General features: G+C 54.3%; 55 protein-coding genes and 3 pseudogenes (1 of these 58 cut by a window edge). 15 read left to right on the top strand and 43 right to left on the bottom strand.

The window, feature by feature from the left end:
- The 3 genes from FHW04_RS21815 to trxC form a co-directional block, all read right to left on the bottom strand.
- Positions 1–987, bottom strand: partial view of a bifunctional acetate--CoA ligase family protein/GNAT family N-acetyltransferase gene (locus tag FHW04_RS21815; RefSeq protein ID WP_089562478.1) — the start only. The gene continues 1,671 nt to the left of window position 1, outside the view; only the first 987 of its 2,658 coding nucleotides appear in the window; its start codon is at positions 985–987; its stop codon lies beyond the left edge, outside the window.
- A 137-nt stretch (positions 988–1,124) separates the two neighbouring features.
- The gene (locus FHW04_RS21810) at positions 1,125–1,802 is read right to left on the bottom strand and encodes a tRNA-uridine aminocarboxypropyltransferase (RefSeq protein WP_046288155.1); all 678 of its coding nucleotides are present in this window, start codon (positions 1,800–1,802) and stop codon (positions 1,125–1,127) included.
- 81 nt (positions 1,803–1,883) lie between these two features.
- Positions 1,884–2,303 carry a thioredoxin TrxC gene (gene trxC / locus FHW04_RS21805; protein WP_031376449.1) on the bottom strand — a complete coding sequence of 140 codons (420 nt, stop codon included), beginning with the start codon at positions 2,301–2,303 and terminating at the stop codon, positions 1,884–1,886.
- 158 nt (positions 2,304–2,461) lie between these two features.
- Here trxC and FHW04_RS21800 point away from each other — a divergent pair, with 158 nt between their 5' ends.
- Positions 2,462–3,643: a tRNA/rRNA methyltransferase gene (locus FHW04_RS21800; RefSeq protein WP_089562477.1), complete on the top strand. Its 1,182-nt coding sequence runs from the start codon at positions 2,462–2,464 to the stop codon at positions 3,641–3,643.
- A 38-nt stretch (positions 3,644–3,681) separates the two neighbouring features.
- Here the strand turns inward: FHW04_RS21800 and emrB are convergent, their stop codons facing one another.
- From emrB to FHW04_RS21740, 12 genes are all read right to left on the bottom strand, one after another.
- Positions 3,682–5,217 (bottom strand): multidrug efflux MFS transporter permease subunit EmrB, encoded by a 1,536-nt coding sequence (gene emrB, locus FHW04_RS21795; RefSeq protein ID WP_031376451.1) that lies wholly within the window; start codon positions 5,215–5,217, stop codon positions 3,682–3,684.
- Between the two features lie 16 nt (positions 5,218–5,233).
- A complete protein-coding gene (emrA, locus tag FHW04_RS21790; protein WP_031376452.1) occupies positions 5,234–6,406 on the bottom strand; it encodes a multidrug efflux MFS transporter periplasmic adaptor subunit EmrA in 1,173 nt (390 codons plus the stop codon).
- 150 nt (positions 6,407–6,556) lie between these two features.
- A complete protein-coding gene (mprA, locus tag FHW04_RS21785) occupies positions 6,557–7,087 on the bottom strand; it encodes a transcriptional repressor MprA (protein WP_031376453.1) in 531 nt (176 codons plus the stop codon).
- Between the two features lie 307 nt (positions 7,088–7,394).
- Entirely contained in the window at positions 7,395–8,582 is a 1,188-nt protein-coding gene (locus FHW04_RS21780; protein ID WP_089562476.1) for an MFS transporter, read from the bottom strand.
- A 147-nt stretch (positions 8,583–8,729) separates the two neighbouring features.
- Positions 8,730–9,728 (bottom strand): glycine betaine/L-proline ABC transporter substrate-binding protein ProX, encoded by a 999-nt coding sequence (gene proX / locus FHW04_RS21775; RefSeq protein ID WP_031376455.1) that lies wholly within the window; start codon positions 9,726–9,728, stop codon positions 8,730–8,732.
- 61 nt (positions 9,729–9,789) lie between these two features.
- Positions 9,790–10,884, bottom strand: a complete 1,095-nt coding sequence (gene proW / locus FHW04_RS21770; protein WP_089562475.1) for a glycine betaine/L-proline ABC transporter permease ProW — start codon at positions 10,882–10,884, stop codon at positions 9,790–9,792.
- Positions 10,881–12,077, bottom strand: coding sequence for a glycine betaine/L-proline ABC transporter ATP-binding protein ProV (gene proV, locus FHW04_RS21765; RefSeq protein ID WP_089562474.1), 1,197 nt, complete (start codon positions 12,075–12,077; stop codon positions 10,881–10,883). Before proV ends, proW begins: the two co-directional genes overlap by 4 nt.
- 503 nt (positions 12,078–12,580) lie before the next feature.
- Positions 12,581–13,540: a class 1b ribonucleoside-diphosphate reductase subunit beta gene (nrdF, locus tag FHW04_RS21760; RefSeq protein WP_046288156.1), complete on the bottom strand. Its 960-nt coding sequence runs from the start codon at positions 13,538–13,540 to the stop codon at positions 12,581–12,583.
- Positions 13,541–13,548: 8 nt separating this feature from the next.
- Complete coding sequence (gene nrdE, locus FHW04_RS21755) at positions 13,549–15,687, bottom strand: class 1b ribonucleoside-diphosphate reductase subunit alpha (RefSeq protein ID WP_084227935.1); 2,139 nt, start codon at positions 15,685–15,687, stop codon at positions 13,549–13,551.
- Complete coding sequence (gene nrdI / locus FHW04_RS21750) at positions 15,657–16,070, bottom strand: class Ib ribonucleoside-diphosphate reductase assembly flavoprotein NrdI (RefSeq protein ID WP_031376458.1); 414 nt, start codon at positions 16,068–16,070, stop codon at positions 15,657–15,659. The genes nrdE and nrdI overlap by 31 nt, the downstream gene beginning before the upstream one ends.
- A gap of 4 nt (positions 16,071–16,074) precedes the next feature.
- Complete coding sequence (locus FHW04_RS21745; RefSeq protein WP_069729696.1) at positions 16,075–16,317, bottom strand: redoxin NrdH; 243 nt, start codon at positions 16,315–16,317, stop codon at positions 16,075–16,077.
- Positions 16,318–16,619: 302 nt separating this feature from the next.
- A complete protein-coding gene (locus FHW04_RS21740; RefSeq protein WP_031376460.1) occupies positions 16,620–16,937 on the bottom strand; it encodes a DUF883 family protein in 318 nt (105 codons plus the stop codon).
- A gap of 153 nt (positions 16,938–17,090) precedes the next feature.
- Between FHW04_RS21740 and FHW04_RS21735 the strand changes: the two genes are divergently transcribed.
- The 4 genes from FHW04_RS21735 to FHW04_RS21720 all read left to right on the top strand — a co-directional run bounded on the left by FHW04_RS21735 (position 17,091) and on the right by FHW04_RS21720 (position 20,414).
- Positions 17,091–17,426 carry a DUF2002 family protein gene (locus tag FHW04_RS21735; RefSeq protein ID WP_031376461.1) on the top strand — a complete coding sequence of 112 codons (336 nt, stop codon included), beginning with the start codon at positions 17,091–17,093 and terminating at the stop codon, positions 17,424–17,426.
- Positions 17,427–17,562: 136 nt separating this feature from the next.
- Entirely contained in the window at positions 17,563–18,972 is a 1,410-nt protein-coding gene (gene mmuP, locus FHW04_RS21730) for an S-methylmethionine permease (protein WP_069729695.1), read from the top strand.
- Positions 18,962–19,897, top strand: a complete 936-nt coding sequence (gene mmuM / locus FHW04_RS21725) for a homocysteine S-methyltransferase (RefSeq protein ID WP_069729694.1) — start codon at positions 18,962–18,964, stop codon at positions 19,895–19,897. The genes mmuP and mmuM overlap by 11 nt, the downstream gene beginning before the upstream one ends.
- Positions 19,898–19,994: 97 nt before the next feature.
- Positions 19,995–20,414 (top strand): hypothetical protein, encoded by a 420-nt coding sequence (locus tag FHW04_RS21720; RefSeq protein WP_031376463.1) that lies wholly within the window; start codon positions 19,995–19,997, stop codon positions 20,412–20,414.
- Here the strand turns inward: FHW04_RS21720 and speG are convergent, their stop codons facing one another.
- On the bottom strand, positions 20,415–20,960 hold the full coding sequence (gene speG, locus FHW04_RS21715) for a spermidine N1-acetyltransferase (protein WP_009088567.1): 546 nt from the start codon (positions 20,958–20,960) through the stop codon (positions 20,415–20,417).
- A 278-nt stretch (positions 20,961–21,238) separates the two neighbouring features.
- On the opposite strand from speG, the gene FHW04_RS21710 reads away from it, so the two are divergent.
- Genes FHW04_RS21710 through FHW04_RS21700 form a run of 3 tightly spaced genes read left to right on the top strand, consistent with a single transcriptional unit; the run spans position 21,239 to position 23,785 of the window.
- Positions 21,239–22,135, top strand: a complete 897-nt coding sequence (locus FHW04_RS21710) for an ABC transporter substrate-binding protein (protein ID WP_371601280.1) — start codon at positions 21,239–21,241, stop codon at positions 22,133–22,135.
- Between the two features lie 13 nt (positions 22,136–22,148).
- A complete protein-coding gene (locus tag FHW04_RS21705) occupies positions 22,149–23,003 on the top strand; it encodes an ABC transporter permease (protein ID WP_069729693.1) in 855 nt (284 codons plus the stop codon).
- Positions 23,000–23,785: an ABC transporter ATP-binding protein gene (locus tag FHW04_RS21700; protein WP_069729692.1), complete on the top strand. Its 786-nt coding sequence runs from the start codon at positions 23,000–23,002 to the stop codon at positions 23,783–23,785. The genes FHW04_RS21705 and FHW04_RS21700 overlap by 4 nt, the downstream gene beginning before the upstream one ends.
- A 35-nt stretch (positions 23,786–23,820) precedes the next feature.
- Here FHW04_RS21700 and FHW04_RS21695 read toward each other — a convergent pair whose 3' ends face one another.
- Genes FHW04_RS21695 through FHW04_RS21675 form a run of 5 tightly spaced genes read right to left on the bottom strand, consistent with a single transcriptional unit; the run spans position 23,821 to position 28,785 of the window.
- Positions 23,821–24,498 carry an ABC transporter ATP-binding protein gene (locus FHW04_RS21695; RefSeq protein ID WP_069729691.1) on the bottom strand — a complete coding sequence of 226 codons (678 nt, stop codon included), beginning with the start codon at positions 24,496–24,498 and terminating at the stop codon, positions 23,821–23,823.
- Entirely contained in the window at positions 24,491–25,321 is an 831-nt protein-coding gene (locus FHW04_RS21690) for an ABC transporter ATP-binding protein (RefSeq protein ID WP_031376468.1), read from the bottom strand. The genes FHW04_RS21695 and FHW04_RS21690 overlap by 8 nt, the downstream gene beginning before the upstream one ends.
- Positions 25,311–26,168, bottom strand: coding sequence for an ABC transporter permease (locus tag FHW04_RS21685; protein WP_089562473.1), 858 nt, complete (start codon positions 26,166–26,168; stop codon positions 25,311–25,313). Before FHW04_RS21685 ends, FHW04_RS21690 begins: the two co-directional genes overlap by 11 nt.
- Positions 26,165–27,217, bottom strand: coding sequence for an ABC transporter permease (locus FHW04_RS21680; protein ID WP_089562472.1), 1,053 nt, complete (start codon positions 27,215–27,217; stop codon positions 26,165–26,167). Before FHW04_RS21680 ends, FHW04_RS21685 begins: the two co-directional genes overlap by 4 nt.
- On the bottom strand, positions 27,217–28,785 hold the full coding sequence (locus tag FHW04_RS21675) for an ABC transporter substrate-binding protein (RefSeq protein ID WP_031378047.1): 1,569 nt from the start codon (positions 28,783–28,785) through the stop codon (positions 27,217–27,219). Before FHW04_RS21675 ends, FHW04_RS21680 begins: the two co-directional genes overlap by 1 nt.
- A gap of 659 nt (positions 28,786–29,444) precedes the next feature.
- Between FHW04_RS21675 and mgtA the strand changes: the two genes are divergently transcribed.
- Positions 29,445–32,147 carry a magnesium-translocating P-type ATPase gene (gene mgtA, locus FHW04_RS21670; protein ID WP_089562471.1) on the top strand — a complete coding sequence of 901 codons (2,703 nt, stop codon included), beginning with the start codon at positions 29,445–29,447 and terminating at the stop codon, positions 32,145–32,147.
- Between the two features lie 7 nt (positions 32,148–32,154).
- The gene (gene mgtU / locus FHW04_RS21665) at positions 32,155–32,244 is read left to right on the top strand and encodes a magnesium transporter protection protein MgtU (protein WP_252867572.1); all 90 of its coding nucleotides are present in this window, start codon (positions 32,155–32,157) and stop codon (positions 32,242–32,244) included.
- 91 nt (positions 32,245–32,335) lie between these two features.
- On the opposite strand, the gene FHW04_RS21660 is transcribed toward mgtU, so the two are convergent.
- The 12 genes and pseudogenes from FHW04_RS21660 to FHW04_RS21605 all read right to left on the bottom strand — a co-directional run.
- Positions 32,336–33,190, bottom strand: a complete 855-nt coding sequence (locus tag FHW04_RS21660) for a PA4780 family RIO1-like protein kinase (RefSeq protein ID WP_031378049.1) — start codon at positions 33,188–33,190, stop codon at positions 32,336–32,338.
- 350 nt (positions 33,191–33,540) lie between these two features.
- On the bottom strand, positions 33,541–34,029 hold the full coding sequence (locus FHW04_RS21655) for a cold-shock protein (RefSeq protein WP_031378050.1): 489 nt from the start codon (positions 34,027–34,029) through the stop codon (positions 33,541–33,543).
- Positions 34,030–34,346: 317 nt separating this feature from the next.
- Positions 34,347–34,592, bottom strand: coding sequence for a YmjA family protein (locus FHW04_RS21650; protein ID WP_069729686.1), 246 nt, complete (start codon positions 34,590–34,592; stop codon positions 34,347–34,349).
- A 226-nt stretch (positions 34,593–34,818) separates the two neighbouring features.
- Positions 34,819–35,781 carry a ribokinase gene (locus FHW04_RS21645; RefSeq protein ID WP_089562470.1) on the bottom strand — a complete coding sequence of 321 codons (963 nt, stop codon included), beginning with the start codon at positions 35,779–35,781 and terminating at the stop codon, positions 34,819–34,821.
- The gene (gene alsK, locus FHW04_RS21640) at positions 35,781–36,674 is read right to left on the bottom strand and encodes an allose kinase (protein ID WP_089562469.1); all 894 of its coding nucleotides are present in this window, start codon (positions 36,672–36,674) and stop codon (positions 35,781–35,783) included. Before alsK ends, FHW04_RS21645 begins: the two co-directional genes overlap by 1 nt.
- Positions 36,671–37,363 (bottom strand): D-allulose 6-phosphate 3-epimerase, encoded by a 693-nt coding sequence (gene alsE / locus FHW04_RS21635; RefSeq protein ID WP_031376606.1) that lies wholly within the window; start codon positions 37,361–37,363, stop codon positions 36,671–36,673. Before alsE ends, alsK begins: the two co-directional genes overlap by 4 nt.
- Positions 37,363–38,412, bottom strand: a complete 1,050-nt coding sequence (locus FHW04_RS21630; RefSeq protein WP_031376607.1) for an ABC transporter permease — start codon at positions 38,410–38,412, stop codon at positions 37,363–37,365. Before FHW04_RS21630 ends, alsE begins: the two co-directional genes overlap by 1 nt.
- 15 nt (positions 38,413–38,427) lie before the next feature.
- Entirely contained in the window at positions 38,428–39,417 is a 990-nt protein-coding gene (locus FHW04_RS21625; protein ID WP_094106392.1) for an ABC transporter permease, read from the bottom strand.
- Complete coding sequence (locus FHW04_RS21620) at positions 39,410–40,915, bottom strand: sugar ABC transporter ATP-binding protein (protein ID WP_089562468.1); 1,506 nt, start codon at positions 40,913–40,915, stop codon at positions 39,410–39,412. The genes FHW04_RS21625 and FHW04_RS21620 overlap by 8 nt, the downstream gene beginning before the upstream one ends.
- Position 40,916: 1 nt before the next feature.
- Complete coding sequence (locus FHW04_RS21615) at positions 40,917–41,900, bottom strand: substrate-binding domain-containing protein (protein WP_031376610.1); 984 nt, start codon at positions 41,898–41,900, stop codon at positions 40,917–40,919.
- Between the two features lie 12 nt (positions 41,901–41,912).
- Entirely contained in the window at positions 41,913–42,749 is an 837-nt protein-coding gene (locus FHW04_RS21610; protein ID WP_046288162.1) for a DeoR/GlpR family DNA-binding transcription regulator, read from the bottom strand.
- A gap of 317 nt (positions 42,750–43,066) precedes the next feature.
- Positions 43,067–43,449 (bottom strand): annotated as a pseudogene (locus tag FHW04_RS21605) (phage integrase central domain-containing protein); the annotation flags it as partial.
- A 70-nt stretch (positions 43,450–43,519) separates the two neighbouring features.
- Between FHW04_RS21605 and FHW04_RS21600 the strand changes: the two are divergent.
- Positions 43,520–44,694 (top strand): IS3 family transposase gene (locus tag FHW04_RS21600; protein ID WP_179420107.1). Its coding sequence is split into 2 segments (ribosomal slippage): positions 43,520–43,778 and positions 43,778–44,694, totalling 1,176 coding nucleotides; the frame shifts between segments, so codons are not numbered across the junction.
- Positions 44,695–44,702: 8 nt separating this feature from the next.
- Here FHW04_RS21600 and FHW04_RS21595 read toward each other — a convergent pair.
- A pseudogene (locus tag FHW04_RS21595) lies at positions 44,703–44,792 on the bottom strand (integrase arm-type DNA-binding domain-containing protein); the annotation flags it as partial.
- A gap of 702 nt (positions 44,793–45,494) precedes the next feature.
- Here FHW04_RS21595 and FHW04_RS21590 point away from each other — a divergent pair.
- Together FHW04_RS21590 and FHW04_RS21585 are read left to right on the top strand one after the other, a co-directional pair.
- Positions 45,495–47,225, top strand: a complete 1,731-nt coding sequence (locus tag FHW04_RS21590) for a hypothetical protein (protein WP_143811598.1) — start codon at positions 45,495–45,497, stop codon at positions 47,223–47,225.
- Positions 47,222–48,928 (top strand): hypothetical protein, encoded by a 1,707-nt coding sequence (locus FHW04_RS21585; RefSeq protein WP_089562599.1) that lies wholly within the window; start codon positions 47,222–47,224, stop codon positions 48,926–48,928. The genes FHW04_RS21590 and FHW04_RS21585 overlap by 4 nt, the downstream gene beginning before the upstream one ends.
- Positions 48,929–49,028: 100 nt before the next feature.
- Here FHW04_RS21585 and FHW04_RS21580 read toward each other — a convergent pair whose 3' ends face one another.
- The 7 genes from FHW04_RS21580 to FHW04_RS21550 form a co-directional block, all read right to left on the bottom strand.
- Positions 49,029–51,341 (bottom strand): primase-like DNA-binding domain-containing protein, encoded by a 2,313-nt coding sequence (locus FHW04_RS21580; protein ID WP_089562600.1) that lies wholly within the window; start codon positions 51,339–51,341, stop codon positions 49,029–49,031.
- A gap of 14 nt (positions 51,342–51,355) precedes the next feature.
- Positions 51,356–51,697: a DUF5375 family protein gene (locus tag FHW04_RS21575; RefSeq protein WP_089562601.1), complete on the bottom strand. Its 342-nt coding sequence runs from the start codon at positions 51,695–51,697 to the stop codon at positions 51,356–51,358.
- Complete coding sequence (locus FHW04_RS21570; RefSeq protein WP_034896822.1) at positions 51,684–51,950, bottom strand: hypothetical protein; 267 nt, start codon at positions 51,948–51,950, stop codon at positions 51,684–51,686. Before FHW04_RS21570 ends, FHW04_RS21575 begins: the two co-directional genes overlap by 14 nt.
- On the bottom strand, positions 51,947–52,474 hold the full coding sequence (locus FHW04_RS21565; protein ID WP_089562602.1) for a host cell division inhibitor Icd-like protein: 528 nt from the start codon (positions 52,472–52,474) through the stop codon (positions 51,947–51,949). The genes FHW04_RS21570 and FHW04_RS21565 overlap by 4 nt, the downstream gene beginning before the upstream one ends.
- Positions 52,475–52,487: 13 nt before the next feature.
- Positions 52,488–52,736 (bottom strand): hypothetical protein, encoded by a 249-nt coding sequence (locus tag FHW04_RS21560; RefSeq protein WP_089562603.1) that lies wholly within the window; start codon positions 52,734–52,736, stop codon positions 52,488–52,490.
- The gene (locus FHW04_RS21555; protein ID WP_089562604.1) at positions 52,733–52,990 is read right to left on the bottom strand and encodes a helix-turn-helix transcriptional regulator; all 258 of its coding nucleotides are present in this window, start codon (positions 52,988–52,990) and stop codon (positions 52,733–52,735) included. The genes FHW04_RS21560 and FHW04_RS21555 overlap by 4 nt, the downstream gene beginning before the upstream one ends.
- A gap of 601 nt (positions 52,991–53,591) precedes the next feature.
- Complete coding sequence (locus tag FHW04_RS21550) at positions 53,592–53,735, bottom strand: hypothetical protein (RefSeq protein ID WP_227021990.1); 144 nt, start codon at positions 53,733–53,735, stop codon at positions 53,592–53,594.
- An 81-nt stretch (positions 53,736–53,816) separates the two neighbouring features.
- Between FHW04_RS21550 and FHW04_RS21545 the strand changes: the two genes are divergently transcribed.
- Positions 53,817–54,227 (top strand): hypothetical protein, encoded by a 411-nt coding sequence (locus tag FHW04_RS21545; protein WP_227021989.1) that lies wholly within the window; start codon positions 53,817–53,819, stop codon positions 54,225–54,227.
- Positions 54,224–54,478: an ogr/Delta-like zinc finger family protein gene (locus tag FHW04_RS21540; protein ID WP_089562605.1), complete on the top strand. Its 255-nt coding sequence runs from the start codon at positions 54,224–54,226 to the stop codon at positions 54,476–54,478. Before FHW04_RS21545 ends, FHW04_RS21540 begins: the two co-directional genes overlap by 4 nt.
- Positions 54,479–54,745: 267 nt before the next feature.
- On the opposite strand, the gene FHW04_RS21535 is transcribed toward FHW04_RS21540, so the two are convergent.
- Entirely contained in the window at positions 54,746–56,035 is a 1,290-nt protein-coding gene (locus tag FHW04_RS21535) for an HNH endonuclease (protein WP_089562606.1), read from the bottom strand.
- Positions 56,032–56,229 (bottom strand): annotated as a pseudogene (locus FHW04_RS21530) (integrase); the annotation flags it as partial. The pseudogene FHW04_RS21530 and the gene FHW04_RS21535, both read right to left, overlap by 4 nt.
- Positions 56,230–56,323: the final 94 nt, after the last annotated feature.

Here is a 56,323-nt window from a genome sequence, read left to right as displayed (position 1 = left end):
CAGGGTTTCCAGCTGTTGACGCATCTCATCGCTGAGCTGGGCCAGTTTACCGTTACGCGCATACAGTTCATCCAGCGCCAGCGCGGCGGGTGCAGCGCCGTTACTAATGATCATCAATCGCTCACCACGCAGCGGCCGCATGTGGCTCAGCGACTCGACGGCGGAGAACAGTTCATGCGTATCCTGCACCCGCAGCAGGCCAGCACGCTGAATGGCGGCGTCCCAGGCCGCATCCAGCCCGCTGTGGCTACCGAGCAGCGCCTGCGCCTGACGGCTGCGGCCGCTCTTGATCACCAGGATCGGTTTATTGCGTGACGCGCTACGCGAGGCGGAAACAAAGCGCCGGGCATCGCTGAGATGTTCAAGATAGAGCAGGATCGCGCTGGTTTTACCGTCACGCGCCAGAAAGTCGAGCAGGTCATCGACATCAGTGTCGAGACTGTCTCCCAGCGCGATAAACCAGGAAAAGCCCAGGTTACGCTGTTGCGCCCAGTCAAGAATGGTATTGGAGACGGCGGCGGATTGTGAAATGAAGGCAATGCGGCCTTTGGCAATCGGTACCGGCGAGAAGCTGGCGTTTAATCCCTGCCACGGTGCCAGCAGCCCAAGGCTGTTCGGCCCCAGCAGACGGATCTGCCACTGGCTGGCGCAGGCCTGCAGTTCTTCCCGCTGGCTGGCGGGAGCGGAGAGAATAATGCAGGCTTTGCAGCCTTTTTCACCCAGTTGTTGCAGCAGTGTCAGATTACGTTTTGAATGGGTGCAGATAATGGCCAGGTCCGGCGCGAACGGCAAACTGTCGATATCAGGCCAGGCCAGCACGCCGCTGACGGCTTTGTATTTCGGCGTCACCGGCAATACCGGGCCGCTAAAACCACCGGCCAGCAGATTGCGCATCATAAAGTAACCGGCACGTCCCGGCGTTACCGAGGCGCCGATTACCGCAATGGATTTGGGTCTTAACAGCGCTTCCAGTCCGCGTTGGCTCATCTCGCCCTCCAGAGATCGGGATTTGCGTGATTGTAAACGCTTTTTCCCGTCAGTGCTTTCGGGCAGATCGCAGGCTGAGCATCAGGATCACTATGAGGGATCGATTAACCGATCGAGCCGCTGACTGGCTGCATCGCTTACGTGGAGGGGGCGTGATGCGGCTTGCCCGCCAGATAGGCGGCACGGAACTGTTCAAAATGGCGCGATAAAGCCTGAGCTGCCTGACTATCGCCCGCCTGCTCCAGCAGTGCCGCTGCCACTTCAGCGGTACAGTGCTGGCCAACGCCGTGCGCCTCGCGCAGCGTATAGCGCGACGGGGCGGTGACCGTCAGCGACATCACCGGTAAGGCGTCGAGCCACGGACTTTTGCGGAACATTTTGCGCGCTTCGGTCCAGGTGCCGTCCAGCATGATAAACAGCGGCGGTTTACCGCTCAAAGGCGGCGCGGTCAGCACTTCGCGATCGGCGTCGGCATAGGCGGCCGGGAACACCACCAGCGGCTGGTAATCAGGATTGCGTACCGCGTCGAGCAGCAGCGGATCCGGCTCGGTGCGCGACCAGCCAAACGCCTGGGTATCGGGCAGGATATCGGCAATCAGGCGGCCGGTATTACTCGGCTTCATCGGCTCGGTATCAAACATTACCAGGCAAAAGCGGCTGCGCGCCGTTTGCGGCACGATATCACTGCACAGACAGTTCTTCTCAGGCAGCAGACAGCCCTGGCAGCGTAACACGCGATTGCCGCGCGCAAGGAAAGGGCGGGTGGCACGGGCGAGGCGTTGGGTGCGCAAGCGCAAAACAGCATTATCAGACATGAGTATTCAGGGCAGGAAAAACCACAGTGTAATCGAAGCGCCGCCGAAAAGGAAAAGGCCAGCAGAGCTGGCCTTAGCGGATTACAGTGACTCGTCCAGCCACTCGTTGAACGGCGCTTTGGGCATCGCGCCATTCAGCATGTCAACCATCTCACCGTTCTTAAACAGCATAATGGTCGGGATGCTGCGAATGCGAAAACGGCTGCTGAGTGCCGGTTCGGCCTCGGTATTCACTTTAATAAAGCGCACCTTACCGCTGCGTTCGCTGGCAACCTCTTTAAATACCGGCGCAAAGTTGACGCAGGGACCACACCACGGCGCCCAGAAGTCGACGACCACCGGCAAATCATCCTGCAGAAACTTGTCTAAGGTGGTCGCGGTCGCGCTCACCACTTCGCCATCAAATAATCCATTTCCACAGCGACCACATTTTGCGCCTTCGGCAAGCCGTTCTTCCGGAACGCGATTGGTTGCCTGGCAGGAAGCGCATACCGTATTCATAGAAACCTCTGATATTGGAATGTGTCAGTCTGGTAATATTGTCCATTATGAAAGGGGGCGAATGCCCTCTCAATCTGGATCGCTCTATAGGTTCAATAGTTGATAGCTAAGCGCCAGCACATCAGGTAATCTGCGCGCTCTCAATGCAGGAGGAACATATGAACGACGAATTTAAAGGCAAAAGCGGCAAGGTCAAAGTGATGTACGTGCGTGGCGAAGATGATAAGAGCGCGGGTGCGCCAAATCCTCGTACCGGCAAAGGTGGCCGTCCCGCTGCCCGTCAGGATGATAATCGTCGTTCTTCTGGCCCCCGCACTGAACGTAATGAAGAGGGCGGACGCTCTGCTGGCCGTCGTAGTGATAACGGTGCCCGCAGCGGTTCTGCCCGTCGCGATGAGGGCGGCCGTGGTGCGCCACGCCGTAGCGGTGAAGGTGCAGGCCGCCGCAACGAGCGCGCAGAGGATAATCGCGGCGCTTTCAGCAACAGCGACTCGCCGTGGCGTACCGTTTCTCGTGCCCCGTCAGAGCGTCCTGCTGCGACCGAAAGTGATAAGCCCGATCACGGTGGCATCAGCGGTAAGAGCTTTGTCGATCCCGAGCAGATCCGTCGTCAGCGTATGGAAGAGACGCGCGTCTATGGCGAGAACGCCTGTCAGGCACTGTTCCAGAGCCGTCCGGAAGCGATTGTACGCGCCTGGTTTATTCAGGAAGTGACACCGCGTTTCCGCGAAGCGCTGCGCTGGCTGGCGGCGAACCGCAAAGCTTACCACGTGGTCGAAGATGCGGAGATCACCAAAGCCTCCGGCACTGAGCATCATGGCGGCGTCTGCTTCCTGATCAAAAAGCGCATGGGTATGGCCGTGTCAGAATGGCTGAGCCAGGCGAGCGCCAAAGATTGCGTGCTGGCGCTGGAAGATGTCAGCAACCCGCACAACCTCGGCGCGATCATGCGTAGCTGCGCGCATTTCGGCGTGAAAGGTCTGCTGGTCAACGATGCCTCACTGCTGGAGTCAGGTGCAGCGGTGCGTACTGCTGAAGGCGGTGCGGAACACGTGCAGGCCATCAGCGGCGCGACCTTCAGTGAAGGTCTGGAAGCGTTCCGTAAAGCCGGTTACACCATCGTGACGACCTCCAGCCATCAGGGTACGCCGCTGGCGAAAGCGGAACTGCCGGCCAAAATGGTGCTGGTGCTGGGCCAGGAACGTGAAGGTCTGTCTGACAGCGCCTTCCAGCAGGGTGACATCAGCGTGTCGATTGGCGGTACCGGCAACGTTGAAAGCCTCAACGTTTCGGTAGCGACCGGCGTGCTGCTCGCCGAATGGTGGCGTCAGAACGCATAAAAAAAAACGGGCCGAAAGGCCCGTTTTGCTGTCTGAGATTAGTGCGCGCCACCGCCACCACCGCCAGCACCAAACGGTGGACGGGCAAACCAAATCAGTATCAGCAGGATCAGGAACACCCCCGCCGACGCCCAGAAAATCTCATTTGCCGAGATAATCAGTCCCTGATTGGTTATCTGCTGGGCGATATATGCTGACGCCTGCTGCTGCGTCATTCCCATACTTTCCAGCTGGCTGTACATCTGTTGCGAATTAACGTTGTACGGCGTAATCGACTCGGCCAGATAACTATGATGCATCGACTCGCGATCGGTCCACATGGTCGTGGTGATCGAGGTACCAATCGAGCCGGCCAGCGTACGGACAAAGTTAGACAGGCTGGACGCCGCCGCCAGTCGCTCCGGTGCTAAGCCTGACAGCGTAATGGTGGTCAGTGGCATAAAGAAGCAGGCCACCGCAAAGCCCTGAATAAACTGCGGCCAGGCCGATGCACCAAAATCCATCCCCGGTTCAAAGGTGTAAGCGCGCCAGTAGAAGCAGACGGCATACATAATGAAGCTGAAGGTGACCAGCCGCCGCATATCGAGTTTATGGGCGAAACGACCAATAATTGGCGACAGGATCACCGGCAAAATCCCCACCGGTGCCGAGGCCAGTCCGGCCCAGGTCGCGGTGTAGCCGTAGACCTCCTGCAGCAGCTGCGGCAACAGCACGATCGAGCCGAAGTAGAGCATGTAAGCCAGACTGATCGATAAGCAGCCGATGGTGAAGTTTCGCGACTTAAACAGCGACAGATCGACAATCGGGTGGTCGTCGGTCAGCTCCCACACCAGCAGCACCGCCAGTGCAATCACTGCCACCACCGCCAGAACGATGATCTCGGTGGAACTGAACCAGTCCAGCTCCTTACCGCGGTCCAGCATCACCTGCAGGCAGCCAATCCCGACCACCAGCAACACCAGTCCGACCATATCGATCGGACGGATTTCAGTTTTGGTTTCCCGGCCACGCAGGGTTTGCAGCGTCAGCATCACCACCACCGCGCCAATCGGCACGTTGATGAAGAAGATCCAGCCCCAGTGATAGTTATCACTGATCCAGCCGCCGAGTATCGGGCCGCAGATCGGGGCCACAATCACCGTCATCGCCCATAGCGACAGAGCGATACTGCGTTTGGCCGGAGGATAGTTGCTCAGCAGCAGACTTTGCGACAGCGGGATCAGCGGACCGGCAACGATCCCCTGCAGCACGCGGAAGAAAATCAGCATCTCAAGGCTGTCTGACATGCCGCACGCCCACGAGGCGATGGCAAACAGAATGGTAGCCCAGGTGAACAACTTCACTTCACCGATGCGTTTTGCCAGCCAGCCGGTAATCGGAATCGAAATGGCGTTGGCGACGCCAAACGAGGTGATTACCCAGGTGCCCTGCGAGTTCGAGGCACCGAGGTTACCGGCGATAGTGGGGATGGCCACGTTGGCGATGGTCGAGTCCAGGACCTGCATGAACGTCGCCAGCGACAGCGCAATGGTCATTAAGACCAGCGGCATCCCTTCAAGCGGTTTTTGTGCCATTACAGCCTCCGCGTCATCATCCGGCGTTGGCGCGGACGATATCGGTGATCAGCTGATTGACCGGTGCAAGGTCAATCGCCAGCGCATTGCTGCTGTAAGCCGCCTGCTGACGCACGCTGGTCGCCAGGGTGCTGCCCTCTGTGCTGGTGGTATCGATTTTCACCAGCGTCGACAGACCAATACGCAGCGGATGCTTCTCGATATCCTGCGGGTTAAGCTCGATACGAACCGGCAGACGCTGAACCACTTTGATCCAGTTACCGGTGGCGTTCTGGGCTGGCAGCAGCGAGAACGCGCTGCCGGTGCCCATATCTAACCCGACCACTTTGCCATGATAAACCACGTCGTCGCCGTAGATATCAGCCACCACCGTGGCCGGTTGGCCGATGCGCACGCCCGCCAGCTGGGTCTCTTTAAAGTTGGCGTCGATCCACAGATTGGTCGCCGGCACCACCGCCAGCAGCGGTGTGCTGGTGGAGATTTGCGAACCTACCTGCACGCTACGACGTGAGACAAAACCGTCCATCGGGCTGCGGATCTCAGTACGCTGCAGCGCCAGCCAGGCGTCACGCAGTTCAGCGGCGCTCTGTTTAACCGCTGGCTGGTTCTCCAGCGAGGTATTGAGGATCATCGCCTGATTGGCGTTGTATTGCTGTACCGCCACGTCCAGCTCAGCTTTGGCAGAAGCCACGGCATCACGGGCGTGCTGTAACTCTTCACGGCCAATCAGATTCGAGGCACCCAGCGGCTCACGGCGCTTCAGATCCGCTTCTGCCTGAGCCAGCGCCGTCTGACGTAAGGTGATAGTGGCCTGATACTGCTTCGCGTTAATCATCAGCTGATGCGTCTGACGTACGCTGGTGGCCAGTGCGGTCTGTGCTTTTTCAAACGCCTGTTCCGCATCGGTTTTATCCAGCGAAACCAGCACATCGCCTTTTTTAACGAAGTCGGTATCTTCAAACCAGACTTTGTTCACGCTACCGGAAACCTGTGCCATCACCTGAACCTGGTTACCTGCAACGTAAGCGTCATCGGTCTCCTGAAAATGGCGCAGCACCAGGAACCAGTAGACGCCCCAGGCAATCCCAATCAGCACAAAGATCAGCGCCAGCACGATGAGCACACCTTTGCGCTTCTTCTTTTTGTTAGCTGACGGTTGCGGGCTTTGTGCTTCTGCCGTTGCACTCATGTCTTTCTCCACGTTTTCCATTTAGTCGGGATGCAGCAATCCATTCCCGCAAGTGCCCGAGTCGAAAAAGCCAGCGACTGAGCGCTGGCCGGATAAAAAAGGAAATTAAAATAACGGTTTCGACAGGTGATTGTGTCGCACTTCTTGCTATTAGCGGGACAGCGAGGCGATCAACTGATCTTCGTCCATTTTATCGAGGCGGTTAAGTAACTTACGGGTGATACCTTCCAGCTGGGACTTCTCATCGACCGACAGTGACGACCAGAGATATTGCAGGCTCTGGTGCTGAGGCGGCAGCAGCTGACGTAAGAACTCATTGCCTTTTTCGGTCAGGTGCAGGTGCAGACAGCGGCGGTCATGATCGCTTTCACGACGCTCGATCCAGCCGCGTTTTTCCAGCTCATCAGCAATGCGTGTCGCGTTGGTACGTGATGACCCCAGGGCGGAGCTCAGCTCTGACGGCTGAATACTCTGGTTCTCCTGTGCATCCAGCGTAATCAATGCCATGAACAGGGTTTCGTTGATTCCCTGTGCCTTCAGCATCTTGTTGCGGTTGTCCAGCAGTTTACCCTGCATGTGCATACAGAGACGCGTCAGGATAATTTCCTGTAACGGAAAATCCTTATGGCGATTGGCACGGATGTTTAGCATCTGCTCAATGGGAGTAAACGAACTTTCCATTAAAAAAAACCTCACTAATTGCAACTTGTATAATAACTATGGTGACAGATTAAGCGTAGTCACATTTTCGGCAGGTGAGTAGTGCTACGGTCACGCTGCCACCATCTGGCGATTCCAGGCCAATCCGTGGCCCTGGGTTAAAAAACCCGTACGCCCGGCGACAGCGAATGCGCCGGGACGTGATCAAGAAAAGGTGTCGAATTTAATAATTTCGCGAGGAAAAATAACTGAAGTGAATAGGTTTATCACTAACCATAACAAACCTAACCATATGTGACCAGACTCAATCAGCTGTCCGGCCTGCGCTTCAGCTCATTTTCGCTTGCTCATACTGCTGTCCGTTAAACCAAATCAACAAGTTAATCAGCGTCAGGACAGCGCCTGCGCTACATACGCCGTACCAGCCGGACAGATGGTAGGCGGTGGCGGAAAGCAGCGAACCCGCTGCGCCGCCAATAAAATAGCTGGTCATGTAACCGGCATTAAGGCGGTTACGCGCGTCCGGCATCTGGGCATAAATCACACTTTGATTGGTGATATGTACCGCCTGCACCGCCAGATCCAGCAGCAGAATGCCGACGATCAGGGCCGCAAGAGAGTGGGCACCGAGGGCAATCGCGATCCACGACAGCAGCATAATCAGCAAACCGACGCGGGTAGTGAGCTTCGCTTTACCTTTATCTGCCAGCGAACCCGCCTGACGTGCTGCCAGCGCGCCGGCGGCACCCACCAGTCCCAGCAGACCAATTTCGCCCTCTGAAAAGTGATAAGGCGCGGCTGAAAGCAAAAAGGCCATCGAGGTCCAGAGCAGGCTGAAGTTGGCAAACGAGAGGCAGCCGGTCCAGGCGCGGGTACGGATCACCCGATTGCCGGCGTAGAGCCTGAAAATCGACGCCAGCAGCTGACGGTAACTCATCGTTACCGACACGCTGACGCGCGGCAGGAAGCGCCACAACGCCAGCGCCATCACGGCCATTAACAGGCTGGCGGTCCAGTAGACCGTACGCCAGCCGCCAAGTTGCGCCAGCCCGCCAGAGACGGTGCGCGCCAGCAAAATACCCAGCAGCAGCCCGCTCATTACCGTGCCGACAATTTTGCCGCGCCGCTCCGGCTCAGCCAGCGTGGCTGCCAGCGGCACCAGTATTTGCGCCGCCACCGAGAACAGACCGGTCATCAGCGTACCGAGCAGCAAAAACAGGAAAGAGCGGGAGAGGGCGATAATGACCATACCCGCCGCAGCCAGCAGGATCATGGTCACGATCAGGCTGCGTCGTTCGAATCGGTCACCGAGCGGCACCAGCAGCAGTAATCCACAGGCATAGCCCAGTTGCGCGGTGGTAACGATAAAACCGGCGAGGCTGACTGAGAGATCGAACTGGTGAGCAATGGTACTGAGCAAGGGCTGAACGTAGTAATTGCTGGCAACGGACAGCCCGGTGGCTACCGACATCAACAATACTAAAGCAGGCGTCAGACCCTGACGGGATGCATTCATAAACAACAACGGCAGCTAATAATCATAAGAGGTTAATAATAACTCAAAAAACTATTTCACACGCATCTTTATTAACAGGCCATACCAGTGTGTTTAACAGATACAAAAAAGGGCGGAAAAGATCCGCCCGGCAGGAAACGACAGAACTTACTGCGCAGCAGCCTGGGCGTCACTGACCCATTTATCAAATTCGGCCTGGTGAGCTTTAATCCAGCCGTCGACGTGACCATTGATCGCCTCTTCTGACGACTGGCCGGCATGCATCGCGGCGTTTTCAGCATTGATATCTGCCAGCGGCAGTTTCATTTCAGCGAACAGTCTGGCCGCCGCCGGGTTTTTCTCAGCCCAGGCTTTGTTGGCCACAATGTGCATGGTATTCACCGGGAAGCCGTAGTTCGCGCCGTTAGGCAGTTTGGTATCGACATTTTTCTGCTCGCCCGGCATTGAGGAGAACGGCACCTGCAGCCAGGTGACATCGCGGCCCGGCTTCATCACATCGCTGACCCAGTAAGGCGTCCAGGTGTAATAGAGGATAGGTTTAGCCTGCTTAAAGCGGGTAATGGTGTCAGCAATCATGGCGGAATAGTTGCCCTGATTGTGTTCAACGGTTTTGCTCAGGCCAAACGCCTCGATCTGATGATTAATCACCGCTTCACAGCCCCAGCCTGGGGTACAACCGGTCAGGTCCGCTTTGCCGTCACCGTTGGTATCAAACAGCGCGGCGATTTTAGGATCCTTTAACTGCTCAATATTGGTGATGTGATACTGATCGGCGGTTTTTTTGTCGATCAGGTAGCCCTGGGCGGCACCGGTGACGAATGTGCCCTGACGGTAGAACTTCGCATCACCGCCGGCGGCTTTATACATATCATCGTGCAGCGGCTGCCAGTTAGTGGCAATAAAGGTCGCATCGCCGGCCGCTATCGTGGTGTAGCCAACGTTGTAATCCACTTCACTCGGTTTTTCGACCTGATAACCGAGCTTTTCCAGCGCCCGGCTGACAATCAGGGTCTGAAAAGTCTCTTCAGAAATGGTGCTCTGAATCGGTTTCACCGTAATCCCTTTGCCGGGCAGATCGGCTGCAGAAACCTGTGAAACGGCAAAGGTGGCTAACACGGCGGCCAGCAGAGGAGCTGTCTTGCGCATAGTAATTCCTTATTTTTTCGATTTTAGCGGAGCGGGCGACACGCGGGTGCCGCCCGAAAACTCATTTCTTACGAAACGGGGAGAGGATCAGACCAATCGGGCCGCTGTGGTACCAGTGACGGTTGCCACGGCTGCGGTTATCGCGGCCAAAGGATTGGGTCAGACGGTCGAGAATGATGGCGAGGATCACGATGCCGACGCCGCCGACCGTTGCCAGTCCCATATCGAGACGGCCAATGCCGCGCAGTACCATCTGGCCGAGTCCGCCGACGGCAATCATCGAGGCAATGACCACCATCGACAGCGCCAGCATCAGCGTCTGGTTAACGCCAGCCATAATGGTCGGCATCGCCAGCGGCAACTGCACTTTAAACAGCAGCTGGCGCGGACTGGCACCGAACGATTCGCTCGCTTCGATCAGGTCAGCGGGCACCTGCTTAATCCCAAGAATGGTCAGACGAACAATCGGCGGCAGGGCGAAGATAATCGTCACCACTACGCCAGGCACGTTGCCGATACCAAACAGCATCACGATCGGCACCAGATAGACGAAGGCGGGCGTGGTCTGCATCGCATCCAGCAGCGGCCGGATAATACGCGCGGCGCGCTGACTGCGGGCCAGCCAGATCCCCAGCGGCAGACCGATCAGAATACAGAACAGCAGCGCGGTAAGGACCAGCGCCAGCGTCACCATCGCCTGCGACCAGGCACCAATCGCGCCAATCAGCACCAGCGAAATCAGCGTGGCAATTCCCATCGCCGGGCTGGCGATCTGCCAGGCGATCAGCACGAAGACCAGAATGGCAACCGGCGCGGGCATGCCCAGCAGCAGTTGCTGAAAGGCACTGAGAATGTAATCGACCGGCACCCGAATACCCTGGAACAGCGGACGGAAATGATTTACCACCCAGTCGATACCGTCAGTGACCCAGTGATCGAGCGGAATCCAGGTTTTGTGAAACGGGTCCAGAATATTGAAGTGTTCAGGCTGGGCCGCCGGTGCGCTGTGCAGCCAGTCACTGCTGGCAGCATCCGGTGTTGCGCTGCCATCCGGCGTGCCCCAGGCATCGGTGCCGCCGCTGCTGGCTGGCGCGGCCTGGCTGCTGGTGGTGGTGGCGCTGCCGCTTTCCCACGGATTGCTGGTGTCCTGACTCATGGCTGGGCTCCTTCACGATCTAATGCGCGCAACAGCGTGCTTTTGGAAATGATACCGACGTACTGATTATCCTCACCCACCACCGGCACCGCGCAGGGGGCCTGGGCAACGTGAGAAAGCAAATCGTTCAGTGAGGTATCGGCGGGAACCGCAGCCGGTGCGTCGAGCAGCGCGCTGTCTATCCCTTCGCCGGCTGCCAGCGCGGCTTTCAGCGAATCGGTGGAGACGACGCCGATGAATTTCTGCTTTTCCAGCACGTAGCCGTAATCGCGATCTTCATCCTGCAGCAGTTTGATGGCGGAGCGTGGACCGAAGCCGGCAGCCTTACGGATTAGCGCGCCGGCGCTGCGACGGGCAATATCTTTGGCGCTGAAGACGTGACTGATATCCACTCCGCGGAAGAAGGTGCGCACATAGTCATTGGCCGGATTATTCAGGATTTCATCCGGGGTACCGACCTGGACCACTTCGCCGCCCTGCATAATGGCAATTCGATCGCCAATACGCATCGCTTCATCCAGATCGTGGGAAATAAAGACGATGGTACGCTGATGCCGGGCCTGTAAATTGACCAGCTCATCCTGCATCTCGGTACGAATCAACGGATCCAGCGCAGAGAAGGCTTCATCCATTAATAATATATCGGGATTAATCGCCAGCGCGCGAGCTAATCCGACGCGCTGACGCATGCCGCCGGAAAGTTCATCCGGGTAGGCGTGGGCATAATTCTCCAGCCCGACCTGACGTAACGCGTCTAATGCTTTTTCCTGCCGTTCCGCCAGCGGTACGCCGGCTAATTCCATGCCGAATGCACTATTATTTAGTACATTCATGTGCGGCATCAAAGCAAATGACTGGAATACCATGCTGATTTTATTTCTGCGCACCTCGCGCAGTTCGCTGTCGGATATTTTTGCAATATCGACACCGTCAATGATCACCTGGCCGCGTGTCGGCTCTATCAGACGATTGAGAAGGCGAACCATGGTCGATTTTCCTGAACCGGATAACCCCATGATGACGAATATCTCGCCTTCTTCAATGGCCAGACTGGCGTTCTTAACCCCGAGAGAGAGACCGGTCCTCTCAAGGATCACATCTTTGGTTGCCCCCTTTTCAATATATTTAAATGCGCGGTCCGGATTATCGCCAAATATCTTATAGAGATTTTTTACTTCGAGTTTAATTGCCATGCAGTAATTAAATCCTGGTTGTAATATTTAATATTAATCTGTCTGTCCCACTGAAATTTGAGCAGGCCATACCGTAGCACACTGAGATCATCTGACAACCCTGCAGGCCGATATTGGCGCGCTGTCAGGCCGGTCAATGCCGATTATCGCCAGTGCTCACAAGGGATCAGCGCAGATTAATTTTTTATGAATTGAAAACGAAATTATTGGCATTCTGGCCGGATTGCCGCGCTAAAGGCGGGAAAATGACATTCGCAAACGGCAAATATTGCCAGAATAAAGACGACCGATAGCGGAAAATAATCGTCTCAGTCATCGACATTTTTTAGCAGAATAATCGCCGCTGGAAGAGCGATATTATGACAATACCGGTGCTGACGAAAAAGGCCAATTCCGGTGAGGTGGCAGGGGCTGAATTCGTGGGGGTGAAGCCGCGGCGGGCGGGCAGGGCAGGGAGATGAAACCGGCAGTACCGGGCGCAGCGTGGCAGCGCCCGGCAGGGATCAGAAGTTCCAGTCTTCGTCTTCGGTTTCGACCGCTTTTCCCATCACATAGGAGGAGCCGGAACCGGAGAAGAAATCGTGGTTTTCGTCAGCGTTCGGTGAGAGCGCCGACAGAATGGCCGGATTCACCGCCGTCAGCTCGGCCGGGAACAGCGCCTCATAACCCAGATTCATCAGGGCTTTGTTGGCGTTGTAGTGTAAGAAGGTTTTCACCTCTTCAACCCAGCCGACATCGGCGTACAGGGCTTCGGTGTAGGCGACTTCGTTCTCATACAGCGCCAGCAGCAGATCGTAAGCGAACTGTTGCAGCTCTTCGCGGCGCAGATCATCCGCCGTTTCCAGCGCTTTCTGGAACTTATAACCGATGTAATAACCGTGTACCGCCTCATCACGAATAATCAGACGGATCAGATCGGCGGTGTTGGTCAGCTTACCGCGGCTTGACCAGTACATCGGCAGCCAGAAGCCGGAGTAGAACAGGAACGACTCCAGGAACACGCTGGCGATCTTCTTCTTTAGCGGGTCGTCGGCCCGGTAATGCTCAAGAATGATGCGCGCTTTATTTTGCAGCGGCGCATTCTCTTCGCTCCACTGATAGGCCGCATCAACATCCTGCGTGTTACACAGCGTCGAGAAGATCGAACTGTAGGAGCGGGCATGGACCGCCTCCATAAAGCTGATGTTCGACAGCACCGCCTCTTCGTGTGGCGTCAGCGCATCATCCATCAGGCCCGGCGCACCAATCACATTCTGAATGGTATCGAGCAACGTCAGGCCGGTGAAAACCCGGATAGTCAGTTGCTGTTGCTGAGCATCCAGCGTCTGCCAGGCGGGCAGATCGTTGGAGAGCGGCACCTTTTCCGGTAGCCAGAAGTTGCTGGTCAGGCGGTTCCAGACCTCAAGATCTTTGTCATCCTGAATCCGGTTCCAGTTAATCGCTTGAATTTGTTTTAGTTGCATAGTTTTTATCACAGCGCGCAGGAGACGCAGCCCTGAACCTCTGTGCCTTGTAGCGCCATCTGGCGCAGTCGGATGTAATAGAGTGTTTTGATGCCTTTTTTCCACGCGTAAATCTGCGCTTTGTTGATATCACGGGTGGTGACGTCATCGCGGAAGAACAGCGTCAGCGACAGGCCCTGATCGACGTGCTGCGTGGCTTCGGCGTAGGTATCAATAATCGCTTCCGGCCCAATCTGATACGCATCCTGATAGAGATCGAGATTGTCATTGGTCATAAACGGCGCGGGATAATAGACGCGACCGGTTTTACCCTCTTTACGGATCTCAATGCGTGACACGATCGGATGAATGCTTGAGGTGGCATGGTTGATGTACGAGATCGAACCGGTCGGCGGAATCGCCTGCAGGTTCTGATTAAACAGACCGTGCTGCATTACCGCCTCACGCAGCGCCTGCCAGTCCGCCTGGGTCGGCAGCGTAATACCGGCATCAGCAAACAGTTGCGCTACCCGTTCGGTGCGCGGACGCCATGCCTGCTGAACGTATTTATCGAAGTAGCGGCCGCTGGCGTACTGCGAATCAGCAAAACCGTCAAAGCGCTGCTGCCGTTCCCGCGCCAGCTGGTTAGAGGTGCGCAACGCATAGTAGGTGATGCAATAGAAGTAGAGATTGGTGAAGTCCAGCGCTTCCGGTGAACCGTAGGCCATGCCTTCGCGCGCCAGATAGCCGTGCAGGTTCATCTGGCCGAGGCCAATCGCATGTGAGCGGCGGTTACCTTCAGCCACTGACGGCACCGAGCCGATCTCGCTCATCATGGAGACGGCGGTGAGGGCGCGGACCGCCACATCGACAGTGCGGGCCAGGTCACGCGAATCCATGGCGTGGGCAATATTCAGCGAACCGAGGTTACAGGAGATATCTTTGCCGATCCGGCGATAGCTGAGGTCGTCAAAATACTCACTGGCGCTGTTTACCTGCAGGATTTCGGAGCACAGGTTACTCATATTGATACGGCCGGCGATCGGGTTACTGCGGTTCACGCTGTCTTCAAACATGATGTAAGGGTAGCCCGACTCGAACTGGATTTCGGCCAGCGTCTGGAAGAAGTCGCGCGGCTGAATATAGGTTTTACGGATGCGCTCATCCGCCAGCATCTCGTCATATTTTTCGCTGATGCTAATGTCGCCAAACGCCTGACCGTAGATACGCTCCACGTCATAGGGTGAGAACAGCGCCATCGGCTTGTTCTCTTTCGCCAGCTGGAAGGTGATATCGGGGATCACCACGCCAAGCGACAGGGTTTTAATGCGGATCTTCTCATCGGCATTTTCACGTTTGGTGTCGAGAAAACGGAAAATATCGGGATGGTGAGCGTTGAGCCACACCGCGCCCGCGCCCTGACGCGCACCGAGCTGATTGGCGTAGGAGAAGGCATCTTCCAGCATTTTCATCACCGGTATTACTCCCGATGACTGATTTTCGATGCGTTTGATCGGTGCGCCTGATTCGCGCAGGTTAGACAGCAGGAAAGCGACGCCGCCGCCGCGCTTCGACAGCTGTAGCGCCGAGTTCACCGCGCGGCCAATCGACTCCATATTGTCTTCAATACGCAGCAGGAAGCAGGAGACCAGTTCGCCGCGCTGCTGCTTACCGCAGTTAAGGAAGGTCGGCGTGGCAGGCTGGAACCGGCCGCTGAGCATCTCTTCCAGCAGTGAACGTGCCAGGCTTTCATCACCCTGCGCCAGCGTCAGCGCGACCATACAGGCCCGCTGCTCAAAGCTTTCGAGGTAACGTTTGCCGTCAAAGGTTTTCAGCGTGTAGCTGGTGTAGTACTTCCAGGCACCGAGAAAGGTTTTGAATTCAAAGCCCCAATTTTCCGCCACAGCATGCAGTTCAAGCAGGAAGTCAAAATGGTACTGATTCAGCACCCCGGCTTCGTAATAGCCCTCCGCCACCAGATAGCGCAACCGCTCGGCGTTACTGGCGAAAGGCACGGTATTGGGCTGCACGTGCTGCAGGAAGAACTGACGCGTCGCTTCCCGATCCTTATCAAACTGAATCCGGCCATCGGCGTCGTACAGGTTGAGCATGGCGTTGAGCGCGTGGTAGTCCAGCGTCACGGTGTTGAGGGTATCTGTTGTTGCCAAAATTGGGTTACTCCCGCTTTAACTTTCGCGATATCGTCAGGCGTTCCCATCAGCTCAAAGCGGTAGAGACAGGGAACCTGACATTTTTTTGCAATGATGCTGCCGGCCAGGCAGTAACCGGCACCGAAGTTACGGTTACCGGCTGCGATCACCCCACGGATGCCGCGGCGGTTAGCTTCATCATTAAGAAACTGAATCACCTGACGTGGCACTGCGCCACGACTGCTGCCCCCGCCATAGCTCGGCACCACCAGAATGTAAGGCTGGTCGGTGTGCAGTGACTGTTTAGCATCGAGCGGGATGCGCCGGGCCGGTAAGCCCAGGCGCAGGATGAACCGGTGGGTGTTTTCCGACTGGCTGGAAAAATAGACCAGTGGGAACATCGCTTTACCCTCCGACAGCGGCGAGCTGGCGCAGCGAGGCGATTTTGTCCGGACGGAAGCCGCTCCAGTGATCGTCATCCGCCATCACCACCGGCACCTGGCGGTACCCCAGTGATTTCAGGTTGTCGATCGCCTCTGGCTGGCTGTCCAGGTTGATCAGCTGATAGGCAATACCCTGCCGATCCAGCGCGTTTTTGGTAGCGTTGCACTGGACACAATTATCTTTAGTGTAAATAATAATGCGCATGATTCGTATTTCCCTCTGTATGCGGAGCGGATGCCGGGAAACGAAGCAGGCACCGCAGGTGGCGGGCTTCGTTCAATGGGACATCGGGCGTCGTGCTGATGAGCTAAATACTAGATGTAGTGTTTTGCAGGGTCAAGCCCACCAGATATAGGGTTTTGCGATTTGCATTTGCATCAGCGGGGCAAAGCCAGTGGCGATGCGCCTTCAGGGGCAGGAAATTGATTTGTAAATTTTAACGCTCAAAAAATGGACATAAAAAAGCCCCGCACGGGGCGAGGCTCGGATGATATGAGGCGGTGCGCTTAGCGGCGTGAAGCCAGCAGCACGCCGAATACCAGACCAATGGCGGCACCGACGCCGACACCGTGCCATGGTTTGTCATGCACATAGGTATCAACCTGCGCGCCAGCGTCACGGGCAACCTGAGCCACACGGTTGCTGCCGCCGTTCAGTCGTGCGCGCGTCTGCTTCAACAACGCTTCTGCCTGGCTGCGTGCGGAATCTACTTCATCTTTAGCATCGCTGCCGTAAGATTTCAGCAGTGCTTCAAGTGAATCAGCGAGTTCGTTAACATCCTGATTGATATCAATGTCATCGTTTTTTACGGTTCGATTAAACATTTTTTGGCTCCCTTTGATTTAAAACGTAATACTTAGTGTAGACGACCTTGCGATAAACGAGACGCGAGAATGGGCTTTAGGGAAAATTCCGAATGCCCACTCTGTCATGCTGAGGTAAGGTTGCGAAGCTTTTGAAAGAGGAGAGGATCGAGCATGTATTTACGACCAGATGAGGTAGCGCGCGTACTGGAAAAAGCGGGTTTCGAAGTGGATGAGATCACCCCACGGGCTTATGGTTATCGCCGTGGTGACAACTATGTTTATGTGAATCGCGAAGCGCGTATGGGGCGCACGGCACTGGTGATTCATCCGACACTGAAAGAGAAGAGCCAGCCGTTCGCTGAACCGGCTTCTGAAATGAAGACCTGCGATCACTACACCCAATTCCCTCTCTACCTGGCGGGTGATTCTCAGGAACATTACGGCATCCCGCACGGATTCAGTTCCCGCATGGCGCTGGAACGCTATCTACAAAGCGTTTTCGGCTAACGCATCAGGCCCCGCCGCGACGGGGCACTGAACCCATCTCCCCAATCCCACCCCCGGCAATTCATTGCAATTCACCGCTGTGACGCGTATAAAACTCTTCACTATAGATGTTTAGACGTCCATACGGATAAAAGTGATGAGTGAACAACACCCCCCCGCGCAGGATCAATTCAAACGCACCATGAAAGTGCGCCATCTGGTGATGTTATCGCTGGGCGGCGTCATCGGCACCGGGCTGTTTTTTAACACCGGCTACATCATCTCCACCACCGGCGCGGCCGGTACGCTGCTGGCCTACCTGATTGGTGCCTTAGTGGTGTGGCTGGTAATGGTCTGCCTTGGCGAACTCTCCGTGGCGATGCCGGAGACCGGCGCGTTTCACGTCTATGCGGCGCGCTATCTGAGTCCCGCCACCGGCTACACCGTGGCCTGGCTCTACTGGCTGACGTGGACCGTGGCGCTGGGCTCCAGCCTGACGGCAGCCGGCTTCTGTATGCAGTACTGGTTTCCCCAGGTGCCGGTCTGGATCTGGTGTCTGGTGTTCTGCTGTGCCATCTATCTGCTGAATGTGATCTCAACCCGCTTCTTCGCGGAAGGGGAGTTCTGGTTCTCGCTGATTAAAGTGATCACTATTATTGCCTTCATCCTGCTCGGCGGCGCCGCGATGTTCGGTTTCATCCCGATGAAAGATGGGACCCCCGCGCCCGGCTTAAGCAACCTCACCGCTCACGGCTGGCTGCCGAACGGCGTGTTGCCGATTCTGATGACCATGGTGGCGGTTAACTTCGCTTTTTCCGGCACCGAACTGATTGGTATTGCGGCGGGTGAAACCCAGCAGCCAGAGAAAGTGCTGCCGCTGGCGATCCGCACCACCGTGGCGCGGTTGATCATCTTTTTTATCGGCACGGTGTTGGTGCTGGCAGCGCTGATCCCGATGGATCAGGCCGGGATCGTCAAGAGTCCTTTTGTGCTGGTGTTTGAAAAGATCGGTGTGCCCTGGGCTGCGGATATCATCAACTTTGTCATCCTGACCGCCATTCTGTCAGCCGCCAACTCCGGTCTGTATGCATCGGGCCGCATGCTCTGGTCACTGGCGAATGAAAATACGCTGCCGCGCGCTTTTGCCCGGGTGAATAAACGAGGCGTGCCGCTGCTGGCGATCACCGTCAGCATGATTGGCGGATTGCTGGCGCTGATCTCCAGCGTGGTCGCGCCCGATACGGTATTTGTGGCGCTGTCGGCGATATCCGGCTTTGCGGTGGTCGCCGTCTGGCTCAGCATCTGCGCCTCACATTTTGTCTTCCGTCGCCGCCACCTGCAGCAGGGAAAATCTCTGGCGCAGCTGGGCTATCGCGCGCCGCTCTATCCGCTGACGCCGGTGCTCGGGTTTCTGCTCTGTCTGCTGGCCTGCATCGGACTGGCGTTCGATCCGACCCAGCGCATCGCCCTGTGGTGTGGCATTCCGTTTGTACTGTTCTGCTACGCCGCTTACCATCTGACCCATAAATCATCGCCGAAGCCTGAGGAGGCCAATGATGTCGCATAATCCTGTCGCGCAGGCGCTGTCTGAATCGCCGTTGCTGATCCTCGATGGCGCGCTGGCCACCGAACTGGAAGCGCGCGGCTGCCAGCTGGCCGATGCGCTGTGGTCAGCGAAAGTACTGATGGAAAACCCTGAGCTGATTTATCAGGTTCACTACGACTATTTTGCCGCAGGCGCCCGCTGCGCGATTACCGCCAGCTATCAGGCGACGCCGCAGGGCTTTGCCACACGCGGGCTGGATCAGGCACAGTCGCTGGCGTTGATTGCGCAGAGCGTCGAACTGGCGCGACGCGCGCGCGAAGATTATCTGGCGACACAATCTGAGGCGAAAACCTTGCTGGTGGCGGGATCGGTCGGGCCTTACGGTGCGTTTCTGGCGGATGGTTCGGAGTATCGTGGCGACTACGCGCTGCCGGAAGCGGAGATGATGGCGTTTCATCGCCCGCGCATCGCAGCGCTGCTGGCGGCGGGGGCCGATCTGCTGGCCTGCGAAACCCTGCCATCGTTTGCCGAAGCGCAGGCGCTGGCAACACTGCTGACTGAATTCCCGGACAGCACTGCCTGGTTCTCATTTACGCTGCGCGACGCGGGCCACATCAGCGACGGTACGCCGTTATCCGAAGTGGTCGGCTGGCTTAACACCCAGCCGCAGGTGGTAGCGCTGGGCGTCAACTGCGTGGCGCTGGAGAGCGTGACGCCGGCGCTGCAGCAGCTGCAGCAGCTGACCGACAAGCCGCTGGTGGTCTATCCTAACTCCGGCGAACAGTATGACGCCAGCAGCAAAACCTGGCATTCGGCCCCGTCGGGCTGCACCCTGGAACACAAGCTGGATGAGTGGCAGCGGGCAGGCGCGAAGCTGATTGGCGGCTGCTGCCGTACCTCACCCAAAGACATCGCGGCTATTGCGCACGCTTGTCAACCGCAATAAGGCGGTTGAATCGGGCGATGATAGCCCGATTGAGGCGCGTGAAAAGGCGGGAAGGGCGGTTTACACTGTGCTTCCTGACCTTTTTGCGGAACCCTTCATGAAACAGCGAATTCTGGCTCTGGCCGCCGCGCTGCTGCTTAGCGGCTGCGCCACCATTGTCGGCAATGAAACCCAATCGGTACGCATCGACTCCCTGCCGCAGGGCGCGCGTTTTACCGTGCAGGATGAGCGCGGTTTCGCGGTCGCACAGGGTTTCACGCCGCAGACCGTTGAGCTGGAGAAATCCACCGGTCGCTACTTCGGCAAAAAACACTATCTGCTGATGCTGGAAAGCCCGGGCTATGTGCCGGTGACCATGCCGATCGAAGCGCGCGCCAACCTGTGGTACCTGCTGGGCAATATTCCGCTGGGCGGCTTCCCCGGCTGGCTGCTGGTCGATCCGTTCTATGGCGGCATGTACGACCTGAAGCCTGAGCACCCGCGTCCATTTATGAACCCGGTCGGCGCGCGCGGCTGATTACTGCGCGGTCGGTTTCACCATTCCGCCTGGCGTTTTGTGGCGCTCCAGATACTGATGCTGGAAAATGCACATGCGGATGGTGTTACGGTATTCTCCGTTGATAAAAAACTCATGCTTTAGCACGCCTTCAATCTCGAAGCCGAGCTTGGTATAGATGTGGATCGCTTTCTCATTCTCCTGATCGACAATCAGGTAGAGCTTATACAAGTTCAGCACCGAGAAGCCATAATCCATTGCCAGCTTTGCCGCCTGGGTCGCCAGACCTTTGCCCTGATGCGCCGGATCGATAATGATCTGAAACTCGGCGCGGCGATGCACATGATTAATCTCCACCAGCTCGACCAGCCCCGCTTTCTGCCCGTCATGCTCCACCACAAAGCGCCGTTCCGTTTGATCGTGAATGTGCTTGTTGTAAAGATCGGAGAGTTCTACAAACGCCTCATACGGCTCCTCGAACCAGTAACGCATCACGCTGGCGTTGTTATCCAGTTGATGAACAAAATGCAGATCTTCCCTTTCCAGTGGACGCAGTTTTACCGTCATGCTCTTTTCCTTTCGTTAGGCGATTGCCGCGAGTATAACGCACCAGCCTGCGGCCGCGCTGCGCTCAGTTGCACCTTAACGGTGCGCGACGGCCTCTGCTGGCGCTTCTGAAACCATTTTTCAGGCGCGTTTGGCGTTCTGGCACAGCCATTGCTTGGCTTGTATAGATAAGACTATACAACCTTGAGATGTTCACCTTGTGACGGGAGTGGAAGATGAATCAGCAAATCAGGCGGGCGGTCAGTGCAGTGGCGTTATCGGTAGCGATCGGCAGCACGATGGTGGCGCAGGCGGAAGAAACCCCGGTCGCCATCGGCATTTCGGGCTGGACCGGGTTTGCACCGCTGACGCTGGCGGACAAAGCGGGCATCTTTAAAAAGCATGGTCTGGCGGCGGAGGTCAAAATGATCCCGCAGAGCAGCCGTCATCTGGCCGTGGCATCCGGCACCATTCAGTGTGCCGCCACCACGGTGGAAACCTACATCTCGTGGAACGCGGCCGGCGTGCCGATCAAGCAGATTGTCCAGCTCGACAAATCCTACGGTGCTGATGGTCTGGCGGTGCGCGGCGGAATCAACAGTATCAGCGATCTCCGGGGCAAAGTGGTGGGCGTCGACGCACCCGGCACCTCACCTTATTTCGCGCTGGCGTGGATACTCGATAAAAATGGCATGACGATGAAAGATGTCCGTCTGGCCACCCTGTCGCCGCAGGCCGCCGCACAGGCCTTTACTGCCGGGCGAAACGACGCCGCCATGAGTTATGAACCTTATCTCTCTGCAATCCGCAAACAGCCGGCGGCCGGCAAAATTATCGCCACCACTCTCGACTATCCGATGGTGATGGATACTTTAGGCTGCACACCGACCTTCCTGAAAGCCCATCCGCAGGCGGCAAAAGCGCTGGTTGAGAGCTACTTCGATGCGCTGGAGATGATCAAACAGCAACCGGAGAAATCGTACCAAATTATGGGCGCGGCGGTGAAATCGAGCGGCAAAGAGTTCGCCGAATCAGCGAGTTATCTGCGCTGGCAGGGACGCGAAGAGAATCGGGCATTCTTCAACGGTGGCATTCAGAGCTTCAGCGACGAAGCGGGCAAACTGCTGCTGCGCGCCGGCGTGATCAAAACCGTGCCGGATATCAACAGTCTCTACGATGCCAGCTTTGTCCAGTAACGGGAGATCGCCGATGGAGATCAGTAAACCTCAGCCAGCCACGCCGCCGGACACGCTGCCGGACGCACCGAAGCGCTGGCACAATCCCTTAATGGTGCCGCTAAAACCGGTTGCTGCGCGGCTGCGTATCGGCCTCGGCATCGGTTTTTTCGTGCTGTTTGTCGCGGTCTGGGCGCTGGTCACGCTGGGCGGCATGGTGTCGCCCACCTTTCTCGCCGATCCGATCACTATGCTGCAACAGGGCGTAACGCTGTTCACCGAGTACAATTTTGCGCTGGATATCGGCATGACGGTGATGCGGGTGCTTTCGGGATTTGTGCTGGCGGCGGTAATCGCGGTGCCGCTTGGCATCATGATGGGTGCGTTCAAAACCTGGGAAGCGTTTCTTGAGCCTTTCGTTTCGTTTTGTCGTTATCTGCCGGCGTCAGCCTTTGTGCCGCTGTTGATCCTCTGGGCAGGCATTGGCGAGATGCAGAAAATCCTGGTGATCTTTATCGGATCATTTTTCCAGATCGTCCTGATGGTGGCGGTAACGGTCAGCAGTGCCCGGCGCGATCTGGTGGAAGCTGCCTATACGCTGGGCTGTAGCAACCGATCGATAGTGCGACGGGTGTTGATCCCCGGCGCGGCACCCGGCATTGCGGAACTGTTGCGTCTGGTACTGGGCTGGGCCTGGACCTATGTGATCGTTGCGGAGTTGATCGGATCGGAAAGCGGCATCGGTCATATGATCGTCGACAGTCAGGCGCTGCTGAATACCGGACAGATCATCTTCGGCATTATCGTCATCGGCCTGATTGGGCTGCTGTCCGATTACCTGTTTAAGCGGGTCAATCGGCGGCTGTTTGCATGGAGTTACCCGGCATGAAACAGAGCAAACTGAACGTACGCGGCGTCGAACGCTGGTTCAACGGGCCGCAGGGTGAGCAAACCCAGGCGCTGCAACCGATCTCCTGGCGGGTGGAGGAGAACGACTTCGTCACCATTCTCGGCCCGTCCGGCTGCGGCAAATCGACTCTGCTGCGGATTATCGCCGGACTGGACAGCCCGACGCGCGGCGAAATCTGGCTGGATGGTGCGCCGGTCGACGGGCCCGGCGCAGATCGCGGCATGGTCTTCCAGAGCTACACCCTGTTTCCGTGGCTGACGGTAGAAGAGAACGTCTGCTTTGGCCTGCGTGAACGCGGCATCAGCGCCGCACAGCAGCAGCAGCGCTGCGAATACTATCTGCATCAGGTAGGGCTGCGCGGCTTCGCCCGTCACTATCCACGCCAGCTCTCCGGCGGTATGCAGCAGCGCACCGCCATCGCCCGGGCGTTAGCCAACGATCCGAAAGTGCTGCTGATGGATGAGCCGTTTGGCGCGCTGGATAACCAGACGCGGGTGATGATGCAGGAGCTGTTACTGTCGGTCTGGCAGCAGTCACGCAAAACGGTGCTGTTCGTGACCCACGATATTGATGAGGCGATTTTCATGGCCAACAAAGTGGCGATCTTCAGTGCGCGGCCGGGACGAATTAAACAGGAGGTGGCGGTTAACTTCGGCATTGAGCGTGACTATACCCTGAAAACCTCGCCGGCCTTTATGGCGCTCAAGGCGGAGATTACCGAGTCGATCCGCAGTGAAACGCTGCAGGCGCTGGAGCACTAAGCGCCGGACGGCAGGCAGGGGCCGTCCGGCAGTTTTCAGGCACCGATCTGTTCGATGATCCGACCCTGCGCCATCCGTACCGCCCGATCGCACATGTGGTCGATAACATCAGGATCGTGGCTGACCAGCACCATGGTTAAGCCATCCTGACGCTTCAGATCGTTCAGCAGATTGAGGATCTCCGCCTGTACCGACATATCCAGCGCCGAGGTAGGCTCATCCAGCAGCAGGATCTTCGGCTGCAACAGCAGGGCACGCACAATCGCCACGCGCTGGCGCTGACCGCCGGAAAGCTGGTGCGGATAGCGATCGGCCAGCGCCGGATCGAGCCCGACGTGGCGAAAGCCCTGGTCGATGCGATCGTTGATGTTGTCACGTTTAATCAGCTTCAGCGGCTCGGCCAGCGTCCGGCGCAGCCGGTGACGGGGATGCAGTGAGGCGTAGGGATCCTGAAACACCATCTGCACTTCCTGACGTAGCGCGCCGGTAAAGGCTTTGCCCGGCTCCACCAGATGACCGGCTAATTGCATCCGGCCCTGCCAGTGGGGATTCAGACCGGCCAGCACCCACAGCAGCGACGACTTCCCGCAGCCAGAGGGACCCACCAGACCAAAACATTCCCCGGCATTAACCTCAAGGTTGACCTCATGCACCACGGTGCGCAGCTCGTAACCCTGCTTATGGGCGACGCTGAGATCCTGCAACTTAATCATGATGTGCCTCCAGCGCCGCACGATCCAGCACCGGCAGCAGCTGGCCGTGGGTCGCTTTACCCGGACGGCAGGCCCACAGCGTGCGGGTATAAGGATGGGTCGCCCGCGGCAGTTCGGCGGCAGGCAGGGTATCGAGCAGGCGGCCTTTGTACATCACCATCACCCGCTCACAGTGTTCCGACACCTGCTGCAAATCGTGACTGATCAGCAGCAGCCCCATATTACGCGCTTCGACCAGACCGCGAATCAGCGCCAGCACCTGATCGCGCATCGCATGATCGAGTGCTGAGGTTGGTTCATCGGCGATCAGGAAATCAGGATCGGTAATCAGGGCGATCGCCAGCATCACACGCTGGCCCATGCCGCCAGAGAGCTGATGCGGATAGTGCTGCATCAGGCGACGTGGATCGGGCAGGCCGACCGCATCCAGCATCTCGCAGACCTTCTCTTTGCGCTCGGCGCGGCTCAGGTGACGGTGCAGAATCAGCGGTTCTTCAACCTGCCAGCCAATGGTACGCGTCGGGTTAAGCGCATATTTCGGGTCCTGCATCACCATCGCCACCCGGTTACCGCGCAGCTGGCTCCAGCGGCGCTCCGTCAGCGTCAGCGCATCCTCGCCTGCCACCTGTAGCTGCGTAGCCTGCAGATGCAGGGCCGGTGACAGCAGTCCCATCAGGCTGCGGGCGGTCAGCGATTTCCCTGAGCCGGATTCACCGACCAGCGCCACGCGCTCGCGGCCAATAGAAAAACCAATGTTGTCGACCAGCAGCGCATCATCGCTACGGATGGTCAGCCCTTCGGCGTGCAGCAGATTATTTGGCATGACGGGTATCCAGTCGGTCGCGCAGGCCGTCGCCTGTCAGGTTAAAGGCCAGGCTGGCAAACAGAATGGCAGCGCCCGGTGCAGCGGCGACCCACCATTGATCGAAAATGACTTTACTGCCTTCGGCCACCATCGATCCCCATTCGGCGGTTGGCGGCTGTACGCCCATGCCGAGAAAACCGAGACCGGCAGCCGCCAGAATGATGCCGCCGAGGCTCAGTGCCGCACGCACTACTGCGGTCGGCAGACAGAGCGGCAGGATATGGCCGAACATCAGACGAAAGCCGGTGATGCCCTGCATCCGCGCGGCGGCAAGGTAGTCGCTACGGCGCAGCGCCAGCGTTTCGGCGCGCGCCTGACGGGCAAACGGCGGCCAGCTGGTCAGCGCCAGCGCCAGCGCACCGTTCATCAGGCCAGGACCGAGAATCGCCACCAGCGCCAGCGCAATCACCAGATTGGGCAGCGACAGGAAGATATCGGTAATCCGCATCAGCAGGCGTTCAGTCCAGCCGCCGACGTAACCGGCGGTGATGCCGATCAGCAGGCCGGCCGGAATGGTCAGCACCAGAATCAGCGACACCAGCAGCAGGGTCGGACGCGCGCCGTAAATCACCCGCGACAGCAGATCGCGGCCAAAGCCGTCGGTGCCGAACCAGTGCTGCGCCGACGGCGCCAGCAGCCGGCTCGACATCGTTTGCAGATTAGGATCGAATGGCGCAACCAGCGGTGCCAGCAGCGCCATCAGGATCAGGATGGCGACTAGCGTCAGCCCAACGGTTAACGAGGTAACGCGTTGGCGGCGACGGCGTGGCCGCAGCGTTTCGAGTTCAGAAAGTTGTTGCGTCATCGGGTTCTCGGATCGGTTAACCAGGTTAAAACATCCGCCAGGGTGTTGATCAGGATAAAGCAGCTGCCGATCAACAGGGTGGAGCCGAGAATCGCCGGCACATCGCCGGAGAACAGGGCATTGGTCATGTAGCGGCCGACACCTGGCCAGGCGAAGACGGTTTCTGTCAGCACCGAGCCTTCCAGCAGCGTGGCGTAGGAGAGGGCGATCACCGTCACCAGCGTGCCCAGCACGTTCGGGAAAATGTGGCGCAGCAGGATGCGGACCCGACCGGCGCCTTTGGCCCGTGCCAGTACCACATACTCTTTGCTGCTCTCTTCCAGCAGCGCGGCGCGCAGCAGACGGGTAATCCCGGCCATTGCCAGCAGCCCGAGGATCACTACCGGCAGCCAGAGGTGTGCGATGGCGTTGCGGAACATCTCCGGCTCACCCGACAGCCAGCTGTCGATCAGCACAAAGCCGGTTTTCGGCTCAAGGGTGTAGACCCAGATATCGTCCAGTCGTCCCGGTCCGGCAGACCAGTGCAGCACCGCATAAAACAGCAGCAGACCCAGCAGGCCGAGCCAGAACATCGGCACCGAATAGCCGAGCAGGGAGATGAAGCGGGCCAGATTATCGATCCAGCTGCCCGGTTTCCACGCCGCCAGCAGCGCCAGCGTGACGCCAAATACCACGGCGAAAATCATTGCGCAGGTTGCCAGCTCAATCGTGGCGGGGAAGGTGGTCATCAGATCGCTGCTGACTGACTGATTGGTCAGCCGCGACACGCCGAGATCGCCCTGTGCCAGATGCGCAATGTAGCGCCAGAACTGCACCAGCACCGGCTGATCCAGCCCGAGATCGTGGCGCACCTGGGCATAAGTCGCTTCACTGGCGTGATCGCCGGCGATCTGCTGCACCGGATCGATCGGCGACAGATGCGACAGCATAAAGGTGAAGGCGAGCAGGCCAAGCAGGGTGACCAGTAGCGACAGGATGCTGCCGATCAGCCGCCCGCCTCGCTGCCAAAAAAGCCGGGCGGACCCGGCTGTAGCAACAGACTGTGCCATTACTTGGTGACCTGCGAGTAGTACACCATGTCAGGGTTGATGCCCTGGACATAGCCTTTCAGGTTGTCGCGCAGGGCGATCAGGTTCTTCGCCTGCATACCAATCACGTAAGGGGAGTTTTTCATGACCTCACGCTGCATCGCTTCATACAGGGCGACGCGTTTTTTCGCATCGCTTTCCGCCGTCGCCGCTACCACCTGCTTGTTCAGCTCCGGAATGTGCCAGTCGGAACGGAAGGCGATGGTTTTGCTGCCATCTTCCGGGTTATAGGCAAACGAGGCGGCGTTGGTGTTGGGATCAAAATAGTCCGAGCCCCAGGCGTTCAGCGTGGCCTCATACTTATGCGCTTTGACGTTGGTTGAGACTTCAGAACTCAGGCCCGGAACCACCTCGACCTTCACGCCACCTTTGGCGAAGCTGCCCTGCAGCGCCTGCGCGATGTCGAGATAAGGCGGCTGGTTGCTGGTGGAAAGCTTAAAGCTGACGTTGGTCAGGCCGGCTTTTTTCAGAATCGCTTTGGCTTTCTCAGGATCGTAGCTGTAAGGCGTATCGTTGATTGCGCCGAGGAAGCCTTTCGGCAGGAAGGTCTGGTGCACATCGAACTGGCCTTTCAGCAGCTCATTGGCGATACCTTTGTAATCCCACAGGTAGCGCGCCGCTTCCCAGAATGCCGGGTTCTTCATCGTCTCGTTGGCACCGATGTTGAACTGGATGTAGTAGAGCGAGGCCATCGGAATCGCTTCGGTCTTCACGCCGGGTTTGCCGTTCAGCGCGGCGATCTGATCGGCACCGAGGTTACGGGCGATATCGGCATCACCCTGTTCCAGCAGCAGACGACGCGCGGCCGGTTCCGGCACGTTCTTGATCAGGATGTTCTTCATTTTTGGCGCACCGGCCGGCGAGGTTGGGTTGGCGCTCAGCAGCACCACCTGATGCATCACCACTTTACGGATCTGATACGGGCCGCTGCCGGCTGAATGGGTTGCCAGCCAGCCGTTACCGAAATCGCCATTTTTCTGATTCGCCATCGCGGTTTTCTCGTCGATGATCGACGAAACCGGGGCTGAAAGCAGGCTCAGCACGTAGGTCGGGCTGACGTCGGCGGTCCAGCTGATCTGCACGTGATTGTCATCGACCTTCTTCAGAAAGCCATCAACGTTATCTTTGTTCCAGCCGAGCTGCGTCAGGATGAAAGAGGGATCGAGGTTCAGTTTCACCACCCGGCCCAGCGAGAAGATCACATCTTCCGGACGCAGCGGATTGCCGGTGGAGAATTTCGCGTCTTTACGCAGTTCAAAGGTCAGGCTGCGGTTGTCGCTGCCGGGCTGCCACGAAGTTGCCAGCGTCGGTTTCAGATCGACCGGATTCTGCGGGTCAGACTGAACCAGGCGTTGATAAATATTGGTAAAGGCCTGCACGCTGGTGAGTTCAAACCCTTTGGCCGGATCGAAGCTATCGGCATCGTCGGTAGACTGCGCAATCACCAGTGTATCTTTGGGCGTCGCAGCCTGAGCTGAGAAGGCGGCAGCCAGCGTCAGCGCCAGCAGTGATGGAATTATAGTTTTCATGAAATTTCCTTGCCTTAAAAAAGTTACGCGAGTTTACGAAAGGGCTGATGCGAAGAATAGTCGAATATGGGCTAATCATATGCCAAAAAGGTATAAGCGAAAGGTTGTGGTTATAAGAAGGTAAAGTATTTGTTGTGTTATTTCCGGCAGTGCAGAAACGGAACATCAACGAAACGATAATTGCTATTATTAACCCTTTACCACGACCTTACGCTGTTTATAATAGCGGCAAATTATTTCAGGAGAATTCAGTTGGACAGTCACCCTCGATTTATCTTTATTCCGGCAAGCTGAATTCTTTTCGCTGCTTGCCACCCGGCGGGCAGCAATCCTCTCTGTTAGTGACGATTGCGCTCCTTATTTATCATCCTGTTATCTGAATGAGTGCGCGTTATGCTGCTGTTTATCTTAGCCCTTTTTCCTCCACCCCGACTGGCGTAGCCCAGGCTGCGCCCGATCTCTGCTTTCTGACACCTATTACGCAGCGCTAATTTCGCGTCGCGCGAAATTCTGCACGCCCTTATTTCTGAATACAGGAGGGATATATGGACGATCCCCGAAGGACACTTAATTAAATAACCCGGCAACGCCAGGTCTTCTCCGCATACCTTATTTGGGTGTGCAGGATAACTATTGCTTTAAATCAGGGAGATGTCGAAATGAGCGACATGAAACTGGAACAGGTTGTCATCAAATCTGACGACCACCGCACCATGAAGAAAACCAAAAAACTTTTTGCTATCGCCCGTGAAGCGGTCCAGCCAGTCGACGTCACGCTGGCCAACCTGCGCAGCGACCGCGATGGACTGACCCACGCCGAGGCTGCAGCCCGTCTGAAACAGTATGGCCCGAATGAGGTGGCGCATGAAAAAGCCCCTCCGGCGCTGATTCAGCTGCTGATGGCCTTCAACAATCCGTTTATCTACGTATTACTGGTGCTGGCGCTGGTCAGCCTGTTTACCGACTATCTGCTGCCGCTGCGCGCCGGTGAGGAAACCGATCTATCGGGTGTGATCATCATTTCCACTATGGTGCTGCTGAGCGGACTGCTGCGCTTCTGGCAGGAATTCCGCACCAATCGTGCGGCGCAGGCGCTGAAGTCACTGGTGCGCAGCCAGGTCACAGTGCTGCGGCGTGATAGCGCCAGTGAAACTGCACAGCGTCACGACGTTGATATGCGCGAACTGGTGCCGGGCGATGTCATTCTGCTGAGCACCGGCGATCAGGTGCCTGCCGATGTCCGGCTGCTGAGTTCACGCAATCTGTTTATCAGCGAAGCGGTGCTGACCGGGGAATCCCTGCCGGTGGAGAAACAGAGTGGCAATATCACCGTCGATCCGCACGGCAAATCTGCCCAGGAGCTGCTGGCGCTCAATAACATCTGCCTGATGGGTACCAGCGTCGCCAGCGGCACGGCGAGCGCAGTGGTAGTAGCGACGGGCGGCGATACCTGGTTTGGATCGCTGGCCGCCTCGCTGGTGGGAAGCCGGCCGCAGACCGCCTTTGATCGCGGGGTTAATAGCGTCAGCCGGCTGCTGATTCGCTTTATGCTGGTGATGGTGCCGGTGGTGCTGCTGATTAACGGCTTCAGTAAAGGCGACTGGATGGATGCCACCCTGTTTGCGCTGGCGGTGGCGGTCGGCTTAACCCCGGAAATGCTGCCGATGATTGTCAGTGCCAATCTGGCCAAAGGCGCGATTGCGATGTCGCGACGCAAAGTGATCGTTAAACGGCTGAACGCCATTCAGAACCTCGGCGCGATGGACGTGCTGTGCACCGATAAAACCGGCACCCTGACTCAGGATACCATCCTGCTGGCGCACCACCTCAACCCGATGGGACAGGAAGATGGGCAGGTTCTGCTGCTGGGCTGGTTAAACAGCGGCAGCCAGAGTGGCGCGAAAAACCTGATGGATCGGGCGGTACTGATGGCTGGCGACAAAGTGATCTCTCAGACCCGGCGCAGCCAGTTTCATCTGATTGATGAGTTGCCGTTCGACTTCACCCGCCGCCGGGTGTCGGTGCTGGTTGAAGATCTGGCGCATCATCGCTCGCTGCTGATTTGCAAAGGCGCGGTAGAGGAGATGCTGGCGGTGAGCAGTGCGATTCGTCAGGGCGAGACGGTGGTTCCGCTGGATGAACGGCAGCGGGCAGAACTGCTGGCGCTGACCCAACGCTACCATCAGCAGGGCTATCGGGTATTGCTGGTGGCGACGCGCGAAGGTGATTTGCACGCGCCGCTCAGTAACAGTGACGAGCGTGAGCTGACGCTGGAAGGGCTGCTGACCTTCCGCGATCCACCAAAAGCCAGTGCCGGCAAGGCGATTCGGGCACTGCGCGACAGCGGCGTGGCGGTTAAAGTGCTGACCGGCGATAACCCGCTGGTGACCCTGCGCGTCTGTCAGGATGTCGGGCTGAGCGATCCGGCAATGCTGACCGGTGATCAGATTGAGGCGATGGATGATGCGCAGCTGGCGCAGGAAGCGGAGCGTTGTAGCCTGTTTGCTCAGCTGACGCCGCAGCAGAAATCACGCGTGGTGCGCCTGCTGCAACACAACGGCCATACCGTGGGTTTCCTTGGCGATGGTATCAACGATGCGCCAGCGCTGCGGGCGGCCGACACCGGAATTTCTGTTGATAGCGCGGCGGATGTGGCGAAAGCCTCGTCCGATATTATCCTGCTGGAGAAAGATCTGCAGGTGCTGGGTGAGGGGGTGCTGAAAGGACGGGAGACCTTTGGCAATATCATCAAGTATCTCAACATGACCGCCAGCTCAAACTTTGGCAACGTGTTCTCGCTGCTGATCGCCAGCGCCTTTATTCCGTTTCTGCCGATGCTGTCGATTCATCTGCTGATTCAGAACCTGATGTATGACGTTTCCCAGCTGGCACTGCCGTGGGACAAAGTAGACCGTGATTTTCTGCGTAAGCCACGCAAATGGGATGCCGGCAACATTAAACGCTTTATGTTGTGGATGGGGCCAACTTCGTCGATTTTTGACGTCACCACCTTTGCGCTGATGTGGTTTATCTTCAGTGCCAACCACGCTGAGGTGCAATCGCTGTTCCAGTCAGGCTGGTTTATTGAAGGTCTGCTGTCTCAGACGCTGGTGGTGCACATGCTGCGGACCCAGAAGATTCCGTTCATCCAGAGTCGCGCCACCTTACCGGTGATGCTGACCACCCTGACAGTAATGGTGCTGGGCATTCTGATTCCGTTCTCGCCGCTGGGGGCGATGGTCGGGCTGGTGCCGCTGCCATGGCAGTACTTCCCGTGGCTGGTGCTGACGCTATTCAGCTACTGCCTGGTGGCGCAGGGAATGAAACGTTGGTATATCCGCCGTTTCGGCCAGTGGTTCTGAGGAGACGATGATGAAAAATGGCCGGATCGACAAGGTGTTCATCGGCGTGATGCTCATCGGTGTTGTGCTGATCATGTTGACGGTAATTCTGCGCTAAACAGCGGCCGCGGGAAGACTCGCGGCCTGCGGCAATAAAAAAGGCGGCTCAGAAGGCCGCCTTTACTGTTGGTTCACGCCGCTTTCAGCGCTTACTGCTCGTCGCGTTCCCGACTGGCGCGCTGGCGTTCGTAGTATTCATCTTCTGCGGTAATGATCTCATCCAGCAGCGAATCCATATCTACATTGTGCTCTTCTTCAACGAACAGACCGGTGAGCGGCGTTTCAGGGGTTAATTTCCCGTCTTCATACAGCAGCCAGATCTCTTTGGCATAGCGCGTCTGCAACAGCTGCGGGGCGAACTGGCCGTAATAGGCGGTGATATTGTTAACGTCACGCTCGAACATTGATTCGGCGTGGTTGTTCGCCGCGGCATCGACCGCCTGTGGCAGGTCGATAATCACCGGACCTTCGGCATCAAGCAGCACGTTAAATTCTGACAAATCGCCGTGCACGATACCGGCACAAAGCATGCGCACGATATTGCGGATCATGGTGTGGAAATCAGCGATGGCGTCCGCTTCTGACAGGGTGACATCACTCAGCCGTGGCGCAACTGCGCCGTCCGCATCGGTCACCAGCTCCATCAGTAATACACCGTCAATGCACAGATAAGGCTGCGGCACGCGGACACCGGCGTTGGCGAGGCGGAACAGCGCATCAACTTCTGCCGTCTGCCACGACTCTTCCTGCTGCTTGCGACCGAATTTGGTACCTTTCTGCATCGCACGCGCGTTACGGGTGTTACGGGTTTTACGTCCTTCCTGATACTGCACTGCCTGCTTAAAGCTACGCTGCGTCGCCTCTTTATAGACTTTGGCGCACTGGATCTTGTCACCGCATAACACAGTGTAGACGTCAGCTTCCTTGCCACTTTTCAGTCGCTGAAGCACGTCATCAATCAGGCCATCATCGACCAGAGGTTGGATTCTGTTTGGGATTTTCATGCGGCTTTATACCTTATTTCAGCCCCTTTTCGTATCAATAACACCAACGGCGATAATAGAAAAAAATTGGCAACGTCTGAAGGAAGTGACTAATTCTACCCTGGAAAAAGGTTTTAGGAAGGTGATCCTTTATTGACCGGCCAGCATCAGGCGGGTTTAAGCGGAGTCAGGCAATTTGACGGGCTGATTGATGACAATCGGTAAATCGCTTTACCGTCGGCGGGCAATCCTGACGCTATTGCTTTTTAATCAGAATCAGGCTTAGCGGAACGAGCAACAGAGTGCCCTGAAGAAAAGGCTATGACGAAATCCTGCGGCTGAATGGCAGGATTTCGACCAGCGTCATCGGGTTACTTCAGACCTTTGAGCAGTTTCACCGTGCTTTCGATGTCGATCTCATCTTCGGTGAAGATTAAGGTCGAACCCTGAAAGGTAGTGATTGCCAGCTTTTTCAGCGATCGCATTTCACCGGGCTTCACGTCTGATTTCGGTCGGATATTGCTTAACAGCACGCCTACCGACAGCACCGGATTCTCTTTATCGATGCGGGTGTCGACCGGCACTTCTTCGCTGTAGACCAGGTAAGATTTGATCGCGGTGATCTTGATGCGCTCGCCGGCGATAAAGATGTATTTGCTTTCCGGCACCACTTTCACCGCATAGGCCGACAGACCTTTGTTGTTGGTGGTGGGTTCAAAGGTGACGGCAGCGTCTTTCTTGATCAGATCAGGGTTGGCGACCTTAATCACATGAAAATAGCGGTTCTCACCGTTTTCATCTTTGATAAAACCAAAACCCTTATCTTTGAACCAGGTTGTGATTGTTCCGTTCATCGCCATTACCGCCTGTTTAATCGTTTATCTACTCAGTTTTTTACAGCGCGCAGTGTAAAGCACAATGCCTGCGCAGACTATATCAGTGTGGATGATAAATTTTGGTCTGTAAGAGAGCAAGCCGGTGAAGCGCTAAACGGTGCCGGGATAATCGCGGGTCAGGCGTTGTGAAAAAGTTCACCACGCAGTTGCAAAGAGAAGGGACGTTGGCCTGGTCTGGACAGTACGCGGATAAGCGCTGCAGATGATGATGCCGGTCGCATGATCCGGGCAGGTGAGGTCACCATCGTAACCTGCCGCCTGCCCGGCGCGTTCGGGTAAGGTTACTCGTTACCCCATTGGTTCAGGAAGGTCGCAATCTCATCGATACGCTCTGCATCGATGTCCGCTTCAGTGGCCATCTGCTGCTGCGATTCTTCACTGATCTCTTCATTGTTCATCAGACGGGTGATCAGTAACTGGAAATAGTGCGCCAGCGGTGTGCGTTCTGCGTCGCTCACCGGCTTAGCGGATTCGGTCGCATACTCATCTGCGACGTCATAGTACTTGAGGGGAATATCGTTAGTCATAAAGAGTCCGCTAAGTTGAGGTTCCGTTCAGGTGCTGCCTGCGCTCGGTGGTGCAGATAGCCGGGTTATTATTTCGTGTTTGGGTTGGGGCTGTAAAGGGATAGCTATAGCGGGCATTGTTGAATTTATCAGTAACAAAAGCCCGGTAAGCGACCTTACTTAAAGTCATGCGCGAATTAGTCTGGTTCCAGAATTGAAATTCTGTAGAGCAGAATAGCGCGATGAATTATGCGGATACGTTCTCAATCTGTTCCACTATACACTCCGGATGAGCCTGCAGTCGCGCTAAAGCCTCGGCATAAGAGGGCATCGAATCGGCGGCACCAGCGCGTTCAACGCAGAGTGAGGCAAATGCCGCAGCGAACCGCGCCGCCTGCGGCAGATCGTCGCCGGAAGCGAGCCTGGCGGCGAGCGCGCCATTGAACGCGTCGCCGGCGCCGGTGGTGTCGCGCGGCTGTGCCGGAAATAGCGGAATGCGCTGCTGTTGCGAGGGCGTTGATAGCAGGGCGCCGGCAATGCCTAGCGTAATGATTACCTGTCGCGCACCCTTACGATGCAACACCTCGGCGGCACGGCGCGCGCTGGCAAAATCCGTTACCGTTACGCCACTGAGTTGAGTCGCTTCGGTGCTGTTCGGCGTCAGCAGATCAATTTTTGCCAGCAGCGCATCGTTGATTTTCTGCCACGGTGCCGGATTGAGGATCACAAACGTGCCGCTGGCGCGGGCGCTATCAATCATGCGCTGAATAGCGTTGAGGTTATTCTCCAGTTGTACCAGCAGAATATCTGCTGCGGCTACCGTGGGCTGGCAGCGCGTAATCTCAGCGGCGGTCACGGTGGTATTGGCACCCGGATAGACTGAAATCATATTTTCGGCGTCGTCGCCTGCTACGTAAATCAGCGCGTTACCGGTGGGCTTCTCTTTACAGGTAAACAGCGTAATCGCGTCAAAGCCGGTTTTCTCCAGATGACGTCGCGCAAAGAGGCCAAAATCGTCATTGCCCACTTTACCGATGTAGTGCACCCGCGCACCGGCACGCAGTGCCGCCGTGGCCTGATTTGCACCTTTACCTCCCGCACCCATCATACTGTGGTGCGCCGTCAGCGACTCTCCCGGCAGCGGAAAGCGACGCATGACTGCAACAATATCGAGATTAAAGGAACCGAAAACACACACTTTTCCTTTCATCATAGGCTCCTGAACCGGCGTTCAGCGGCGAGACAGGCACCGCGACAGCCCGTATAGTCGGTTGAGTGGCTGAATATAATCTTCAGGTTTTCGCGCGTGACCGGTGGCCGCAAATGCTGTTGAATCTGGTTGCGCAGCAGCGCCAGCGGAAAATCAGCCATCGCCAGCACGCCGCCGCCGAGGATCAGATACTCCGGATCGAGAATATTCATCTCGGTGGCGATCAGCTGAGCCAGCCGCCGCACAAACGCCTGCAGATCCGGCTGTTCGCCGTGGCGGGTAAACAGCGCTGAGATGGGCGTGTCGGCGGCGTTCAGTGCCGCCCAGTGGCTCAGCCAGTGACCCGACGTCAGCGTTTCCGCACAGCCGTGGTTGCCGCACGGGCAGGGGAGATCGTTTCCCGCAACCGGCACATGCCCCAGTTCGCCCGCGCCGCCGTGCTCGCCGTGATAAAAGCGGCCATTCAGCCACAGACTGTTGCCCATCCCGGTGCCGGGGTAGAGGCCCACTGCGTTATCCGGCAGCTGCTCCAGCTGCAGCAGATCCCACAACATAAGATGGTTAACATCTTTGTCCATCGCCACTGGCATACTGAGTTGAGCTGCCAGGCGTGCCGCCACTGGCTGATGATCCAGCGCCTGAATAAAGGGCAGCGAGATCACCTGCTTTCTGTCGCGGCTGAGGATACCCGGCAGACCCAGCATAATGCCGCTGACCGGCTGCTGCTCCAGCGTCTCATCAATGAGCTGGCCAAGCGCCAGCAGCGCGTCGGGCTGCTGCGCCCAGCTGGCGGTAGGCACCTTGCGAAAGCTGTTCCAGACGCCTCCCTCTTCCATCAGCTGCAGTCGGGTACCGGTGCCGCCAATATCGATACCAAGCCAGCGTGATCTCATGCGGACACCTGCGCCAGCCCCTGGGCCTCATCAATGCTGTCGCGCATCATCTCCCACGCGGTGGCTAAATCGTCATGGATGTTAAACAGGCCGGAGGTGCCGACAATCAGCACTTCGGCGCCTGCGCCGATCAGCGGGTTATAGGTGCGGGTATTGCAGGAGCCGTCAATCTCAATCAGATAGTGATAGCTGTGCTGTTGCTTCAGCGCTTTCAGCTCGCGCACCTTTTCAACCATCTCCGGAATAAAGGGCTGGCCGGCGTAGCCAGGATCCACCGTCATCACGGTGATCTTATCGAGCAGATGAATATAATGCTGAATGTAGGAAACCGGCGTGGCAGGATTCAGCACCACGCCCACTTTTTTCCCGAAGCTACGGATCAGGTTAATGACGCGAAATGCATCGCGGTTAATGGTCTCAGCGTGCGGACAGATAAAGTCAGCCCCTGCTTTTGCGACCGCCTCGATAAAATCAGTCGGCTCTTCCACCATCAAATGCACATCGATCGCGACACGGGTATAAGGACGGATCTGCTCAATAAAGAAGGGGGAGAGCGTAATGTTTTTTACGTAGTGACCATCCATGATATCCACGTGAAGAAAGTCAGCGCGCGAGTCGAGAACCTGCAGCTGGTGCTTGATCTCCATCAGGTTCATACACATCAGTGACGGGGAGATTTGAGTACGCATCATACTTCCTTCTTTTCAGTCAGAGGATTAAGCACCGCGGCCAGCTTGCTGAGCTTTACTGCACGGTGTTCGTTGAATCGGGTTTTGAATTGTTTAAAAGCGAGTACCACAATCAGCACTGCCCCCCACATCGCCAGACTGACGTGCTGGCTGATGTTCATTAGATTGAAACCGGTGGAAAGCACCTGTAGCGCAATCAGTGCCAGCACCACGCCCGTGACGCGTCCGAAGCCGCCGTTGGGATCCGTGCCGCCAAGAATAATCGCCAGCACCGTCAGCAGCAGATAGGCGTCGCCGTAGCCCATGCGCGCGGAGTTAAAGCGCGCCATCATAATCAGGCCCGCCAGGACGCAAAGCAGGCTGGAGATCACGTAAACCAGCATCACCATGCGATGGGTATTGATGCCGCTAAACCAGGTAGCGTTGATGTTGCTGCCGCCCATGTAGATACATTTACCGGCGCGGGTTTTACCGAGAAACAGCGCCAGCAGCGCGGCGGCAATCAGGAACACCCAGAGCGGCAGCGGCATACCGAGCAACGTGTCCGCACCCAGTGCCTGCACCACCGGCGGCATACCGCTAATGGCGGCACCTTTGGTCAGCCAGATTCCGACGCCGTTTAGCGTCATCATCGTTGCCAGCGTTACCAGAATCGGGTGTGCGCCGATTCGCGTCACCATCAGACCCGTCACCACACCGATCGCGGCGGCGATCAGCATGGCGCCAATGATGGCGATAAACAGCCAGAGCAGCTGCAACGCCATGCCGGCATTGGCGGGCAGCGCGCTCATCAGCGTCCAGGCGACAAACAGTGCAGTGAGGTTAGCGGTAGCGATAATGGCAAGGTTCAGGCCGCCGCTGAGAATGGCGATAAACATCGCCAGCGTGAGTAAACCCAGTTCCGGCAGCTGAAACGCCATACTCATAAAGGTTGAGTCGGTCAGGAAGCGACCCGGTAACATCAGCGTAAAGGTGGCAAGCGCCAGCGCGATAAGCAGCATCAGGCCGATGTTGGTACCGTCTGGGCGCAGTGCAGTCAGTGATTTCATCATCAGTGCCCTCTGTCACACGAAACTGACATCAGTTTCTTTGCGTTTTTTGTAGTGCGTCACGGCGATCGCAATCATGATGGTGCCGCCTACCACGATATTCATGAAGTAGTTCGATACTCCCACCAGGTTGAGACCGTTCTTCAGAATGGCGATCAGGAAAACGCCCATCAGCGTGCCGCTGACTGTGCCTTTGCCACCCATCAGACTGGCTCCGCCCAGCACCGTAGCCGCCAGCACATCAAGTTCGCCGCCAACCAGCGCATTGGGAACGACTTCTCCCATACGATAGACTTGCACCAGCCCGCCAATCGCCGCCATTGCGCCCAGCCAGCCGTAGGCGAAAACGTGGATCAGGCCGACGCGGATACCAATACGGCGTGCAGACTCCGCATCCCCCCCCACGGCATAGAGCTGGCGTCCGAGGTTGGTTTTGTTCAGCAGTAAGGCAGTAATGGCGGCAATCAGCAGCATAGTGGCCAGCGGCAGGCCGACCTGAAAGCTCTCCCCCTGCCAGCTGAACGGCAGTACATTGCGCAGCGTGATCCACCACTCCGGCAGTGAGTAGAGGCTACGACCACCGGTGACCCACATCAGTAGCCCGAACAGCAGCGACTGCATGCTAATGGTGATGATGATGGAGACCACCCGCAGCGTGGTGATCAGTAACGCGTTTATCACCCCGAACAGCGTGCCGCACACCACTGCCAGCAAAATGCTGAGCAGTGCATTATCGAACTGGTACTGTACAAACAGTGATGCGAGCAGGTACTGCACCACTGAGGCGACTGCCGCGAAGGAGATATCGATACCGCCGGTAACCAGCACGACAAACAGACCTAGCGCAAAGATGCCGGTGACCGCGTAGCTCTCCGCCAGATCCAGCAGATTCTGCATGGTAAGAAACTGCTCGCTGGCAACCGAGAAAAACAGAATGAACGCCAGCAGCACCCAGGCGAGCCAACCCTGACTGGAGTGCGGACGAAAACGGGAAAAGTCAGGCATTGATCACCTCCGCCAGCTGCTGCTGCTCGACGCTATCGGGTTGATACTCGGCATGGATCGTGCCATTACGGAAATGCAGAATGCGGTCGCAGTTGTACCAGACCTCTGGCACCTCATCGGAAATCAGAATGATCGATAGCCCCTCTTTCGCCAGCTCGTGGATCAACTGGTAAATACTGGCTTTTGCACCTACATCTACGCCGACGGTGGGTGAGTCGAGGATCAGAATGCGCGGCTGCGTCAGCACCCATTTCGCCAGCACAATTTTCTGCTGATTACCGCCGGAAAGCGTGGAGATAGCGAGGTTTGGATCGGCGACGCGGACGCCAAACTGCTGAATCCACTGCAGGATCAGCTTGTTTTTACGGTATTCATCAATCAGGTGAAACCGGTTTTGCAGCTTGTCGAGGATGGGCAGCACCATGTTGTCTGCCACCGACTGCTGCTGCACCAGGCCCAGCGTCAGACGATCTTCCGACACGTAGCCGATACCCGCTTTGATCGCATCTTCATGACCACGAAAGCGCACCGGCTTACTGTCGAGCCAGATTTTACCGCTGTCGGGACGTGTCATGCCAAACAGCGATAGCGCCAGTTCAGTGCGCCCGGAACCGAGCAGGCCGCACAGCCCGAGCACCTCGCCTTCATACAGTTTAAAATTGACGTCGTGATACTGGCCGGCGCGGGTTAAATTTTCTATCTCCAGAATGGCGCGATTGCCGTTGCGCGTCGGCGCTTTCAGCTGGTAGTCGAGTTTCAGGCCGGTCATCAGCTCTGTCAGGTGGTGCGGTGTCATCTCGCGCGCGGGCCAGCAGCCCATTTTGTGTCCGTCGCGAATCACCGTAACGCGGTCAGAAATCTCCAGCACCTCATCCAACCGGTGGCTGACAAATACCACGCAGATATTTTTATCTTTAAGGTAGCGCACGGTTCGCAGCAGTTGATTCACCTCGGTGCGGGTCAGGGAGGCGGTCGGCTCATCCATGATCACCAGTCGTGCATCGGCGACCAGCGCACGGCAGATCGCCACCTGCTGACGCTGAGCAATAGAGAGCGCCGCGACCTTCTCATCCAGATCGAGATCAAACTTCAGTTCGGTAACAATGCTGTGCGCGCTTTCACGCAGGCGTGCGCTGTGGTGCCATCGCAGCAGGCCATTGAGGTTATGCTCGAAGGCGATATTCTCTGCCACACTGAGATTGGGAAACAGCGACAGATCCTGATAAATCACCTGGATACCGAAGTCACGCGCCTGCCGGGTAGTAAGGCGTGGCTGCGGCAGGCCGTCGCCCAGTGTGATGCAACTGCCACTGTCCGGGGCGTGTACCCCTGAGATAACCTTGATCAGCGTGCTCTTGCCGCAGCCGTTGGTACCAGCGAGACAGTGCACTTCGCCTGCCAGTAAGGTCAGTGAGATATCGCTCAGTGCGCGGTTGCCACCAAATGTTTTCGACAGATTCTCGAGCACAAGCAGTGTCTGTGGAGTGACCTCTTGCATATCAGAGCCCCATTTTTACCAGTTTTGGCAGATTTTCTTTATCCAGGCTCTCTGTGTTGTTACCGAGAATGGTGTGCGTGGCTTCATCCACTTTTACTTTGCCCAGCCCTTCAATCGTTATGCCGTCAGTAATGGGCTCTTTCTTATGCATCATGTCTGCGATACGCACAAAGACTTCGCCCGCAGTCTGCGGATTCCAGATGTAGCCGCCTTTAATGGCGTTACGCTGCACCAGGGAGGCACCTTGTCCCGGACTGAATGAGCCAATCACGCACACCTGGTCGATTTTTTTACGGTTCATGACCGCACGCCCGGCGCCAATCGGTCCCTGTGAACCAAACGCCATGATCCCTTTCAGATCGGGATATTTGGACATCAGCTCATTGGTGGTGCGAATGGAATCATCCAGCGATTCGCCGACGCCAAATTTGTCGATGACCAGCTGCATTTTGGGGTAGTGCTCTTTCTGATAATTGAGTGCAGCGTCGGTCCACTGTTGATGCAGTGGCACCGTCAGGCTGCCAACATACATGGCGTATTTGCCTTCTTCGTTCATGCACTTCGCCAGCGCTTTCATATGGTTAATGCCATGCGTAGCCGCATCGACCAGTTCGAAATCCCAGTTGGCGCCCTGCTGGCCGGGTGACTCATGGGTGATGACTTCGATACCGGCATTGCGCGCCCGTTTCAATACCGGCTCCAGCACTTTTGGATCGTTCGGTACGACGCCGATGATATCGACTTTCTGCGCAATCAAATCTTCGATGGCGCGTACCTGTAGTGCCGGATCAGCCGCGGTGGGCCCTACCATCCACGCATCAATTCCGCGCTTCGCTGCTTCACTTTTAATTCCTGCTTCCATGGCATTAAACCAGGGAATACCGCCAATTTTGACCACAATACCCATACGCAATTTGTCAGCGGCTTGCGCACCGGTGGCGGCAAAGAGGGCAAGCAGAGAGCAGGCGATAAGATGCTTTTTCATACAGACTCCTGATTAGTTTTTAATTAGCTGCATGGACTGAAAACGCTGAGAACAGACGATAACGTTAACGCCATTCCACGCCAGTTCCTGTTCAAGTTCTTTATCTTTTAATTGGTCAGTAATAAGAAAATCGACGTCGCGGTAGTGGCATATACGGGCAAAAGAGGGCCGCAGAAATTTACTGCCATCCATTAAAAGATGTTTTCTTTCAGCGGCCAGCAGCATCTGCTGTTTCAGGTGTGCATTATTTTCATTACCTTCGCGCAAATATCCGTCGTTACCCAGACTGCTACAGGAAAAAAATATTTTATTAATCTGAAATTCGCGCAGCGGCTGCTCAGCCACCACGCCGTGAAAATCTTCATCCCGATCGGAATATTCACCGCCCAGACAGATAGTGCGAATACTGCCGCGTGCCGCCAGCGTCTGCACGATGCGCAGAGAATTGGTTAATACCGTTAATTCAATGTCGGGCAGCTGTCGCGCCAGATACCAGCAGGAAGTACTGCTATCCAGCAAAATACAGTCACCGGGACTGATAAAGTCGAGCGCGCGTTTGGCAATCATCATCTTGGCATCAACGTGCTCATTAATACGCTGACGAAAAGATAATTCGTTATGGTCTTCATTAGCCGTTCTGCTATTTCCCTGAATGCTGGCGCTCTGTCTTTTTATCAGAACGGCGCCGCCGTGGCTGCGTTGCAATAATCCGCGTTTTTCCAGATGGTTTAAATCACGGCGAATAGTTTCCTGCGAAACCTGACATAATGTGACCAGCTCTGAAGCAATTACACGACCATTTGTATTAAGTTCATTAATAATTCTTTGCTGTCTTTCAATCGGCAACATACTTATCCTCCGATGACTATAAATTACTGGAAGCGAACACGGGAAAATGTGGGCTGGGCAGGAGTCCACGTGGGTAAATAGGGCTGGCTTTTATTAAGTGATATAGTCGAAATATTTTATGCAAAGTAGTGCAATAAATTGCATGTAAAAGTGATGTTCCTCACGTATTTTGCTTCTCCAGGCTGGTGGCGATTACAAACAGGGTTAACAGACTATATAGGCATCGTTGCTGTGACGTGACTGTTTATGACCGTTTGTGTGGATTTGACCGTTTAAACTCAGCCTTTGACTCTCCAGGGCATCGGAGTAAGCCACTTCAGGTGGCGAACAGTTTCTGATGCGACTCTGGCCTGAACTGGTTGAATTGCTTTAACCAGGTGTGAGCCTTGATCTCAGTAACACTGATATCACCTATTGCCGGAAATACATCTTTCTCAAGCGAGCGCCAGATATCCTCTGCGTAGTCTTCGGTCACGCTGGCTTTCTTGACATTCCACCAACGCTCGGCAACTAACAGGAAAGTGTTGGTTTTGGCCTCTTGAGAATTTCTAACCTGCTCTTTCTGATGTTCCTGAGGATCAATGTCTTTCGTCAGGAGTGCTCGGGATTCCGCTCTGAGTTTACGCACATCAGAAAGTGAGACGGCAGGGTAAGTACCCAAACTCTGTTTGGTTCGCTGCCTGGTTAGAGGTCGATATGTAGTGGCACACTGAATTTGGCTACCTGAACAGAGGTGATATCATCACCTCATAGTCAAAACAGGTGACATTATGACCGGACGTAACAGATGCAATTTTAGCCCCGAGTTTCGCCTCGAAGCTGCTCAGCTTGTACTCGATCAGCACTACACCGTTGCCGCCGCTGCCACTGCGATGAATGTCGGCAAATCCACGATGGACAAATGGGTTCGACAACTGAAAGATGAGCGAGCGGGAAAATCACCCATAGCTTCACCCATGACACCTGAGCAGATTGAGATACGTGAGCTAAAGAAAAGACTTCAACACGTTGAAATGGAAAGAGATATATTAAAAAAGGCTACCGCGCTCCTGATGTCAGACTCCCTGAACAGTTCTCATTAGTTGAGAAACTCAGGGCGCGGTTTCCCGTTGCCGTTGTGTGCAATGTGCTGGGGGGTCATCGCAGCAGCTATAAATACTGGCGGCAACCAAAAAAGCCTGATGCCACGCGAGTGACATTACTCAGTCTTGTTCGTGAAAGTTATCGCGAAAGTAACGGCTCCGCAGGCGCACGTAATATTGCAGCGATGGTCACGAACAAAGGTGTAAAACTTAGCCGCTGGCGGGCAACAAAGCTGATGAAAGAGCTTCGTCTCATCAGTTGTCAGCAGCCTGGCCATAGGTATAAGAAGGCGTCTAAGGAACACGTTGAGATCCCCAATTATCCGGAACGCCAGTTTGCTGTAACCGAGCCTAATCAGGTTTGGTGCGGTGATGTCACTTATATCTGGACGGGTAAACGCTGGGCTTATCTGGCCGTAGTGCTTGATCTTTTTTCCCGTAAACCGGCTGGCTGGGCTATGTCATTTTTCCCGGATTCTGCACTGACAGCTAAAGCGCTGTCCATGGCCTGGGAAGCGCGAGGAAAGCCGGCTAATTTACTGTATCACCCGGATCAAGGCAGCCACTATACCAGCAGGAATTTCAGACAATTACTGTGGAGATATCAGATAAAGCAAAGCCTGAGTCGCCGGGGAAATTGCTGGGATAACAGCCCAATGGAACGGTTCTTCAGAAGCCTGAAAACAGAGTGGGTACCGGATAATGGCTACGCGAATTTTAGCCAGGCCAGCACGGCAATAACGAATGACATCACAGGATATTACAGCCAGCTCAGACCCCATCAATATAATGGTGGTTTGACGCCGAATGAATCAGAAAGATTGTTCTGGAAAAACTCTAAAGCCGTGGCAAGTTTTTGTTGACCACTACACCCGTCACCATCATATAGCTGGTAATCGACATCTTTAGGTTTGGCGGCTTTGATTTCCGTATCGGTTAACGGCTTGGTTTTTCTTGCCATGGGGAGTCTCCATGCGTTTAGGCCCAACGAAAACAATAGAGCTTTTCGTTGGGCCTATCAATGGGCCTAAAAGGTTCGGATTTAATTAGTTCTCTTCGGACTTCGCGGGACAAATTGAGGGCACAAAAAAGCCCGCAAGGCTTGCGCCGTGCGGGCTTTCAGGACTTCAGCGGACAATTCTTGTATCGCCGCGAAAGAATTTTGGAGGGCTGGCGGAATCTGAACAAAACTCGCAAACTCATGTATTTAGGCTTTTTTATCTAATTCAACTTTGTTCCGTGTACCTAAACGTGTACCAATTATTGGATCTCATACCCCGGAACGGCAGGGCAATGCTAACGAATGCCTGGCACTAAATCCAAAATAAAATGATTTCAGGGAAAAGTGTTCACACTGTTCACTTTTGGTTTTTATGCATTAAATTCATTGCTTTAGGTGGTGAATGGTTTTTAAGTGGAATGTACACTAGTGTGCACTGAGGGTGATCACATTAGCCAAGATGACGAAAGCTACCTGAGCCACTATGCTTAACATGAAGTTTTAAGGCGCTAATGTTGTCAATAATTAATTTTACAGCACATTCATCATATGAACTGGTTCTACTTATGGCTACCGTTAAAATGGTGCGATTACCATTTGATCTATTTCTTCTTTTCTTTCATTGTACATACTAATTAATTTCAGTTTTGTGAGGTCAGGGAAATGTCGTTAGAGGAAACAAGGGCTAGGTTGCTAACTGCATGTGAAACGGAAGGAGATCTGCTTGCTCTGATAAGCGATTTATATGTTCAAGAAATAAACTCTAAAGAAAAATATTTAGCAGCAGCGCTAACTGAACTAAATAACTCTAATATAATTGATATCGTGAAAATAGTTAAAGGCGTTGATAAAAACTCCTGTGGAAGAAATTTATTTACTATTTTAATTGCCTTTGAAAAAACGCTTCCTGAACTAGATTCAAGAGTTGAAGATGTTTTAGATTGCTTGGTTCATCTCACACAACAGCTTGGAGCGGATGCAGCTATCTCTGGAATCTATACAGCATTTCAGCGTTACTGTAGCGCGGGAGTGCAGCGCCCTAGAGAAAGCATTAGATTTATCCTTGCTCAAAGTGAAATGAATGCCTATGCCCCATTTCTATCCAACTCGATTCTCGCTTATAACTCAGATTCTGTTTTGGAAGCTATCCAAGCAACAGAGGATTTAATTTCCAATAGTAATGAAATTATCAGAAACCAAGCCTATCTAACGTTGGGGTGGCTTGATGTCAATGAAACAAAAGCTAATGATATTTGGGCGTTAATCAGTAGCAATGCCATTAGTGAGAATGATAATGGTTGTCGTACATCGATATTAAGGGCAATATTTCATTTCGGAAAAAAATTCCCCACTTACTGGCCGATGATAGAATCGTTGTTAAATACTGTTCTTGAGAAGATATCCGTCGACAATCTTTATATGCTCTCGGCTGATGTCGCCTTTCAAAGGTTCGGTCTTCCGAAAAGCATTCTGCACCTCATAGTTAAGCAGCTAACCAACGTATCCCCTGAGCACAAAAATCTTATAGATAATATTGATCATTTATTAGTTATGCTAGTTGAAATAGAAGAGTCCTGCCTTGCTATAGAGTTATTGGAATCAATTCTGGTTAAAGGAATTAAATTTAAATCTCTGGGCTATTTCTCTAACGAGTTAATAACTAAGTACCATGAACTACGTAATCATATTATTACAAAATGGCTTCTGGATGGGGACGTTCAACTTTGTCGTAGTATCATGAATTTACTCCATGATTCCGCGGGAAAGGTCGTTGAGTTAAAAGCAGAAATGGCACTGCTAGATAATGACGTGAAGCAAGTATTTGTAAGTCACAAGGTCATAGGATGGTTATTTACAACACCTGTAGCGGCGGCAAGTTTCATTATTTCCATCTCAGAAATTGCCTCAGTAGACACAATCAAAAAGCTTGAGGGTATATTGTACTATCCTTTGCTCATAAGTTATCCTGGAGAACTTGGTGAATTTCTTCAGTCATTGATTGATAAAGGAGTTCAAAAGAATCTATGTGAGAGGTTGCTAGAAAAAAATAAATCTTACAATGCTAATATTGAAAAAGTTTTTAAAGTTAATGAATTGAAAGCTCCGAGCGAAAATTTAAATGCTTATTGGAGGAATGTCGAAAAAGGTATGCAAGAAGCTCACGATGAAGCATCAAGGTCTTCTTTTATACAAATGATTGCAAAAACCAATGTCTTATTGTACGGAAATAGTTCGGTCTATTATATGCATCAAGATGAAGGCAACTCCATACGGCAAGAAATGCAAATGCATAGTTTTTCTCATTCTACTGAAATGCCAAGATTGAATGTCTTAGATCCCGTGTCGCTAGAATATTTTTTGATGACATGCCGTTGTGAGAAAATGAAAAAATGAAGTTAATTCTTAAGCAGTACCTAGCCTCACTTAAAGAACGAGCGGAATTAGATGCTGTGCTTCCTGATTTATTGAGCAGCATGGGGATGAATGTTTTTATTTCACCAACTCGCGGAGTTAAAGAATATGGAGTGGATATGGCTGCTATAGGTAAAGTAAATGGTGAGGAAAAAAAAGTCTATTTGTTCTCTGTTAAATCTGGAAACCTTACTCGTGAGACTTGGAATGGAAACGCAGATCAAGCTCTAAGACCTTCGTTAGATGAAATTCAGGATTCATTTATCCCCAGTCGTCTTCCACCTGAACACAGAGATAAGAAAATAGTTATTTGCTTATGCTTTGGTGGGGATGTTAATTCAGGGATCAGGCAAGAGGTCTCTGGATATGAGAGGAAAAATACTCAAGATAATATTTCTTTTGAGGAATGGAATGGAGATAAGTTATCAGAGCTTATTCAACAGTATTTGTTAAAAGAAGAATTGTTACCTAGCTCCAGCCAAGCTCTATTAAGGAAATCTTTGGCCCTACTCGAACAACCCGAAAGCTCAAACAAGTACTTCTTACTTTTGATCAATAGGGTTTTCTCAAACGCAACTGATCCAGATTCTGTCGCATCGTCGATAATACGTATTAACGTCTGTTTATGGGTCTTGTTTTCTTGGTGTCGTGATGGCGGGAACTTAGAAGCAGCATATCTTTCATCTGAGAGAGCATTGCTGTTGGCTTGGGATAAGGTCAAAAACTACTACACAGGAAAAAACAGGCCATCAAAAGCATTTGATAGTATTTTAGATACCTATCATCAAATCACTGATTGCTATATTGAACGTTGTTTAATTCCATATGTTGAATATAAATATGCTCTGTCTCATGCGGTTCAATCTCCATGCTCTATTGATGTAAATATTAAACTTTTTGACGTGTTAGGGCGTTTATCAATTAAAGGGCACTGGGTTTTAGATTCATTATCAAGGAGTTATGCTGAAAATCCACCAGTCGATGGTGAGAGCAAAGAACAAGTAACTTTATGTCTGCGTCTTCAGGAAATAACAAAATCGATTAGACTATTGGTTAATAATAACCCGACGCTGATGTCACCACGAAAGGATTCGCAAGCAATTGATATTGGTTTGGCTCTGTCGCTGCTCTCAAATAACTCAGATTTCGATGGGTTTGTGCAAGGGTGGCTCTCTGAAATTATTAATAGATGTATTTTCTCTTTCATTAGCGATAATATGTATCCAATTATCTATGACTCTTACGAAAAACTGCTTGAAAATTGCAGCTTAGATAAGGCAGGTGATCTTTATAAAAATAAAGTTACGGGAGCTAGTGTTTTATATCCGCTATTGGCGGTTTTTTGCTCTCTGTATAAGTTGGATTCTTTAAGCAAAGAATTAGAAGATTTTTCTAAAGAAAAACTCTCACATAGCACGTTACAATATTGGTACCCAAATCAACACAGTGAACAGAACATGTACTCGAACTCAGATACGCATGGCTCTGCCTCAACAGACTTCCCAATGAATGGAGATTTGGCAAAAAAATTTGTTGCACGAGAGTGTCAAAATGCAGATTCATTTAGAAATATGTCAGCTGTGATTAAAGGGAAAGCACCAATAGTACTATTGGCATGTCGTTGTTATCGATATCCAGTTCCTTTCCATTATATCGAAGATTGGCTGCTTGATACCCTAAACTAAAAAATGTCTGTTTTTCGAAGCATAGAAGCTCTTGGCTGACATGGATAATTATATCAAATATAAATAAACCGGCCTAAGCCGGTTTATTTAAGATGATTTATTAGGCCCTGCATGCGGGCAGCCAATCTGTCTCGCTGTCTTCATGTAGTGTGAGGTTGGTCTGTATGCCGTTATTCGTGCGACGCTTAAGCAACACGCGTTCATACTCTTTTAACGTCTGCGGCACAGCTTGCCCGAAAGCCGTCAGGCTGAGCGGGTGCTGATGGCCACGCGATTCCATAAAGGACAAATACGCATGATAGAGATAGCGCTTTGGGTTAATCGGGCGAATATTGGCATTACCGATAAACAGCCCATTCGGCGCGCTCAGCGGCATCAGGTAGCCACAGAAATCGACCAGCGGGTCGGCCTGTCGCTTTATTTCCAGTGCTTCGCCGGATGATTGCTGCGCCTGCAACAGCTCTCGCGCTTCGTCCGGTGACGCGAAGCGCTGCATCAGGTTACGAACAATCACGGACAGCTCGATGCTGATTTTATCCATTAGCTGCGGATCACGCTCTTTCGCCGGTATCACTTCCGGGAAGGTCAGGATTACCCGGCGACGCGACACGCCGCCGCTGCGATCGCTGAAACGCATCGGATTGTTGTTTACCGCCAGAATCACCGCCGGTATATGCGTTGAGTAAGGATCGCGATATTTGGGATCGATGGCTACCGCATCACCGCCAGTAATTGCCTTAATACCTGCACCGTCGCCGCTCCATTTCTCCTGATCGGGCAGAATAATCAGTGAGAATCCGACCACGCTGGCGCGTTCGCGTGATGATTCCAGCGTGTCGATGGTGGCAGACGTGGTGTTATCGCGGCCAGCGAGCAGCGTGGCGATCGAGGCTAGCACGCTTTTTCCGCTTCCACCTGGACCGGTCACTTCAAGGAACATCTGCCAGTCGTAGCGGTTTGCCAGGACCATAAATAACGCCGCGAGGATTCGCTCCTGCTTCTCGTCATTATGTCCGGCCGCCTGCGTTAACCAGCGGTAGAAGCTAGGCGCGTGGTCTGCAAGATTTTCACCGGGACGCGGCGCGGAGTAGTCAACGCTGTTTACCGTGCGTAACCAGTTTTCACGGCGATGCGGGCTGAATGTGCCGTTCGTCGTATCAAAAACGCCGTTACGGAAACCAATCAGGCGGCGCGCCGGTTCGCCCATTTGCGGCACCATCAGCTTAAGCGTATCGAGTACGCTGCCAATCCCGGCCGCTGAAAACGGTGCGCGTACCTTCTGAAACAGGGCAGCGATTTCACGACGCAGCGTCTGTACCGGCATCACCTGCCACGCGCCGTTCTCATAACGGCAGATTTCCTCCCCGACAGGCGGCACGGCCAGCGCCTGCCCGTAGTGATCGACCAGCAATTCCGCTTTTTCGCTGGCGCTCATGGCTTTAAGGTCGGCCTCGCTTACGGACTCAAACGGACTTGGCTTATGAGGTTGAGTGAGGGCAGTCAGTAGCGCTTGGGTTGGGATGTCGCCCTTTTTCAGCCAAAAGTCGTTCCAGTCGCCGGTTTCCGGCGGCAAAGCGGCTTTACCTTTGCAGGCTTTCGCGGCTTCATCTGCTTTTAACTGACCGGTGCCGTTGTCGTCGCGATCGGCGGCAATCAGCATCAGCGCATCAGGGTTGGTTCTGCGCAGTTGCGCGGCAAGCGCTGGCAGATTATTGGCGCTGAGCGCCACATAAACAGGTTGCCCGGTCAGGCGCTGCACCGTCAGACCGGTTGCATATCCTTCGGTGAGCCACAGCGTTTTGCTGTCAGGTTCGCCTGCAAGGTGATAAGCGCCTTTCACCTGTCCGCCGGGCAGGGTGCGCTTGTCTCCAGCGGTGCTGATTAGCTGAATGTTAACGGCGTTGCCGGTTTCGTCGGTTAGCGGCACAACTAGATCGCCAGCCGCAAAACTGATACCGCCACAGCGCAGACCGGCAGCTAGCGTTAACGCCTGAGTGCTGTGCAGCCCTTTCGATAAAAGGTAGGCGTTATACGTGCGGCTGACGGCGGCGGCGAGCAGCTTCTGCGCCCGCGCGGCAGCCTCAGATTGTTCGACGGCTTTATCAACTGTGTTCACCGGTGCTTTTGATACCGGTGGCAACCCGCCGAGCATATCAGCGATTTTGATTGCCGCCTCTTTAGCGCTGACGTCGAGCGCCTTTTCGACCAGATTCAGGCCGTCACCGGCTCCGCATTGATTACAGTGCCACGTCCCGCGACCGTCCTGATTGTCAAAACGGAAGCGATCTTTACCGCCGCAAACCGGGCATGCGCAGTGTCTGCCGCTGGCGTGAATGCTGATACCCAGCGCGGGCAGCAGCTGCGGCCAGAATCCGGCGGCCGCTTTTACCGTGTCAGAGACAATGTGTTTCATCTGCTGAATCTCCCTCAGTGCAACGTGGCGCGGCGAGTCGCGGCAAGCTGGCTGCAGAACAGCTCATCCATCATGGTCGCGCCAAGGCAAGTCAGGCGCGGCGGCGCGGTCAGCAGGTCAGGCTCAACCATATCTCCCAGCATGGTGCAGGCCATCTCCATTCCGGCCTCTACGCCGTGGCGACGCACGTAGAATCCTTCCAGCTCAAGCGCGATAGTCATCTGTAGTTCGTCGAGTGTTGCCGAAACGGTGATGCCCAGCGTTTTGCAGGCGTTCAGATAACCCTGCGCCAGTGCGCGACGGTAAACGGCAGTGCGGACTTCAACAGGTAAGCAGGAATTATTAGCGGTCATCATGGCGAGCCTCCGTGGCAAGAATCAGGGAATCACAGGTTTCAACGACTTTACCGAGCTGGTCAGTAAGAAGGGCAACGACCGACGCCAGCGCGGCGCTGTCTGGTACGCAGCTTTGAGCGCTGAGGCAATGAACAGAATCGAACATATCAAGCACTGTTACGCCGACGGAATGAGCATGCAGAAGGCGCAGATAATCGGCGTGTGGAATTGAATAGGTGCTGTTGCTGTTGGTGCGAGCGGCAAGAGTATTCATGCAGCCACCGCCTGTACCGGCACGCGGCCAGCGAAGCACAAAACATAATCACGAACGAAGTTTGCACGAGCCGTGCGCTCGTCTTTAGCCGCAAAACGCAGCATGCAGGGACGGGCAGCACGATCGGTGCGGCGCACGGCAGCGAAAATAAAGGTGAATTCGAGATGAGTGGCAGTAATAACCGTAGCCATTAAGGCAATCTCCAAGGTTAACTTTAAGAAGCTACCACTGGAGTTCCTACGCTCATGGGTGGTAGCCCGGACGGGGGTAGGAATACCGGCAACCTTGGAAACCGGCCAGCCCGAAAGCTGCCCCGCCCGGGCCACCATTATTTTGACGGCAAAATGGCTTAAGAACCATTGCCCAAAAAATGGGTGCACAGAGGCGAAGACACAAAAAAACACGCGTGGCGCGTGCTGTGTCGCCAAGATTAAGCTCGGGTTCCTACGCCCGGCTACCGATTTTGCGGCAGCGCGAAAACTGTATAACGGCCGCTCGTCAGAGAAAAGCCTTTTTTTAAACATCCGGGCGATTTCCTCAGCAACCGGTCAGGACGTGATCGGATTGCGGTGGATTTGATCGGAATTCCCCATTCTCTTTCTTCGCCCGCTGCCTGGCAGGCTTCTCTTTTTTACTCATAACAGAGATGTGACCATGCATTCCGCTGGTAAAGGCCGGTGCCGTGGCGGGTTTGCCGCTGACGGCTGCCGTCAGGCTTTCTGCGACAAAGGCGGCTTCTTCGCGGGTAAGCGGATAGGTTTTCGTGTCGAAATTCAGCGTGATCATGCTGCACCTCCGGTGCGCTGTGCGATGCGGGCCTGCATCCAGCCGTCAATTTCTGACGCCAGCCAGGCGACGTTTTTACCGCCAAGAGAAATCTGCGAGGGGAACTGCTCACGGCTAATTAAGTCGTAAATGGTTGAGCGTGACAGGCCACAGGTACTGATGACTTCCGGCAGGCGCATGAAGCGGTCGCGCGGGTAAACGGCATCGCGCATTACGGGAACGGCAGGGGCTGGTACGGATGAAACTGCGTGCATGGTGTTACCTCATTATGAGTCCGGCCGATACTGTCCGGTTCCGGTGGTGTCTTCAGGTAACCCCCTATTCTGGTTATATTTCTGATGAAGTAAACAACCCCCTGATTGCTGAAAAATGAGCAAAAACCACTTCTCTTACCTCCTGTTTGCCTTTGTTTGCCAACGTTTGCCAGCGTTTGCCTTTTAAGAGCTTTCAGCGATTAAAAAGGTTTTATTAATAGAATTAAAATCTGAAAAAGGCTCGCCAGAAAAAAGCTGTTATCTGAGACTGTGTGAACACCTGTGAATACTCAGTGAAGACTTAATTTTAAAGTGTTCCCTACTTTAGTTATTGTATTTATTATCTTTTTTATCTTAATGAATACCAGTGAACAGTTATATAAAAAATATCGTTAGTTAAGGGGCTATCCCGTACCGGTTTTGCCCTTGTTTGTTCATCGACAGGCGGAAAGCATTGAAATGCGCTGTCCTGTGGTACACGACAGAATGACCTCATCCTTTACAGACGATGAGAGACAATCATGACCACTCCGGAACAGAAACCTGCATCACTGGAACGCTTCGAGAAAGCCCACGCTGAACATACCGAAAGGATGAAAGCCTATAACGGCATCTGCGCCGATATCGCCCGCTGTGAAAAGAACAGCAGGCAGCCATCGAGGCAGGGAAAGAAGCCGAGAGCAACTGGCGCACGAGCTTTCGCAACCTGCGAGGCAATCTCACCGACGAGCTGCGCGCCGAACATTCTCAGCGCATCGCCAGCCGTGAACTGGCCGATGAGTTCGGCGGGCTGCTTAAAGAGCTGGCGCTGGATAAGCAGGAGGCGATGCTGAAATGCTGCGGCAGTGGTAAAGAGTATGTTGAATCGCACCAGGAGGCTTTTACCGGGTTCGCGGATGCGCACTGGCAGTCAGCCCTGCGTAACGTAAGTCCGTCGCTGCTGTGGGCCATTAAGCTGCGTCTCCGTCGTGAAGAGCTTTCCCCGACGTTTGCCGGAGACGACCGGGATAGTATTAAGGACGTGGCTTATCTGGTCGGTGAAGCGCTGACGCGGGCAGCTGCTGCTCTGCCAGACAGCATACTAAATGAGGCTCCGCTGCTGGAGAGTATTGGTCTATATCGCCCGCCGCTTACCGGTATTGATATGGAGCTTTACCGCCATCCTATGCGCCGCCAGAAGCTGGCTGAATCAATCCGGGCGCAGCGTGCAAAACTTAAGGAGGGCTGCCAGAAATGATGCACTGTCCCTACTGCAAAAGCGCGGCACATACCAAATCGAGCCGCTATATGTCAGAGCAGGTAAAAGAGCGTTATCACCAGTGCACTAACCTCGACTGCTCCTGTACTTTCAAGACGAATGAGAGCATCACAAAGGTGATCACCGCACCGCCACAGCCGGAAAAAGTACCGGCACCACCACCATCCGAACCAGCAAGAGAACGCCAGACGCTGGGCCGTTATGGTTCTGCATTCCGCCAGGTTCATTAATCCCGCACAGCCGCTGCCACACCAGCGGCTTTTTTGCGCCCATATTCTTTCTTCCCAAAGCCTTTTTTCTGGCCAGCCGCTTTGTAAAGAGACGTGCATGCATAGCGCGCATGGATCTGCATGCAAAAAAATGCACCGCTTTGCCTCGCTCAGGCCATACCGGGCGCGGCTCTGCCCGTATCATGCACCTGCATGAAAAGCGGCGCATAAAGCGGGCAGGCGTGGCGAGGATAGCATTGCGCGCGGAGTAGATTCTATTACTTATTTCTACAAATTTTCGTTAGGTAATGATTTCTTAAATTTTATTTTGTCCTTAACTTTGAGTTCAATCGGTGAAGAAAGATCTAATTCCTTAAGATGTAGGTTTGCTTTTTTATAATGAGAGAAAATATCGTAAAATAATTCATTATTAGATATTTGTATATCAATGTTTGCATCTAACTTACACATTGGAATTGGATAAATAAACATTAAACCGCAAAATGAAAACTCCGCAATAACATGAGCCAGTTCTAGTTTGCTATCCCTCTTAATATATAACGTTAATCGAGTTTCAGTTTGCCTCGTAATGCAAGTTAGGATTTTTGGGATATCTGAAGTAGGCGTAGCATTAAACCGTAACCATTTTATTGTATTCTCGTAATTAAATAATTCTTGCCTTGGTATGATTGAAAGTGCAATTTTACACAAAAGTTTATAATCATATTCTGGAACGTACGAGCGAGTTTTTTCTGTACTTGTAGCTAAGAATTCATCATCCTGCTGATTTGTATTTATTTTTTGAGACTGAATTCTGACTTCACCATTAATGTTTTTCATTGAGAAGCTTCCTGCTTTAATTTCTATATTTCCATTCCTACCTTTGAGGCCAAAAAAAGATCTCAGTATATCGTGATGGTATATGAAATTAGGCTCTATAGTTGATCCAAAATACTCGTTGCAAGAGTCGCACTCCTCCGCAAGGATTAAATATTTATTGCCAAGGCCGTAGGGGATTGCATGTGCAACTTTCCTAAAAGTTGCACCCATTGATTGTGTTCTCCCGCAAAACCTGCAACTACGAATATCTTTTCTCTTTTCACCAATTGTCAATTTACTATTTAAGTTAGGTTGAATTATGTTGAAAGTATCGATTACTTTCGGAAATATGCTTTCAAGTTCATCTTTTTTTTCATTAAAATATTTTTGTTGGATTTCTGTATTTGGTGATATGTTTAATGCCTCTATATATATTGTGTGGAGAAATTCATCCTTTGATGAATTGAACTTTTCGGTTCGGACTATAAATATTTCATCGTTAGGTATTTTGCTGATAAAGGAAATTATTTTATTTATTTCGGGGTGGGTTTTTAAAAGGGTTGAATATTGGTTTTGCAACGCTTCCTGTAACTCTGTGCTTTTTTTATGTAATAATTGAAGTGTGTATTCCTCACCATTCGAGGAAGAGAATGGTGCTATTATATGAATGTAGAGGCTATTGTCTCCGTTAGAAGGAGGGGTGAACTCCATCAAAAATTGCCCAGAACTTTTAGTCAAAATATATAATGAATTGTTCATTCCACATCCTCGTTAAATTTATTTGTATACACAAATCTTCCCCAGCACGACATAAGTTCAACCCGTTTATTTAGGTAGGTTGAACGATTGTATGCTTTACGCACTTCGTTTTTATCGATATGTGCAAGGGCAGCTTCAATTACATCTGAATTAAAATCTGCTTCATTAAGTGCTGTACTTGCTATAGAGCGAATGACCTGCTCCCCGTTGATTAGTACACCCCGATGTTAGTAATGTCTTCATAAGCCACATGAGGACATCCCCATGAAGAAGCGTTTTTCCGACCAA

This window comes from Pantoea sp. AN62 (assembly GCF_050432985.1).
GTDB lineage: Bacteria > Pseudomonadota > Gammaproteobacteria > Enterobacterales > Enterobacteriaceae > Pantoea > Pantoea brenneri.
Note: the sequence above shows the minus strand (reverse complement) of the source record. Positions and strands in the feature narration are given on the sequence as shown.

What these genes read in the sequence shown, in the direction of transcription:
- FHW04_RS21810 (WP_046288155.1), bottom strand. Translation starts at nt 1,802, where the DNA reads ATGTCTGATAATGCTGTTTTGCGCTTGCGCACCCAACGCCTCGCCCGT.
- trxC (WP_031376449.1), bottom strand. Translation starts at nt 2,303, where the DNA reads ATGAATACGGTATGCGCTTCCTGCCAGGCAACCAATCGCGTTCCGGAA.
- FHW04_RS21800 (WP_089562477.1), top strand. Translation starts at nt 2,462, where the DNA reads ATGAACGACGAATTTAAAGGCAAAAGCGGCAAGGTCAAAGTGATGTAC.
- emrB (WP_031376451.1), bottom strand. Translation starts at nt 5,217, where the DNA reads ATGGCACAAAAACCGCTTGAAGGGATGCCGCTGGTCTTAATGACCATT.
- emrA (WP_031376452.1), bottom strand. Translation starts at nt 6,406, where the DNA reads ATGAGTGCAACGGCAGAAGCACAAAGCCCGCAACCGTCAGCTAACAAA.
- mprA (WP_031376453.1), bottom strand. Translation starts at nt 7,087, where the DNA reads ATGGAAAGTTCGTTTACTCCCATTGAGCAGATGCTAAACATCCGTGCC.
- FHW04_RS21780 (WP_089562476.1), bottom strand. Translation starts at nt 8,582, where the DNA reads ATGAATGCATCCCGTCAGGGTCTGACGCCTGCTTTAGTATTGTTGATG.
- proX (WP_031376455.1), bottom strand. Translation starts at nt 9,728, where the DNA reads ATGCGCAAGACAGCTCCTCTGCTGGCCGCCGTGTTAGCCACCTTTGCC.
- proW (WP_089562475.1), bottom strand. Translation starts at nt 10,884, where the DNA reads ATGAGTCAGGACACCAGCAATCCGTGGGAAAGCGGCAGCGCCACCACC.
- proV (WP_089562474.1), bottom strand. Translation starts at nt 12,077, where the DNA reads ATGGCAATTAAACTCGAAGTAAAAAATCTCTATAAGATATTTGGCGAT.
- nrdF (WP_046288156.1), bottom strand. Translation starts at nt 13,540, where the DNA reads ATGCAACTAAAACAAATTCAAGCGATTAACTGGAACCGGATTCAGGAT.
- nrdI (WP_031376458.1), bottom strand. Translation starts at nt 16,070, where the DNA reads ATGTTCCCACTGGTCTATTTTTCCAGCCAGTCGGAAAACACCCACCGG.
- FHW04_RS21745 (WP_069729696.1), bottom strand. Translation starts at nt 16,317, where the DNA reads ATGCGCATTATTATTTACACTAAAGATAATTGTGTCCAGTGCAACGCT.
- FHW04_RS21740 (WP_031376460.1), bottom strand. Translation starts at nt 16,937, where the DNA reads ATGTTTAATCGAACCGTAAAAAACGATGACATTGATATCAATCAGGAT.
- FHW04_RS21735 (WP_031376461.1), top strand. Translation starts at nt 17,091, where the DNA reads ATGTATTTACGACCAGATGAGGTAGCGCGCGTACTGGAAAAAGCGGGT.
- mmuP (WP_069729695.1), top strand. Translation starts at nt 17,563, where the DNA reads ATGAGTGAACAACACCCCCCCGCGCAGGATCAATTCAAACGCACCATG.
- mmuM (WP_069729694.1), top strand. Translation starts at nt 18,962, where the DNA reads ATGTCGCATAATCCTGTCGCGCAGGCGCTGTCTGAATCGCCGTTGCTG.
- FHW04_RS21720 (WP_031376463.1), top strand. Translation starts at nt 19,995, where the DNA reads ATGAAACAGCGAATTCTGGCTCTGGCCGCCGCGCTGCTGCTTAGCGGC.
- speG (WP_009088567.1), bottom strand. Translation starts at nt 20,960, where the DNA reads ATGACGGTAAAACTGCGTCCACTGGAAAGGGAAGATCTGCATTTTGTT.
- FHW04_RS21710 (WP_371601280.1), top strand. Translation starts at nt 21,239, where the DNA reads ATGGTGGCGCAGGCGGAAGAAACCCCGGTCGCCATCGGCATTTCGGGC.
- FHW04_RS21705 (WP_069729693.1), top strand. Translation starts at nt 22,149, where the DNA reads ATGGAGATCAGTAAACCTCAGCCAGCCACGCCGCCGGACACGCTGCCG.
- FHW04_RS21700 (WP_069729692.1), top strand. Translation starts at nt 23,000, where the DNA reads ATGAAACAGAGCAAACTGAACGTACGCGGCGTCGAACGCTGGTTCAAC.
- FHW04_RS21695 (WP_069729691.1), bottom strand. Translation starts at nt 24,498, where the DNA reads ATGATTAAGTTGCAGGATCTCAGCGTCGCCCATAAGCAGGGTTACGAG.
- FHW04_RS21690 (WP_031376468.1), bottom strand. Translation starts at nt 25,321, where the DNA reads ATGCCAAATAATCTGCTGCACGCCGAAGGGCTGACCATCCGTAGCGAT.
- FHW04_RS21685 (WP_089562473.1), bottom strand. Translation starts at nt 26,168, where the DNA reads ATGACGCAACAACTTTCTGAACTCGAAACGCTGCGGCCACGCCGTCGC.
- FHW04_RS21680 (WP_089562472.1), bottom strand. Translation starts at nt 27,217, where the DNA reads ATGGCACAGTCTGTTGCTACAGCCGGGTCCGCCCGGCTTTTTTGGCAG.
- FHW04_RS21675 (WP_031378047.1), bottom strand. Translation starts at nt 28,785, where the DNA reads ATGAAAACTATAATTCCATCACTGCTGGCGCTGACGCTGGCTGCCGCC.
- mgtA (WP_089562471.1), top strand. Translation starts at nt 29,445, where the DNA reads ATGAGCGACATGAAACTGGAACAGGTTGTCATCAAATCTGACGACCAC.
- mgtU (WP_252867572.1), top strand. Translation starts at nt 32,155, where the DNA reads ATGATGAAAAATGGCCGGATCGACAAGGTGTTCATCGGCGTGATGCTC.
- FHW04_RS21660 (WP_031378049.1), bottom strand. Translation starts at nt 33,190, where the DNA reads ATGAAAATCCCAAACAGAATCCAACCTCTGGTCGATGATGGCCTGATT.
- FHW04_RS21655 (WP_031378050.1), bottom strand. Translation starts at nt 34,029, where the DNA reads ATGGCGATGAACGGAACAATCACAACCTGGTTCAAAGATAAGGGTTTT.
- FHW04_RS21650 (WP_069729686.1), bottom strand. Translation starts at nt 34,592, where the DNA reads ATGACTAACGATATTCCCCTCAAGTACTATGACGTCGCAGATGAGTAT.
- FHW04_RS21645 (WP_089562470.1), bottom strand. Translation starts at nt 35,781, where the DNA reads ATGAAAGGAAAAGTGTGTGTTTTCGGTTCCTTTAATCTCGATATTGTT.
- alsK (WP_089562469.1), bottom strand. Translation starts at nt 36,674, where the DNA reads ATGAGATCACGCTGGCTTGGTATCGATATTGGCGGCACCGGTACCCGA.
- alsE (WP_031376606.1), bottom strand. Translation starts at nt 37,363, where the DNA reads ATGCGTACTCAAATCTCCCCGTCACTGATGTGTATGAACCTGATGGAG.
- FHW04_RS21630 (WP_031376607.1), bottom strand. Translation starts at nt 38,412, where the DNA reads ATGAAATCACTGACTGCACTGCGCCCAGACGGTACCAACATCGGCCTG.
- FHW04_RS21625 (WP_094106392.1), bottom strand. Translation starts at nt 39,417, where the DNA reads ATGCCTGACTTTTCCCGTTTTCGTCCGCACTCCAGTCAGGGTTGGCTC.
- FHW04_RS21620 (WP_089562468.1), bottom strand. Translation starts at nt 40,915, where the DNA reads ATGCAAGAGGTCACTCCACAGACACTGCTTGTGCTCGAGAATCTGTCG.
- FHW04_RS21615 (WP_031376610.1), bottom strand. Translation starts at nt 41,900, where the DNA reads ATGAAAAAGCATCTTATCGCCTGCTCTCTGCTTGCCCTCTTTGCCGCC.
- FHW04_RS21610 (WP_046288162.1), bottom strand. Translation starts at nt 42,749, where the DNA reads ATGTTGCCGATTGAAAGACAGCAAAGAATTATTAATGAACTTAATACA.
- FHW04_RS21590 (WP_143811598.1), top strand. Translation starts at nt 45,495, where the DNA reads ATGTCGTTAGAGGAAACAAGGGCTAGGTTGCTAACTGCATGTGAAACG.
- FHW04_RS21585 (WP_089562599.1), top strand. Translation starts at nt 47,222, where the DNA reads ATGAAGTTAATTCTTAAGCAGTACCTAGCCTCACTTAAAGAACGAGCG.
- FHW04_RS21580 (WP_089562600.1), bottom strand. Translation starts at nt 51,341, where the DNA reads ATGAAACACATTGTCTCTGACACGGTAAAAGCGGCCGCCGGATTCTGG.
- FHW04_RS21575 (WP_089562601.1), bottom strand. Translation starts at nt 51,697, where the DNA reads ATGATGACCGCTAATAATTCCTGCTTACCTGTTGAAGTCCGCACTGCC.
- FHW04_RS21570 (WP_034896822.1), bottom strand. Translation starts at nt 51,950, where the DNA reads ATGAATACTCTTGCCGCTCGCACCAACAGCAACAGCACCTATTCAATT.
- FHW04_RS21565 (WP_089562602.1), bottom strand. Translation starts at nt 52,474, where the DNA reads ATGTTTAAAAAAAGGCTTTTCTCTGACGAGCGGCCGTTATACAGTTTT.
- FHW04_RS21560 (WP_089562603.1), bottom strand. Translation starts at nt 52,736, where the DNA reads ATGATCACGCTGAATTTCGACACGAAAACCTATCCGCTTACCCGCGAA.
- FHW04_RS21555 (WP_089562604.1), bottom strand. Translation starts at nt 52,990, where the DNA reads ATGCACGCAGTTTCATCCGTACCAGCCCCTGCCGTTCCCGTAATGCGC.
- FHW04_RS21550 (WP_227021990.1), bottom strand. Translation starts at nt 53,735, where the DNA reads ATGTTCGGCGCGCAGCTCGTCGGTGAGATTGCCTCGCAGGTTGCGAAA.
- FHW04_RS21545 (WP_227021989.1), top strand. Translation starts at nt 53,817, where the DNA reads ATGCTGAAATGCTGCGGCAGTGGTAAAGAGTATGTTGAATCGCACCAG.
- FHW04_RS21540 (WP_089562605.1), top strand. Translation starts at nt 54,224, where the DNA reads ATGATGCACTGTCCCTACTGCAAAAGCGCGGCACATACCAAATCGAGC.
- FHW04_RS21535 (WP_089562606.1), bottom strand. Translation starts at nt 56,035, where the DNA reads ATGAACAATTCATTATATATTTTGACTAAAAGTTCTGGGCAATTTTTG.